Here is a 56181-nt window from a genome sequence, read left to right as displayed (position 1 = left end):
GGCAACGTGGTCGTCAACGCCATCGGCCAGAAGATCATCGCGTCCTGGGACGCGACCGGTACCGCCACCATCAAGACCAAGGCGACCGGCTGTGTGATCAACCGTCCGAACGGCTCCTCGGCCGGCATCGACGCCCTCCGCAACGCCGTGGACACCAACTCCGGCTGCCTCGACTTCGCCCGCTCCTCGCGCGGCCCGGCGGACACCAGCACCACGGACCTCACCTGGATCCCGTTCGCCAAGGACGCGGTGTCCTGGGCGAAGCGCTCCGACAGCACGCTGCCCTCCGACCTGACGGCGACGCAGCTGAAGGACATCTACGAGTGCAACCTCACGTCCCTCAACGGCGTGGCGCTCACGCCGGTCCTGCCGCAGGCCAACTCCGGCACGCGCCAGTTCTTCCTCTCCTCCATCGGCGTGACCGCCCCGGGCTCCTGCGTCCAGCAGGGCGTCCAGGAGAACGACGGCACCGTCCTCGACACCGCCGGTGACATCGCGCCGTACTCCGTCGCCTCCTACACGGCGCAGGAGAAGGGTGTCGTCACCAACCGTCGCGGCGCGGCCGTCCTCGGCTCCGTCGGCACCGTCGCCCCGCGCAACGCCGACAAGACGCTGAACTCGGCCTTCCCCTTCCTCCGTGACGTCTACAACGTCGTCCCGACCGCGAAGCTGACCAACGCCACGATCTCCTCCACCTTCGTCGGCTCGACCTCCAAGGTCTGCGCCGCCACCACGACCATCACCAACTACGGCTTCGGCGCCCTCGGCACCGCGTGCGGCGCCACCACCATCAAGGGCGAGCGCTGATCACCACCGCTCCCTGACCGCACACCGGCCGGGCACCTTCGGGTGCCCGGCCCCCCGGCGTACCCACTCCCGCATCCGATCCCTGGGGGACCCGCATGAACCGCCCCGCACCACTCAGATCACCCGTCGCCCTCCTCACGGCGCTCGCGCTCCTCTGCGGCGCCCTCGCCGCCGTCCTGGCCCTGGCCGCCCCCACCACGGCCGCCACCCTGCACGGCACCTTCACGCTCCAGGGCGGTACGGGCTCCCTCACCGACAAGCCCATGGCCACGGGTGTCAGCAGCTCCGCCGCCTGCCCCGCGCCGGCCGACCCCGCCAAGCCCTACGTCAAGGCGCGACTCATGGTGGTCGAACCCGTCCTCGGCGTCTCCCACGACATAGCGACCACCGTCGCGGGGGAGCCCCTGAGCGGCGGCCCGTTCACCCGGCCCGTCGACACCGGGACCGGGCCCCTGTCGCTCCAGGAAGGCCTCCGGCTCTTCGTCCCCGAAGGTCCCCTGGACGGCCGCTACGAGCTCCGCCTCTACTGCCGGACCGGCGCCGGAGCCGAGTCGGAGGACTTCTTCTCCACGATGATCCAGGTCACCGGTGACACCTGGGCCCCGATCGCGCAGAAGGCGACCCTGCTGGAGGTCGTGTCCGACCCCGCCCTCCCCGTCGTCGGCGTACCGGCCAAGATCATCGCGACCCTCCAGCCGAAGGAGGCCACCGGATCGGTGACCTTCCAGAAGTTCGTCGACGACGAACTCATCGACATCGGCACCGTCGACGCCGTCGCCGGGAAGGCCGAGGTCACCGTCACCGAAACCGCGGTCAACAACGACGGCCTGCCCGTGCTCGTCACCTTCACTCCCACCGACCCCGAGGCCCACACTCCCACCTCCTTCGTGCACACGCTGTACGTGACCGAGCCCACGCCCACCCCCACCCCCACCACCCCGACCCCCACCGGCACCACCCCCACCCCGACGGGCACCGGTACCCCGACCCCGACGGACGACCCCACCGCCACCGACACGCCCACGCCGACCGACACGCCGACCGACTCGCCGAGCGACACCCAGAGCCCGACCGGCACGCCCTCGCCGACCGCGAGCGGTGACGTGGGCACCACGGGCGACACCACGGGCGGCACCACGGGCGGCTCCGGCGACTCCGGCGGCTCAGGCGGTGACTCCGGCGGCAGCGGTACGAGCGGTGGCTCCGGCGACTCCGGCGACTCCGGCGGGACCGACACCAACGGCGGCAACGGCGGCAGCCTCGCCACCACCGGCGCCTCCGCCGCCTCCGCGGCCCTCGGCTCCCTCGCCCTCTGCCTCCTCGGCGCGGCGGCCGTGATCCAGACCCGCCGCCGCAAGGCCGGCGCCCGCCCGTGACCACCGCCCCGCCACCCACCGCCCCCCGCGCCGGGCTCGCCCTGGCCGGGGCGGCGCTGTGCGTCCTCGCCGCGCTGCTCATCGGCTTCGCCGCCAACCTCACCGTCGTCGGGCACCTCCAGCACGCCCGCGAGCAGTCCACCGCCTACGACGAGCTGCGCGAGCAACTCGCCCTCGGCACCGCCCCGGTGGGGCAGCTGACCTACGACGGGAAGCCCCTCGAACCGGGCGCGCCCCTCGCCCTGCTCCGTATCCCCGCGCTCGGACTCCGCGAGGTCGTCGCCGAGGGCACCACCTCCGAGGTCCTCATGTCGGGCCCCGGACACCGCCGCGACACCGCCCTGCCCGGCCAGGCCGGCGCCAGCGTGATCATGGGCCGCAAGTGGGGCTACGGCAGCCCCTTCAACGACGTGCACCGGCTGCCCAACGGCGCCCGCGTCGAGGTGACCACCGGCCAGGGCAAGGCCGTGTACGAGGTGACGGGCGTCCGGCACCCCGGGGACCCCAACCCCGCGACCCTCGGCCAGGGCGAGGGACGGCTCACCCTCATGACCGCGAGCGGTGGCGCGTACACCCCCGAGGACATCGTCCGGATCGACGCCAAGCTCATCGGCGCGGCCCAGCCCAGCCCGCCCCGGCCGCTGCGCCCCGGCTGGATCACGGCCGCCGAGAAGCCCCTCGCGGGCGACCCCGACGCCTGGCCCGCGATCTTCCTCGGCGCCCAGGCGCTGCTGCTCGCCGCCCTGCTCACCGTCCTCGCCCGCCGCCGCTGGGGAAAGCGCCAGACCTGGGTCACCGCCGTCCCGGTCCTCGTCGCCCTCGGTGTCCTCGTCTCCGGCGAGCTGACCCGGCTTCTGCCCAACCTCCTCTGACCACTGTGGAGTTCACACCGTGACCGATCTCGTCGACACCGTCACCCTGCCGCCCGTGCCGGACGGCGGCACGACGGCCCCGTCCCGGGCCGCCGCCCTCGAAGCCGACTCCGTCTCCGCCTGGTTCGGCGACCGCAAGGTCCTCGACCGGGTCTCGCTCGCCATGCCCGCCCGTGAGGTCACCGCCCTCATCGGCCCCTCCGGCTGCGGCAAGTCGACCTTCCTGCGCATCCTCAACCGGATGCACGAACTCACCGGCACGGCCTCGCTCGCCGGCCGGGTCCTCCTGGACGGCGCCGACATCTACGACCGGGGCCGTCGCATCACCCACGCCCGCCGCGAGATCGGCATGGTCTTCCAGAAGCCCAACCCGTTCCCCGCGATGTCCCTGTACGAGAACGTCCTCGCCGGACTGAAGCTCGGCGGCATCCGGGCCGGCAAGGAGGCCAAGGACGACCTCGTCGAGGAGTGCCTGACCCGGGCCGGCCTCTGGAACGAGGTCAGGGACCGGCTGCGGCAGCCCGGCGGGGCGCTCTCCGGCGGCCAGCAGCAGCGCCTCTGCATCGCCCGCTCGCTCGCCGTCCGCCCGCGCGTCCTGCTGATGGACGAGCCCTGCTCGGCGCTCGACCCGACCTCCACCCGGCGCGTCGAGGAGACCATCGCCGAGCTGAAGTCGGAGGTCACCGTCGTCATCGTCACCCACAACATGCAGCAGGCGGCCCGCGTCTCCGACTCCTGCGCCTTCTTCCTCGCCGAGCAGGGCACCCCCGGCGTGATCGTCGAGCAGGGACCCACGGAGACGGTGTTCAACTCCCCGAGCGACCCGCGCACCGCCGACTACGTCAACGGCCGCTTCGGCTGAGGGGCCGGGAAGGCCCACCCCGGGCGTACGCCCCAGGAGGGCTCCCCGGGCGTACGCCCCCGGCGTGCGGGAGCCGTCCGACGCCATGTGCCGTACGGGGTTCACCCGGACGGCCGAAGGGCCGGTACGGAGTCCCCGTACCGGCCCTTCACGCGTGGCTGTCGCGGCGGATCAGAGTCCGGCCGCCGCCGACAGGTCCCGCTTGATCGCCACCAGCACCTCGTGGGCCGTCGCCCGCGCCGGGTCGAGGTCGACCGCCGCGGCCACCGGGACCACGACCTCCAGGTAGCACTTGAGCTTGGGCTCCGTGCCGCTCGGGCGGACGATCACCCGGGCCTTGTAGTCGCCCTCCAGGTGGTAGCGCAGCCCGTCCGTCGGGGGCAGCGACTCCGTGCCCTTCGTCAGGTCCTCCGCCGACACGACGGTCAGACCGGCGAGCGAGACCGGCGGCCGCTCGCGCAGCGCCGTCATGGCGTTCGCGATGATGCTCAGGTCCTCGACCCGCACCGACAGCTGGTCCGTGGCGTGCAGCCCGTGCGCGATCGCCAGGTCGTCGAGCAGGTCGGTCAGCGTCCGGCCCTGCTCCTTGAGCACCGACGCCAGCTCCGTCACGAGCAGCGCCGCCGTGATGCCGTCCTTGTCGCGGACGCCCTCCGGGTCGACGCAGTAGCCGAGCGCCTCCTCGTAGCCGTACCGCAGGCCCTCGACGCGGGCGATCCACTTGAAGCCGGTCAGGGTCTCCTCGTAGCCGACGCCCGCGGCCTCCGCGATCCGGCCGAGCAGCGAGGACGACACGATCGACTCGGCGAACACGCCCGTGGCGCCCTTGTGGACCAGGTGCGCGGCGAGCAGCGCGCCCACCTCGTCGCCGCGGAGCATGCGCCAGCCGCCCACGACGGTCGCGTCGGGCACGGCCACGGCGCAGCGGTCGGCGTCCGGGTCGTTGGCGATGATCAGGTCGGGGTCCACGGCCCGGGCGGCCTCGAACGCGAGGTCCATGGCACCCGGCTCCTCCGGGTTCGGGAACGCGACCGTCGGGAACGCGGGGTCGGGCTCGGCCTGCGCGGCGACGAGCGCGGGCGGCGGGAAGCCGGCCCGGCCGAAGGCGGCCGTCAGGACGTCCTTGCCGACGCCGTGCATGGCCGTGTAGACGGTCCGCGCGGTACGGGGGGACCCGGGGGTCAGAACGGCGTCCGTGCGCTCCAGGTAGGCGTCCAGGACCTCGTCGCCGAGGGTCTCCCAGCCGGCCTCCGGGCGGGGCACGTCGTGCAGCGAGCGGATCGCGGCGATCTCGGCGGCGATCTCCGCGTCGGCGGGCGGCACGATCTGCGAGCCGTCGCCCAGGTAGACCTTGTAGCCGTTGTCGCGCGGCGGGTTGTGGCTCGCGGTCACCTCGACGCCCGCGACGGCGCCCAGATGCCTTATGGCGTACGCGAGGACGGGCGTCGGCAGCGGGCGGGGGAGGAGCGCGGCGCGCAGCCCGGCGCCGATCATCACGGCGGCGGTGTCGCGCGCGAAGTCGGCCGACTTGTAGCGGGCGTCGTAGCCGATGACGACGAGGCCGCCCTCCTGACCCTTCGCCTTGAGGTACGCGGCGAGGCCGGCGGCGGCGCGGATGACGACCGAGCGGTTCATCCGCATGGGCCCGGCGCCCAGCTCACCGCGGAGCCCGGCGGTGCCGAACTGCAGCGTGCCGGCGAACCGGGCGGCGAGCTCGTCGGTGGTGCCCGCCTCGATGAGCTTCGCGAGCTCCTCGCGGGTCTCGCTGTCGGGGTCCTCGGCGAGCCATGCCTGGGCCCGGGCGATGAGGTCGTCCTGCGTCACGGTGTGCCTTTCGGGGTGGGGCGGGCGGTGCGGTGCGGTGCGGGTGGGGGTGCGGGGTGCCGCTGCGCGGAGCCTTCCCCCACCCCGCCCCTTCCCGAAACTGGGGGCAAGCCCCCAGACCCCGTACGGCCTGCGGCCGTGCCCTCAAACGCCGGGCGGGCCGAAGAATCAGCCCCGCCGGAGTTTGAGGCGCGGGGTCTGGGGCGGAGCCCCAGTTACGGGAAGGGGCGGGGTGGGGAAGAAGCCCCGCGCAGCGGCCCGACCGACGGGCGGTCGGGACCACCCCGGCGGTCGGAGGCCGCCGCAGCGCCCCGAAGCCCGGTCGGCCCCCAGGGGCCGAACGGTGCGAGGGGCGCCGTGAAGACTCAGATCCGGTCGAGGACCCGCGTCAGCAGCTCACCCATCCGCGCCGCCGAGTCCCGCCCCGCCTGGAGGACCTCCTCGTGGTTCAGCGGCTCGCCCGAGAGCCCCGCCGCCAGGTTGGTGACCAGCGAGATGCCCAGGACCTCGGCGCCGGCCTCGCGGGCCGCGATCGCCTCCAGGACCGTGGACATGCCGACGAGGTCACCGCCGAGCACGCGGACCATGTTGATCTCGGCCGGGGTCTCGTAGTGCGGGCCGGGGAACTGGACGTACACGCCCTCCTCCAGCGTCTCGTCGACCTCCTTGCACAGCGCGCGCAGCCGCGGCGAGTACAGGTCGGTGAGGTCGACGAAGTTCGCGCCGACGATCGGGGAGGCGGCCGTCAGGTTGAGGTGGTCGCTGATGAGGACCGGCTGGCCGGGGCGCATGCCCTCGCGCAGGCCGCCGCAGCCGTTGGTCAGGATGACCGTCTTGCAGCCGGCGGCGACGGCGGTGCGGACGCCGTGGGCGACGGAGGCGACACCGCGGCCCTCGTAGAAGTGGGTGCGGCCGAGGAAGACGAGGGCGCGCTTCTCGCCGATCTTGTACGAGCGGATCTTTCCGCCGTGGCCCTCGACGGCGGGCGGCGGGAAGCCGGGCAGGTCGGTCACCGGGAACTCGGCCTCGGGGGCACCGAGGGCGTCGACGGCGGGCGCCCAGCCCGAGCCCATGACCAGGGCGACGTCGTGGTTCTCGACTCCGGTCAGCTCGCGAAGACGTGCGGCAGCGGCCTCGGCGGCCTCGTACGGGGTGGCAGTTGCGTTCACTGACTCTCTCGCCTCGGGGAGGGGGTCCGAGGCTGGCCCCGGACGGATTTGATACGCGCAGAAGCGTAGCCGGAGTTTGCCTACGCGCGTAGATGACGATGCCGACGGACATGCGATCGTTGTCTTGTCGTTTCCGACGAATGGCGCAAGGGAAGAGTCACCTTCGTCCCTCGGTGGTTCCCACACCCTCGGCGGGATTCAGCAGGGACGCTTGCGCAACTCCATCACGTAGTCGTGCGGCGCGCCCGCCGACTCGGCCGCGTCGGCGACCTCGCCCAGGTACCGCGCCGACGGCAGTCCGCCCTCGTACGCGTTGAGCACGTACACCCAGGCCGGCTCCTCGCCGTCCAGGGTGTGCACCCGGACCCGCATCCGGCGGTAGATGTCGAGCCCGACGCCCTCCCAGCGGTCCATGGAGTCCTCGTCCATCGGCGCGATGTCGTACAGCGCCACGAAGACCTGGGAGCGCGGGGCCTCCACGATGGTGGCCAGCGCACCGTCCCAGCCCATCTGCTCGCCGCCGAAGGTGAGCCGCCAGCCGTTGAGCCAGCCGGTGCCGCGCAGCGGGGAATGCGGTGCGCGGCGGCTCATCAGCCGCGCGTCGAGGTTGCCGGCGAAAGCGGCGTAGAGCGACATGGGACCGAGGGTACGGGAGGGGGCGGGGTGTCCGCCGAACTCCGAGGTGGGGGCCGCGGGGCTCGTCCAGGGGGCGCGCGCACCCCTTCGGAGGCCCCGGCGTGAGGCCGCGCCGGGCGTGCGGGAGAATGGGGTACGCACTTGAAGCGTGCGGGACAATGGCGTACGCACTGCATCCCAGCGGGGGGACTCCCCGGCAGAACGAGAGCGCGAGGCGTAGATCCCAGTGACCCGGATCGTGATCATCGGCGGCGGACCCGGCGGATACGAGGCGGCCCTGGTGGGCGCCCAACTCGGCGCGGAGGTGACCGTCGTCGACACCGACGGCCTCGGCGGCGCGTCCGTCCTGACCGACTGCGTCCCCTCCAAGACCCTGATCGCCACCGCCGAGGTGATGACGACCTTCGACTCCTCGTACGAGGAGCTGGGCATCATCGTCGCGGACGACACCCCGCACGTGGAGCAGGCCGCCCGGGTCGTGGGCGTGGACCTCGGCAAGGTCAACCGACGGGTGAAGCGCCTCGCGCTCGCCCAGTCGCACGACATCACCGCCTCCGTCACCCGGGCCGGCGCCCGGGTGCTGCGCGGCCGCGGCCGGCTCTCCGGCCGGCAGGCGATGGACGGCTCCCGCCAGGTGATCGTCACGGCCGCCGACGGCACGGAGGAGACGCTGACCGCGGACGCCGTGCTCATCGCGACCGGCGGCCACCCGCGCGAGGTGCCGGACGCCAAGCCGGACGGCGAGCGCATCCTGAACTGGACGCAGGTCTACGACCTCAAGGAGCTCCCGGAGGAGCTCATCGTGGTCGGTTCCGGTGTGACGGGTGCCGAGTTCGCCGGTGCCTACCAGGCCCTCGGCTCCCGGGTCACCCTGGTCTCCTCCCGCGACCGCGTGCTGCCCGGCGAGGACCCGGACGCCGCCGCCGTCCTGGAGGACGTGTTCCGCCGCCGCGGCATGAACGTCATGGCCCGCTCCCGCGCCGAGTCCGCCAAGCGGGTCGGCGACCGGGTCGAGGTCACCCTCGCCGACGGCCGGGTCATCTCCGGCACGCACTGTCTGATGGCGGTCGGCGCGATCCCGAACTCGGCCGGAATGGGTCTGGAGGAGGCGGGGGTCAAGCTGAAGGACTCCGGTCACATCTGGACCGACAAGGTCTCCCGTACGACCGCTCCCGGGGTGTACGCCGCCGGCGACGTGACCGGTGTGTTCGCGCTCGCCTCGGTGGCCGCGATGCAGGGCCGCATCGCGATGTACCACTTCCTCGGCGACGCGGTGGCCCCGCTCAACCTGAAGACGGTCTCGTCGAACGTCTTCACCGACCCCGAGATCGCCACCGTCGGCTACACGCAGGCCGACGTGGACGCGGGCAAGATCGACGCCAAGGTCGTCAAGCTGCCGCTGCTGCGCAACCCGCGCGCGAAGATGCAGGGCATCCGGGACGGCTTCGTCAAGATCTTCTGCCGTCCGGGCACCGGCATCGTGGTCGGCGGCTGTGTCGTCGCGCCGAAGGCGAGCGAACTGATCCATCCGATCTCGATCGCGGTCGACAACAATCTGACGGTCGAACAGATCGCAAATGCTTTCACCGTGTACCCCTCCCTGTCGGGTTCGATCGCGGAAGTGGCACGGCAGTTGCACACCCGGAAGTCCGCGGGCGAGGCGTAACAGTCCTCCGGACGCCTCCGCTGCGCGGCTCCCGCCTGCGGGAACGGTTCGCCGACTCGGACAACCCCCGGCAAGGCGGGGCATAGCCCTGGCGCGCGAGGGATCAACGACGGGGTCTCCTATACCACTTGGAGGCCCCGTCTGTGTGCATCTTCTGCAATTCGGCGCATAGTGCTGAAAAGTATCGGCCGGTCACGTTACTGTCAGTTTCGTGTTCGCTGCAGAACGTCGCCAGTTGATCCTCGAAATGGTGCGAGCCAATGGGGCCGTGTCGCTCCGCGAGCTCGCCCGCGTCGTCCAGACCTCTGAAGTGACCGTACGGAGAGACGTACGGGCCCTTGAGGCAGAAGGACTCCTCGACCGCCGGCACGGCGGTGCGGTGTTGCCGGGCGGATTCACGCGAGAATCCGGCTTCCCGCAGAAATCCCATCTCGCGACCGCGGAGAAGACGGCCATCGCCGACGTCGCCGCGAGCCTCGTCGAAGAAGGCGAGGCCATCGTCGTCGGCGCCGGGACGACCACGCAGGAGCTGGCCCGCCGGCTCGCCCGCGTGCCCGGTCTGACCGTGGTCACCAACTCGCTCCTGGTCGCCCAGGCCCTCGCCCACGCCAACCGGGTCGAGGTCGTCATGACCGGCGGCACCCTGCGCGGCTCCAACTACGCCCTGGTGGGCAGCGGCGCCGAGCAGTCCCTCCAGGGGCTCCGGGTCTCCCGCGCCTTCCTCTCCGGGAGCGGACTCACCGCCGAGCGCGGCCTCTCCACGTCCAACATGCTCTCCGCGAGCGTGGACCGGGCGCTGGTCCAGGCGGCGGCCGAGGTCGTGGTCCTCGCCGACCACACCAAGCTCGGCTCCGACACCATGTTCCAGACGGTGCCCACGGACGTCATCACCCGCCTGGTGACCGACGAGCCGCCCGCCCACGACGACCGGGCCGCCACCGAACTCCAGGCCCTCGCCGACCAGGGCGTGCAGATCGCCGTCGCCGGTACGGGCGCCGCCGGCGGCCCCCCGGGCGGTGACCAGGTCCCCCCGGGCCCCCGGCCCCGCCGTGACATGCCGCTCCCGGTGCAGCGCGGCCGGATGGCGGCGGGTCAGTTCCGGGGACCGGGCGGAGGGATGGCCGCCGAGACGCTGGAGCGCACGGCGCGGGTCGCGGACATGCGGCGCCGCTGAGCCGGGGGACCCTCCCCCAGGGGTCCCGCGCTCCGCCGCCGAACCTTCCCTTCCCCAGGGCCTGTCCGGCCGTCGTCCCCTCAGTCCTTGATGCCCCGAAGCGTCAGCGCGAGCAGGCGGTCCGCCAACTCCGCGTCCTCCGGGCACTGTTCCGCCGCCAGCGCGATCGCGTTGGTCAGCTGCATCAGGTCGCCGATCGACACGTCGGCGCGCACCTGACCCGCCTCCCTGGCGCGCCCGAGCAGCCGCTCACCCGCCGCGCGCAGCGGCTCGCTGCACTGGGCGAGCGCCGAACTCCGGTCGTACGAGGCGGACATCAGCGCGTGCGCGAGCCCCCGGTACTCGCCCGCGTGGGCGATCAGCGCCCGCAGCCACTCCACGAGCGCCCGGCACGGCTCCTCGGCCTCGGCCAGCTCTCCCGAGCGGTGCAGAAGCTCCGCCAGGGCCTCCTGGAAGACGGAGCTGAGCAGCTCGGCCCGGGTGGGGAAGTGGCGGTAGAGGGTGCCGATGCCCACGCCCGCGCGGCGCGCGATCTCCTCGAGGGGTGCGTCGGCCCCCTGTTCGGCGAAGGTGGCGCGGGCTTCGGTGAGCAGCCGCTCGTGGTTGCGTCGTGCGTCGGCTCGCATGGCTGGTGGATCGCCCTCCCCTCGACGAAGGGCCCGCAGGCGGCTGCCTGCGGGCCCTTCGTACCGTACTCGGTGACCGTTGGCCGGTCCCGGTGCCTGCGTCAGTCCTTGATGTCGCAGATCGCGGCGCCGGAGGTGATCGACGCGCCGACCTCGGCGGTCAGACCCTTGACGGTGCCGGAGCGGTGCGCGTTGAGCGGCTGCTCCATCTTCATGGCCTCCAGGACGACGATCAGATCGCCCTCCTTGACCTCCTGGCCCTCCTCGACCGCGATCTTCACGATCGTGCCCTGCATCGGGGAGGCGAGGGTGTCACCGGAAGCGGCCGGACCGGACTTCTTGGCCGCGCGGCGCTTCGGCTTCGCACCGGCCGCGAGACCCGTGCGGGCCAGCGTCATGCCGAGCGAGGAGGGCAGCGAGACCTCGAGACGCTTGCCGCCGACCTCGACCACGATCGTCTCGCGGCCGGACTCGTCCTCGTCGGCGTCGGCGCCGGCCGGGGCGAACGGCTTGATCTCGTTGACGAACTCGGTCTCGATCCAGCGGGTGTGGACCCGGAACGGGTCGGCGGTGAACGCCGGGTCGGTGACGACCGCCTGGTGGAACGGGATGGCCGTGGCCATGCCCTCCACCTTGAACTCGGCGAGCGCACGCGCGGCACGCTGGAGGGCCTGCTCGCGGCTGGCGCCGGTGACGATCAGCTTGGCCAGGAGCGAGTCCCAGGCCGGGCCGATGACGCTGCCGGACTCCACGCCCGCGTCCAGGCGGACACCGGGGCCGGTCGGCGGGGCGAAGAGGGTGACGGTGCCGGGGGCGGGCAGGAAGCCGCGGCCCGGGTCCTCTCCGTTGATACGGAACTCGAACGAGTGACCCCGGATCTCCGGGTCGCCGTAACCGAGCTCCTCGCCGTCGGCGATCCGGAACATCTCGCGGACGAGGTCGATGCCGGTGACCTCTTCGGTGACCGGGTGCTCGACCTGCAGACGGGTGTTGACCTCCAGGAAGGAGATCGTGCCGTCCGTGCCGACGAGGAACTCGACCGTGCCGGCGCCGACGTAGCCGGCCTCCTTCAGGATCGCCTTCGACGCCGCGTACAGCTCCGCGTTCTGCGCCTCGGTGAGGAACGGCGCGGGGGCCTCCTCGACGAGCTTCTGGTGGCGGCGCTGGAGCGAGCAGTCACGCGTGGAGACCACGACCACGTTGCCGTGGGAGTCGGCCAGGCACTGCGTCTCCACGTGCCGCGGCTTGTCCAGGTAGCGCTCCACGAAGCACTCGCCCCGGCCGAACGCGGCGACGGCCTCGCGCACGGCGGAGTCGTACAGCTCGGGGACCTCTTCCAGCGTCCGCGCCACCTTCAGACCGCGACCGCCACCGCCGAAGGCGGCCTTGATCGCGATCGGCAGCCCGTGCTGCTCGGCGAACGCGACGACCTCGTCGGCGCCGGAGACCGGGTCGGGCGTACCGGCGACGAGCGGGGCACCGGCGCGCTGCGCGATGTGACGCGCCGCCACCTTGTCGCCCAGGTCGCGGATCGCCTGCGGCGGCGGGCCGATCCAGGTCAGACCGGCGTCGAGGACGGCCTGCGCGAACTCCGCGTTCTCGGAGAGGAACCCGTAGCCGGGGTGGACCGCGTCCGCACCCGAGTCCTTCGCGGCCTGCAACACCTTCGCCATGTCCAGATAACTGGTCGCCGGAGTGTCACCGCCCAGAGCGAACGCCTCGTCAGCCGCCCGGACATGCAGGGCATCCCGGTCCGGCTCGGCGTACACGGCCACGCTGCCGATACCCGCGTCCCGGCACGCCCGGGCCACACGGACAGCGATTTCGCCACGGTTGGCGATGAGCACCTTGCGCACGATGGCTCCCTCCTTGAAACAAGCTGAGTTTAGGGACTGCCGACACGGCCTTTCGACCCGTCCCCAGTGGTGAGCTTGCCCACACGGAGCGTGACCCCGGGCCTGCTCGGGTCGTGAATTCCCTTGTCGCACCACGGTACGCAGGGTTCCTTTACGGCACAGTAGCTCCGAGGTGTGGCGCAGGTCTCTGTTCGTGCGGCCAGTCGCCATTCGGGTTTCTTTGTCGAGTCCCTACGAATGGCCCAACGATTCTTTGCCCTGCCGTGCGCCGCCGCCGGTCGTGCGCACACTCTTGTCCAGGGGTTTACCGGCCAGTAGCCTTCGCGCTGTCGTTCGTACTGTCGGTAACAGTCGTATCCAGGGGGTGGCCGAGGTGGCCCGCAGACCGATAGCTCTCGTGACGGCGGCGGTGCTGTTCCTCGAAGCGCCCGGGATCGTCGCGATCAACGCCGTGATGGCACGCTTCGTCAAGGTCCAGACGATGTCCCTCGACGGCATGGACCCCGACGCGATGTACCTCGGCACCTGGGTGCTCGGCATCGTCTCCGGCGTCGCCCTCGCCCTGTGCGGCCTCGTCGCCCTCGTCGCGGGCATGCGCGACCGCCGGCCGGGCCGGGCCGGCCGGGGTCTGCTCATCGGCTGCGCGGTCGTGCACGGCATCCTCGGCGCGGTCACCGTCGGCCTGATCGGCTGGGGCGCGTTCGCCTTCATGATGCTCGTACTCGGCCTGATCGTGCTCACTCTCGTGGCGTACGGCAAGGAGAAGGAGCACGAGAAGGGTGCCGAGCCCCGCGAGGGGGCGCCGGCACCCGCGTAACCCCTCCCGGACCCTCAGGTCCAGAGGTCGGTGATCTGCACGCCCAGCTTCCCGAGCAGCGTGCGCAGCAGCGGCAGCGACAGGCCGATCACATTGCCGGGGTCGCCGTCGATGCCGTCGATGAACGGCGCCGAGCGCCCGTCCAGGGTGAACGCCCCTGCCACGTGCAGCGGTTCGCCGCTCGCCACGTACGCCGCGATCTCGGCGTCCGTCGGCTCGCCGAAGCGGACCACGGTGGAGGCCGTCGCCGACTCGTAGCGCTTGGCGGTCGTGTCGTACACGCAGTGGCCGGTCTGGAGGATGCCGACCCGGCCGCGCATCGCCTTCCAGCGTGCGGTGGCCTCCTCGGCGTCCGCCGGCTTGCCGAGGGCCTGCTTGTCGAGCTCCAGGACCGAGTCGCAGCCGATGACCAGGGCGCCGAACGCCTCGGGGCGGGCGGCGACATGGGCGGCCTTCGCCTCCGCGAGGGCGAGCGCGAGCTCGGCCGGTGTCGGGGCGTGCATCTTGTCCTCGTCGACGCCGCTCACGATCACCTCGGGGGAGAGCCCGGCCTGCCGGAGCAGGTTGAGGCGGGCGGGCGAGGCGGAGGCGAGCACGACACGGCGCGGATCAGCAGTCATGGGGGCAGCGTATCGAGCGCGGGGCCGGTCCTCAGCGCGCGCCGACCACGAACATTAAGACCACCATCGCGACTCCGAGCACGATGCCGGCGCGACGGAGCATCTCCTGCGTCTCGCGGAGAAACTTCGGCGGCTCGTTCTCGGGGTCGGACCACAGCATGCCTCCGATCCTGAAGGTGGGGCGGGCGGGGCGCCTGAGTACGGATACTCAGGCGCCCCGGTGCCGGGGGACTATTCGCGGACGAACGAACCGACGAACGGACGAACGGACGGACGGACGATCGCCTCAGGGCCGCGTCCGGATGAACACCCCGTCCCGTGCCGCCGCGAGCGCCGCCGTGACCGCCCGTTCCGCCACGTCCGCGCCGACCTCCTCGCGGGTGACGGTGAAGCGGTAGTAGAGCGGCGCGGAGACGGCTCGGAGCAGCTCGGTCGGGTCCGTCTCCGCGGGGATCTCGCCGCGGGCCGCGCCCTTGGCGACGACGGGCGCCCACTCGCCGAGCCGGGTCCGGTAGAAGTCGGCGAGCGCGCGGGCGCAGTCCTCGTCGCAGGCGGCCGCCGCGATGACGGCGCGGAAGACGGCGCCCATCCGCGCGTCGGTGAGGGTGGCGCGGACGAGTTCGGCGTTGGCCCGCAGGTCGCCCGCGAGGCTGCCGGTGTCGGAGGCGGGCAGGGACTGCTCGGCCATGTCGTGCAGGAGGTCGGTGACCAGGCCGACGGGGGAGCCCCAGCGGCGGTAGACGGTGGTCTTGCCGACGCCCGCTGTCGCGGCGATCCGGTCCATGTTCAGGGTGTGGAAGCCGGTGTCGGCGAGCGCGTCCTGGGTGGCGTCGAGGACGGCCCTGCGGACCTTCGCGGTGCGGCCGCCGGGGCGCAGGGTGCCGGGCGAGGCCGGCTGGCTCTCAGTCAAATGGGTCTCCTGTTCCATTAACGCCATCGACTCTGCTACGGTACGGGACATCTTAACGGAACCAGTCTCCCATTAAGGGGTCGTACGCATGGTTGCCCTGGATCACCCCAAGCCCGCCGAACAGCCCGTGGACCAGACCCAAGGGCCGACGGACGCCCGTATGACCGGACGGATGCGGCTCGTCCTCGTCGTCCTCCTCCTCGCCCAGTTCATGCTCGCCGTCGACTTCTCGATCCTGAACGTCGCCCTGCCCGTCATCGGTCAGGGACTCGGCTTCAGCCTCGGCGGCCTCCAGTGGATCGCCACCGCCTTCGCCCTCGCGGCGGCCGGCTTCACCCTGCTCTTCGGGCGCGTCGCCGACCTCGTCGGCCGCCGCCGGCTCTTCCTCGGCGGCATGGCGCTCCTCGGCGTCTCCTCCCTCGTCGGCGGCCTCGCCACCGGCCCCGAGCTGCTGATGGCCGCCCGCGTCGCCCAGGGCCTCGCCACCGCCGCCGTCACCCCCGCCGGCCTCTCCCTGCTCACCGCCTCCTTCCCCGAGGGCCCGCTGCGCGCCCGCGCGCTCGGACTCAACGGCGCCCTCATGTCCGCCGGCTTCACCACCGGCGCGATCCTCGGCGGCGTCCTCACCGACCTGCTCTCCTGGCGCTGGGCGTTCCTCGTCAACGTGCCCGTGGCCCTCGCCGTCCTCCTCGTCGCCCCCGCCGTCCTCACCGAGAGCCGCCCGGCCGTCCGCCCCCGGCTCGACGTGCCCGGCGCGATCACCGTCACCGGCGGACTCCTCGCCCTCGTCTACGGCCTGACCGTCAGCGGCGAACACGGCTGGACCGACCCGACCGCGCTCACCGCCCTCGCCGCCGGCGCCGCGCTCCTGGTCGCCTTCGTCCTCGTCGAACGCCGCGCCGCCGCCCCCCTCGTACCGCTCCACATCCTCAAGCGCCGCACCGTCGTCTGGGGCAACCTCGCCGGGCTCGTCGCCTTCGTCACCGAGACCTCGCTGGTCTTCCTGATGACGCTCTACCTCCAGGACGTCCTCGACTTCTCCCCGCTCGCCGCCGGCCTCTCCTTCGGCGTCCTCGGCGCCGGCACCGTCCTCGGCGGGGTGTTCGCCTCCCGCTTCATCGGCCGCTTCGGCGCCCGTACGGCCCTGGTCTCCGGCGGCCTCCTCCAGGCCGTCGCCACCCTCGCCCTGTACGGACTCGGCGAGGGCCCGGGAAGCCTCTGGCTGCTGCTCGCCGCGACCTTCGCGGGCGGCGTCGGCAACATGCTCGCGATCGTCGGCTTCATGGTCACCGCCACCTCCGGGATCCCCGACCACGAGCAGGGCACGGCGACCGGGCTCGCGACGATGACCCAGCAGATCGGCATCACCATGGGCACCCCGATCATGAGCGCCGTCGTCGTCACCGCGCCCGTCCTCCTCGACGGCATCGGCCTCGCGGTCCTCGTGAACGCGGCGATCGTCGCCGCCGGAGCCGTACTCGCCGGCCTCTTCCTCCGCCGTACGTGACGGGCGGCCGGGTACGCGAAAGGCCGGACCCCGCACAGGGGGTCCGGCCTTTCGTCATACGACGACTACACCGGCCAGTACGACCGCGCCCAGGCCCGCGGGCCCGGCCGGTGACGCACCGACCGCGCGATGCGGGACGGGTCCGACCAGCCCTCCGGCGCCGCCGGGCCGCCGCTCTCGGCGGACGCCGCCGCCGTCGCCGCGGCCCGTGCCTGAACCACCGCCAGTGCGGCGGCCAACTCCTCCGGGGTCGGGTTTCCTCGTACGACCTTGATCACAACGGCTCCTTCAGCGCTCGTACGGGTTACAGCGGGATGTTGCCGTGCTTCTTCGGAGGCAGGGATTCCCGCTTCGTCCGCAGCTGACGCAGCCCCTTCACGATCTGCGGGCGCGTGTCCGCGGGCATGACCACACCGTCGATGTAACCGCGCTCGGCCGCGATGTACGGGTTGAGCAGGGCGTCCTCGTACTCCCGCATCAGCCGCGCCCGCTCCGTCGCTGCCTTGTCTGCGTCCCCTGCCTCCTCGATCGTCCTGCGGTGCAGGATGTTGACCGCGCCCTGCGCGCCCATCACCGCGATCTGCGCCGTCGGCCACGCCAGGTTCAGGTCCGCGCCCAGGTGCTTCGAGCCCATGACGTCGTACGCGCCGCCGAAGGCCTTCCGCGTGATGACCGTGATCAGCGGGACCGTGGCCTCCGCGTACGCGTAGATCAGCTTCGCGCCGCGCCGGATGATGCCGCCGTACTCCTGGTCCACACCCGGCAGGAAGCCCGGCACGTCCACGAAGGTCAGGACCGGGATGTTGAAGGCGTCGCAGGTACGGACGAACCGCGCGGCCTTCTCGGACGCGTCGATGTCGAGGCAACCCGCGAACTGCATCGGCTGGTTGGCGACCACACCCACCGGGAAACCCTCGACGCGGCCGAAGCCGGTCAGGATGTTCGGCGCGAACAGCGCCTGCGTCTCCAGGAACTCACCGTCGTCGAGGACGTGCTCGATGACCTTGTGCATGTCGTACGGCTGGTTCGCCGAGTCCGGGATCAGCGTGTCCAGCTCGCGGTCCTCGTCCGACACCTCGGTGTCCGCGACCTCGGGGAAGGTCGGCGGCTCCGAGAGGTTGTTCGACGGAAGGTAGGACAGCAGGGACTTCACGTACTCGATGGCGTCCTTCTCGTCCCCCGCCATGTGGTGCGCCACGCCCGAGGTCGCGTTGTGCGTCCGGGCCCCGCCCAGCTCCTCGAAGCCCACGTCCTCGCCGGTCACCGTCTTGATGACGTCGGGACCCGTGATGAACATGTGCGAGGTCTGGTCCACCATCACCGTGAAGTCGGTGATCGCGGGGGAGTAGACCGCGCCGCCCGCGCACGGGCCGACGACCAGCGAGATCTGCGGGATCACGCCGGACGCGTGGGTGTTGCGGCGGAAGATCTCGCCGTACATGCCGAGCGCGCTCACACCCTCCTGGATACGGGCGCCGCCGGAGTCGTTGATGCCGATGACGGGGCAGCCCGTCTTCAGCGCGAAGTCCATCACCTTGATGATCTTCTGGCCGTACGTCTCGCCGAGCGCGCCGCCGAAGACCGTGAAGTCCTGCGAGAAGACGGCGACCGGGCGCCCGTCGACCGTGCCGTAGCCGGTGACCACACCGTCTCCGTACGGACGGTTCTTCTCCAGGCCGAAGTTGGTCGACCGGTGCCGGGCCAGCTCGTCCAGCTCGACGAACGAGCCCTCGTCGAGCAGCAGCGCGATCCGTTCGCGCGCGGTCAGCTTGCCCTTCGCGTGCTGCTTCTCCACCGCACGCTCCGAGCCGGCATGGGTGGCCTCGTCGATACGGCGCTTGAGGTCCGCGATCTTGCCTGCGGTCGTGTGAATGTCGATCTCGTACTGCTCTGCCGGCTCGGACATCGGGATGCGGCTCCCTGCCTGGTCACGGGGGGTTCGTTGACTACGAATGGGCTACTGCTCAGCTACTGAGCCGTAGCGTATCGACGCCGATACGGTTCGGCACTGCGGTCTTTGCCACACCTAGTCTGGCTTGCATGACGTCCTCCCAAGGCTCCGGCGGACCCTGGTCCGACCTCGACCGGCCCCCACTGAACGCCCCCGCACTGCGCCGCGCACTCGTCCTACCCGACGGGCTGTGGACCTCGCTCGACGTGGTCACCAGCACCGGATCCACCAACAGCGACCTCACCGCCCGCGCCGACGAGCTGCCCGAGGGCGCCGTGCTCGTCGCCGAGGAGCAGACCTCCGGCCGCGGCCGCCTCGACCGCGACTGGACGGCGCCCGCCCGCTCCGGGCTCTTCGTCTCCGTCCTCCTCAAGCCGGAAGTGCCGGTCCACCGCTGGGGCTGGCTCCCGCTGCTCACCGGCGTCGCCGCGGCGACCGGCCTCGCGAAGGCCGCCGGGGTCGACATGTCCCTCAAGTGGCCCAACGACCTGCTGGTTTCCGTGGCGGGCGAGGAACGCAAGACCGGCGGCATCCTCGCCGAGCGGGCCGGCGCGGACGCGATCGTCGTCGGCCTCGGCATCAACGTCACCCTCCGCGAGGACGAACTGCCCGTCCCCGCGGCCGGCTCGCTGCTCCTCGCGGGCGCGGTCTCCACCGACCGGGACACCCTCCTGCGGGCCGTCCTGCGCTCCCTCGCCGAGTGGTACGGCGACTGGGTACGGGCCGACGGCGACCCCGCCGAGTCCGGGCTCCAGGCGGCCTACGCGGCCGGCTGCGCGACCCTCGGCCGCCGCGTCAGGGCCGAGCTGCCGGGCGAGCGGATGCTGGAGGGCGAAGCGGTGGCCCTGGACGGCGACGGCCGCCTGGTGGTCGCCACGGAGGGCGGCGGCACGGAAGCGGTAGGAGCGGGCGACATCGTCCACCTCCGGACGTAGGTGTGGGCATGCGTTCCGCCTGGGGGTCCCCCTGGACGTAGTCCTTGGGGGAGGGCGGGACGGGTGGGCACACCCCACCGGCGCGCGGCGCCCTCGTGGCCGTTCACCCCGAGGGCCCGCGCGCCCGAGGGGCCCCGCACGACAGGAGGGCCCGTACGACAGGAGAGCCCGTACGACAGGCCCCAGGAACACAGGCGGCAGCCGTTAAGGCGTGAGCCAAGCCACAGCTGTCGTATCGTGGACCGCGATCCAGGGCGACAGATCGGCAGGGCAAGTGGGCAGGGAACGGGCAGGAGGCGGCCGGTGACCGTCGACGACGAGAACGAGGGCGGCGCGCCCGAGCCTCCCACGTACCCCACCCCCCATCACGAGGTCGACCACACGGCCGAGCCGAGCGACGATCCGCTCGCCATCCGCCTCGAACAGCTCATCCTCGGCGCGGACCGTCGCTACACCCCCTTCCAGGCCGCCCGCACGGCCGGCGTCTCCATGGAACTCGCCTCCCGCTTCTGGCGCGCCATGGGCTTCGCCGACATCGGCCAGGCCAAGGCGCTCACCGAGGCCGACGTCCTCGCGCTGCGCCGGCTGGCCGGTCTCGTCGAGGCCGGGCTGCTCAGCGAGCCGATGGCCGTGCAGGTCGCCCGTTCCACCGGACAGACCACCGCCCGGCTCGCCGAATGGCAGATCGACTCCTTCCTGGAGGGCCTGACCGAGCCGCCCGAGCCCGGCATGACCCGCACCGAGGTCACGTATCCGCTGGTCGAGCTGCTGCTGCCCGAGCTGGAGGAGTTCCTCATCTACGTCTGGCGGCGGCAGCTCGCCGCCGCCACCGGCCGGGTGCTCGTGCAGGCCGCCGACGACGAGGAGATGGTCGACCGGCGGCTCGCGGTCGGCTTCGCCGACCTGGTCGGCTTCACCCGGCTGACCCGCCGCCTGGAGGAGGAGGAGCTCGGCGAGCTCGTCGAGGCCTTCGAGACGACCTGCGCCGACCTGGTCGCCGCGCACGGCGGCCGGCTCATCAAGACCCTCGGCGACGAGGTGCTGTACGCCGCCGACGACGCCGGTACGGCCGCCGAGATCGCCCTGCGCCTGATCGAGACCCTCAGCCACGACGAGACGATGCCCGCGCTGCGCGTCGGCATCGCCTTCGGCACCGTGACGACCCGGATGGGCGACGTCTTCGGCACGACCGTGAACCTCGCGAGCCGGCTCACCTCGATAGCGCCGAAGGACGCCGTCCTCGTCGACGGCGCGCTCGCGGAGGAGCTGTCCAGGACGGGTGAGGCGCCCGTCTCGGAGACGGAGGCGGCCGAGGAGGCCGCCCGCGCGGAGAAGGAGGGCCGCAAGGCCACCACGTACCGCTTCGCGCTCCAGCCGATGTGGCAGCGCCCCGTCCGCGGCCTCGGCGTCGTCGAACCCTGGCTCCTGACCCGCCGCCCGACCTAGGATCTCCGGTGAACGCCTGTTAACAGCCGTTAACAGGCTCTGAATCGGGAGGGTGCGGTCATGTCCGAGCAGCGCTTCGGTGAGTTCGTGGTGGTCCGGAAGGACGGGGACGGGCACGTCGCCGAGCTGGTCCTCGACCGGCCCAAGGCGATGAACGCCGTCTCCTCCGAGATGGCCCGCTCCCTCGGCGCCGCCTGTGAGGCGCTCGCCGCCGACGCCTCCGTCCGCGTCACCGTGCTGACCTCCTCGAACGACCGGGCCTTCTGCGTCGGCGCCGACCTCAAGGAGCGCAACACCTTCACCGACGCCGAGCTGGTCCGCCAGCGGCCGACCGCCCGCGCCGCCTACACCGGCGTCCTGGAGCTGCCCATGCCGACCGTCGCCGCCGTGCACGGCTTCGCCCTCGGCGGCGGCTTCGAGCTGGCGCTCGCCTGCGACGTGATCGTGGCCGACGCGACCGCCGTGGTCGGTCTCCCCGAGGTGTCCGTGGGCGTCATCCCGGGCGGCGGCGGTACGCAGCTGCTGCCGCGCCGGGTGGGCGCGGCGCGCGCGGCGGAACTGGTCTTCACGGCCCGCCGGGTGGAGGCGGCGGAGGCCCGCGAGCTGGGTCTGGTCGACCTGCTGGGCGAGGACGCGCGGACGGCGGCGCTGGAGCTGGCCGGCCGGATCGCGGCCAACTCGCCGGTCGGGCTGCGGGCGGCGAAGAAGGCCATGCGGCTGGGGCAGGGCCTCGACCTGCGGGCGGGCCTCGAGGTCGAGGACGCGGCCTGGCGTTCGGTGGCGTTCTCGGGGGACCGCGCGGAGGGTGTCGCGGCCTTCAACGAGAAGCGGAAGCCGAACTGGCCCGGCGAGTAGTTGTTGCCGTTTTGCGCCACATGTTACTTACGGTGACGTCTCAGAGGTGAAAACAGGTCAAACCTCCCTAAGCTGGAGGAATGGGTGAGGACGGACGGCTGCGGGCCGTAGTGGCGCTGGCGCAGGGGATGGCGGCGGCGCACACTCCACGCGAGTTCTGGCGGGCGGCGGCGCTCGGGGCCTGCGAAGGCCTCGACGGCACCTTCGCCGCCCTCTCCGTCTGGCAGCGGGACCACGGCCGCCTCAAGGTCCTCGTGAACGCCGGGGAGCGAGCCCTGGGCGAGGAGGAGTTCCCGGACTCGGAGACGTATCCGGTGCACCAGTTTCCCGAGATCACCGAGTTCCTGCACGAGCAGTGGGCGGGCGGCGGGGAGCCGGACGCCTGGGTGGAGACCGCCGACGACCCGGTGCGGACGGGCCGGGTGGCGGGTCTGCGGCGACGCGGGCGGGGCTGCTGCGTCGTGGCCCCGATCGTGCTGCACGGGCGCGCGTGGGGCGAGCTGTACGTGGCCCGCCCACCGGCGGCGAAACCTTTCACCCGCGCGGACGCCGACTTCGCCACCGTCCTGGCGGCGGTGGTCGCGGCGGGCATCGCCCAGGCGGAACGCCTGGAGGAGGTCCGCAAACTCGCCTTCACCGACCCTCTGACGGGACTGGCCAACCGGCGGGCCGTCGACACCCGCCTGGACGAGGCCATCGAGCGCTACCGGGTGGACGGCTCCGTCGTCAGCCTGATGGTCTGCGACCTGAACGGCCTCAAGCGGGTCAACGACACCCATGGCCACGCGGTCGGCGACCGCCTTCTCGAACGGTTCGGCTCCGTCCTCTCCCGCTGCGGCGCCATGCTCCCCGGCGCCCTCGCGGCCCGGCTCGGCGGCGACGAGTTCTGCCTTCTGACGGTCGGCCCGACGGCGGACGAGGTGGTCGCGGTCGCGGAGGAGCTGTGCGTACGGGCCGCGGAGCTGGAACTCGGCGAGGGCGTGGCCTGCGGGGTGGCGTCGACCGGTGACCCGATCGGCCCGCTCAGGTCGGCGCGCCGCCTCTTCCGGCTCGCGGACGCGGCCCAGTACCAGGCCAAGGCGGCGCGCTCGACGAAGCCGGTGGTGGCGGGCCGCGACGGCGCGGTCGTCCGCCTCGCGGACGCGCCCCCCGGGGCCCGCGACCGCCGCCGCTTCAGGGACGCGCCACCGGTGGACCCGCCACGCGAGCACCCGCCTGAGGGCTCCTGAGCGGACGGGGGCGCCGGAGCTCGTGTGCCAGGGTGGCCGCCATGGGCATGGACATGGAAATGCACTGGCAGTCGGAGAGCCCCGAGCTCTGGGCGTTCCTGGAGTCACTGGACCCCGGCGAGATCCTGTCCGGTACGGTCGCGGCGATCGAACGGTTCGGGGTGTTCGTGGCCTTGGACGACGGGCCCGACCATCCCACGCTGCCCGGCGTGGGGTTCATCGTGATCCCTGAACTGTCCTGGCGGTACTTCGACGCTCCGACCGACGTCGTAGAGGTCGGACAGCGCGTCGCGTGCGAGTTCCTCCAGTTCGACACCTACAACGCCGAGGCCAGGCTGTCCCTGAAGGCCCTGCAGCCCGACCCCCTCCGGGCCTTCGCCGACCGGACTGAGGTGGGCCAGGAACTGCGCGGGACGGTCGACAGGGTGATGCCCTTCGGCGTCTTCGTCGACATCGGGGACGGACTCGTCGGGCTGGTGCCCTTCGAGGGGATCCGCATCGACGGAGGCCAGATCTCGGGCAGGGCCGTGGCCGGTGCGGCGGACGCCTTCCCGACCTGCGGCGAGATCTCCGTCGTCGTCACGGCCATCGAACGGCCGCAGCGCAGGGTGCGCCTCGCTTTGCCCCGCAGCCCGTCGCCGCTCCAGAGCCGCTGACGCGACCGGGGCTGGGGGAGGTGTCTGGGGCGGGCGTGCCTCATGGGCTTCTGGCGCGGCCGCCCTCTTTCCGAGTGTGGCGTCCTCCACCACCGCGTCAAGGGCGCTCCTTCGTCGCGTCGGCTTCGCCGATTCCGCTTCGCTCCACCCTTGACCCGGCGGCGGAGGCCGCCTTTTCACACTCGGAGGGCGGCCGAGGGCCGGGGCCACGCGGGGGCCACGGGGGTGGTTGCGCGCCGAGGGCGCCGGTCGGGCCGGTGGGCGGGGCGAGGCCGGGCATCGGTGGGGCGTGTGTTGGCTGTGTGCCTGGGTGGGTGGGGGCTTGGTTCGTTCCTCGGGCCGGTGGGTGAAGTCCGGCCGGTTCGGCGTGCGCGGTTGTTGAATGGGGCGGCCCGGCTTGGCTTGGCGGGTTGCGGCCGGCGGTTGGCGGGGCTTCAGGCCCCGCTGGTCTGTGTTCGTGGGTGGTGGGAGCGGTCGGCGTGAGTTTCTTGCACTTTCATCGCCCGATTAGGGTGATTCGCCCCCAATGGGGGTTAATCCGGGGGCTGTTACTCGGAGAAATGCAGAGTTACTCACGCCCCACCCACCAGGAGTGACCAGCGGGGCCTGAAGCCCCGCTACGAACCACCTTCCGACGCCAAGCCGGAGCCCGACCGCCCCATTCAACAACCGCGCACCCCGAACCGGCCGGCGGAAGCCCATCCCCCTCGGCCGCGAACCAAGCCCCCACCCACCGGCCGGCACACGCACGCGGCGAGCGGCCGCTGCCCGGGCCCTACGCGTGACCCCGCCCCCTGGACCGCCCTCCGAGAGTGTTTTCGCTCCTGGAGGTGGTGGGTCAAGGGTGGCCGAAGGCCATCGCGCAGCGACGCGACCGCAGGGAGCGCCCTTGACGCACCACCGGAAGGAGCGACTCTCGGAAAGAGGGCGGTCCCACCCGAGACTCACCAGACACGCCCACCCTGAGCGGCTGACCCCCGGCAGTCGCCGCAGAGTGTCTCGTCGGCCACCGGCCGGAAGAGCATCGACTGGGTGTGTGCGCCGCTCGCGCACTCCCGCGCGCCTTCGAGGCGCGACGAGAGCCGAGCACCTGACGGGGGCGGGGACGGTTCGGACCGGGGGAGCGTGCGGGGCGGGACCTCGCGCAGCAGGTACCGCACGAGCCCGCCGGGCCGCTGTACGGGGGTTCCGGCGCCGGGCAGGCCCCGCAGGATGTGCTCGTGGACGTCGACGGAGGTGTGCCCCGCTGCGAGCCAGCGGGCGGCTAGCCCGGTGAGCTCGTCACGCATGCCGGGTGGGATGTGCCGAAGGGCAGGCGAGAGGAGAGGCAAGGCGCCGACGAGGGCGCGGGCTTCGTCGAGCTGGGCGGCGGTCTGAACCCCGGGCTGGGCATCGGCCTGAGCGTCGGGCTCGTCCGGTGCCCCGTCGAAGGGCTCGGGCTGCGTCCCCGGCTCAGCCTCGGCCGCCGGCCGACCCTCCGCTTCCGCTTCCGCCTCCGTCCCCGGCGGAAGGTTGGAGGTGTCTTCCCTACGGTCTTTCTCTGGATGACCGTCGGTCGACGGGGGTGTCGGCTGACCGACGGCCGGGCCCGGATCGCTCGGTGCCACCTGCGGATACACCCGCTCGATGCCGTTGTGGGCGGGCATGCCGGCGAAGATCTTGGCCGCTTCCTCAGGGCGTAACGGCGTGCTGGAGACGAGCTGTTGGGTGACCCAGAGCCCGCCGCCCACCTGGACCCGGCGCTCGTGCACGTACCCCTCGGCCTTGAGTTGCCGCTTGGCCGTGGTGAAGGAAGTCGCCCCGATCCGGGCGCGCTTGGCGGTCTCCGACAGGGTTTCGCGGGCGTGCGCGGGGAGGGAGAGCTGCCAGGTGAGGAGGCGCGCGGCGTGGGAGTCGAGGCGCGGGTGCCGGATGATCTCGTGCGAGAACTGGCTGAAGGCACGAGAGGGCGCGATAAAGTTGCGGTAGATCACGGGTGGACTGCTTCCACTGGTGGTTCAGGCCCTCGTCGTTGGTTACCGCCGCCGACGGGGGCCGTTTTGCTGCGAACGTACCGCACGGGCATATGCCCGCAGCGACACGCGGAGTGAAGACCCCCCGTACGAGTGACGACGTGCGGTTCCGCTTTTCCTACTCGTTTGACACACTGGGGTGTATGTCCGAGACGACGTACAACATCGGTGAGGGACCGGCGACACGCGTCAGCCTCTCGTTGCCCGAGGGGACGGCGGAGGCGATCCGTGCCCGGGTCGGCAAGCGGGAGTTCTCCGCGTTCGTCGCGGCGGCTGTCGAGCGGGAGTTGCGAGGCCAGGTGCTGGACGAGTACCTGGCGGACTACGAGGGCCGCAAGGGGCCGGTGTCCGAGCAGGCGAAGCGGGATGCGCGCCAGGTCTTCGACGAGGTCTTCGCGGAAGAAGGCCAGTGGCCCGCCGCAAGCTGAGTCACGAGGGGACACTCGTCCTCGACTGCGAGGGGCTCTCCAAGCTGCTGGCCGACGACGAGACCGTGGTGGCCATGGTCATGGAGGCGCGCTCGCGCGGCATGGAAGTCGTGATCTCCGCACCGACCGTCATCGAAGCCGTCCACGCGCGGACGAACAAGGCCCGCCTGAACTGGGCGCTGTCCGGCCTGCGCGTCGTACCGGTGGGTGACGAGGAGGCGAGGGCGGCCTCGGTGCTGCTGGTGGCGGCCGGCCTCCACGGCCACAAGTACGCCATCGACGCGGCCGTGGCCGAGGCCGCCCTGCGGCAGCAGCGTCCCGTGGTCATGCTGACGTCCGATGTCGACGACATGACCATGCTGTGCGATGGCCGCGTTCGACTCGTCGCCGTGTGACGCCCCTCCCGGGTTGTGTCAGTAGTAGCCCTTCGCGCCGTCGAGCAGTTCGCGGATGATGTCCGCGTGGCCCGCGTGGCGGCCCGTCTCCTCGACAAGGTGGATGAGCATCCAGCGGAGGTTGGCGCCGCCGGAGCGGTAGCCGGTGTGGCGGCCGACGTCGTCGAGGGACGCCGCCGCGACGATCTCGTTGCTGCGGGCGCACTGGGCCTCGTACTCCGCGAGGAGGTCGGCGAGGGAGCGGCCGTCGGTGTGCCAGTCGGTGTCCTCGGCCGACTCGTCGAACGCCGGGTTCAGCTTCTCGTCGCCGCCGAGGAACAGCACCTCCAGCCAGGTGTGTTCGGTCCAGCGCGCGTGGGAGAGGAGACCGGCCATCGTCATGGCCGGCGAGGTCGGGATGACCGAACGGTGCGCGTCCTCGTCGCTCAGCCCCTCGCACTTCCAGCGCAGGATCTGCCGCTGAAGGTCCAACCAGCCGATGAGCGCGGTGCGTTCGTCCGCTTGAAGCGGGGGACGTTCCAGTTCAGAAGTCATGCGGGCGCACGCTACCGGAGCGGCCGGGAGGGGACACCTGGATTTGCGGGGCGTTCCCGGCGACGTACTGATGACGCGTACGGCCCCCCGCGAGGTCAGGCTGGCGTGTTCCTCGGGACTCGCCGTCCAGCACTGGTCCATCGCCGCCTCCCACAGGTACCCGCTGGGGCGGACCAGGGTCAGCAGATTCCCGCGCAGGCCGTGCACTTGACCAGTGAGGGCACGCTGCAACGACCACGACGCCTGCGTCGACGTCGCCGACAACCTCCCCCGCATCCTCGTCCGGGACCCGCCACCCCGGCCGCCTGGGCCGCCTGCACCGCGTTCGCGCGGACGTACGCGGTCTGACCCCTACTGGATGCTCCAGCGCGGCGGGTGTCCGGGATCCGTGGGGCAGGTGAAGACGTTCAGTTCGCCGTGGTTGCCGACCACGACCCCGGTGGGCACGGCCGCCGGGTGCGGGCGGAGGCCCTGGTCCTCCAGTGGGGTCCAGCTGCCGCTGCCGCCGTCCCACTCGGAGGTGTCGACCGTCAGCAGGAGGCGCATGGGGGTCGCGCAGGTCGAGCAGTCCATCGGGTACGGGTCCGTCTTGTGCCAGGATGCGTATCCGCCGGCCCGCCAGCCCGGCGGGATCGACAGGTCGTACTGGTAGGCCACGGGGTCGGCCTCGTCCTCCCGTTCCTCCGCCTCCTCCTCCAGTGCTTCCTCCCAGGCGTCGATCCGTGCGCACAGGTCCTCGGGCAGCAGCCCGGCGAAGGGGTACGTGACCACTTGCTCCGGGTGCAGTGCGCAGGGGTCGGGGACGTATCCCTCGTAGCCGACGACCTCCGGCTGCGGCGGCGAGGTCAGTGCGTCGACGACCTCCGCCGCCCTGCGCCAGCGCAGGTGGAGCAGCATGCTGTAGCCGGTGGGGCGGTGGGCGTCGAAGGGGCACCAGAAGACCTGGAGCAGGTCGGCGCCGTCCGGGCCGGCCGGGAGATCCGGGACGTCCCGCGCGTACAGCTGCGCGAGGCCGATCAGGGGCAGCGGATCGTTCTCGCTCGCTCCCGGCACCCGGTGCTCGCGCTCCAGTTCCTCGACGAGCCGCAGCTCCTCCTCCGTCAGACCCCGCCGCGGGTCCCGGGCCTCCGCGGCGGCCATGACCTCGCGCTTTCGGCGGATGTCCGCCGGGCGACGCCCGCGCCCGCGGCCGTGGACCTCGGTACACACCGGCCACGGCTCGTCCGCCGGCCACAGCATCGGCCCGCCGACGGAGCTCTCGAACGGGCCGGGGCGCCCCGGCCGCGGGTGCAGCCGGGTGGTCGTACCCCGGTGGGCGGCGAGCTCCGGGAACAGCGCTTCGACGTCGAGCGGACGGGGCGGGGTGGTCCTGTTCATGGAGGCGACCCTAGTTCGCGGTGCTCGTCGACAGTTCGCGGTGCTCGTCGATCTGGACACCGGTGACCGGACCTTCCGACCCACCGCCCCGATGGCGGTTCCGGCGCCGCCCCGGCGGCCGCCGCGCGGCAGACTGGAAGCCCAGCGGCGCGGATCGATCCGGTAAGGGGTCGTCCAGGGGCGAGCCGGTGACCGAGCCCGCCCGAGCCGGCGACCGAGCCGGTGACCGAACACCTAGTGACAGGTTGGTCTTCAATCCGTAGGGTGCTGAATATGGATATGCAGACAGTCGTCCTCGGCACGTCCGGCACGACCCCGCAGGACGTCATCGACGTCGCCCGCCACGGCGCCCGCGTCGAGCTGTCGCCCGAGGCCGTGGAGGCCCTGGCCGCCGCCCGCAACATCGTCGACGCGCTCGCCGCCAAGCCCGAGCCCGTCTACGGGGTCTCCACCGGCTTCGGCGCGCTCGCCACCCGGCACATCGGCCATGAGCTCCGCGCCCAGCTCCAGCGCAACATCGTCCGCTCGCACGCCGCCGGCATGGGCCCCCGCGTCGAGCGCGAGGTCGTCCGCGCCCTGATGTTCCTGCGGCTCAAGACCGTCGCCTCCGGCCACACCGGCGTCCGTCCCGAGGTCGCCCAGACCATGGCCGACGTCCTCAACGCCGGCATCACCCCGGTCGTGCACGAGTACGGCTCCCTCGGCTGCTCCGGCGACCTCGCCCCGCTCTCCCACTGCGCCCTCGCCCTGATGGGGGAAGGGGACGCCGAGGGTCCCGACGGTGAGCTGCGGCCCGCCGGCGAGCTGCTCGCCGCCCACGGCATCGCGCCCGTCGAGCTCAAGGAGAAGGAGGGCCTCGCCCTCCTCAACGGCACCGACGGCATGCTCGGCATGCTGATCATGGCCCTCGCCGACCTCGACACCCTCTACAAGTCGGCCGACATCACCGCCGCGCTCTCCCTCGAAGCCCTCCTCGGCACCGAGAAGGTCCTCGAGCCCGAGCTGCACGCCATCCGCCCGCACCCGGGCCAGGCCGCCTCCGCCGCCAACATGCTGGCCGTGCTCAAGGGCTCCGAGCTCACCGGCCACTTCCAGAGCGGCGAGGCCCCCCGCGTCCAGGACGCCTACTCGGTGCGCTGCGCCCCGCAGGTCGCCGGCGCCGGCCGCGACACCATGGCCCACGCCCTGCTCGTCGCCGAGCGCGAGCTGGCCGCCGCCGTCGACAACCCGGTGGTCCTCCCCGACGGCCAGGTCCGCTCCAACGGCAACTTCCACGGCGCCCCCGTCGCGTACGTCCTCGACTTCCTCGCCATCGCCGCCGCCGACCTCGGCTCCATCGCCGAGCGCCGCACCGACCGGCTCCTCGACAAGAACCGCTCGCACGGCCTGCCGCCCTTCCTCGCCGACGACGCCGGCGTCGACTCGGGCCTGATGATCGCCCAGTACACGCAGGCCGCCCTGGTCAGCGAGATGAAGCGGCTCGCCGTCCCGGCCTCCGCCGACTCCATCCCGTCCTCCGCGATGCAGGAGGACCACGTCTCCATGGGCTGGTCCGCCGCCCGCAAGCTGCGCACCGCGATCGGCAACCTCAACCGGATCATCGCCGTCGAGCTGTACGCCGCCACCCGCGGCATCGAGCTCCGTCACGGCCTGTCCCCGGCACCCGCCTCCGCCGCGGCCATCGAGGCGCTGCGCGCGGCCGGCGTCCAGGGCCCCGGCCCGGACCGGTTCCTCGCCCCCGACCTGGCGGCCGCCGACACCTTCGTACGCGAAGGAAAGCTGCTCGCCGCGGTGGAGCCGGTCACCGGCCCGCTGGCGTAGGCACGGCACGGCACCGCACCGCACTTACGGCAGGTATGTGCACGTACGGCGCAGGGCCCGCCCCGGGCTTCCCGGGGCGGGCCCTCACGTCATCCGCGGCCGCTCACGACGTCCGGTCGCGGCGGTGCATCGCCAGCGCCACGAATCCCGCCCCGACACCCAGGAAACCCGTCCCGCCGATCAGATAAGGCACGGTGTCCCGGCCGCCGGTCTCGGCCAGGCGGCCGTCGTCCGCGGCGTGGCCGTCCTGGGTCACCCCGATCCGTACCCCGCCCTGCTCGTCGGTGGCGTTGGCTGACGGTACGAACCACAGGGCGCACAGCAGCGTGCCCGCGGCGGTCGCGGTCAGCAGTGGGCGTCGGGCGGCGGACACGGAAATTTCGATCCCCCTTGCGGAAACCGCGAATTGGTCGGTGCGCCGATGCTAATGAACACAGCGGGTCGTGGGAAAGCCGGGAGCCCCGGGGCGCCTACGCTCCGACCCATGAGTACTTCTGAGACACCGCGCTATGTACGTCTTCGGGTCGATGTGGTCCTGGAGATCGACGGACCGGCCGAGCTGGCCGAGGCGGCCGAGGCCCGGATCGACGCCGACGAGTTCATGCCCGAGGAGGAGCGGGTGCCCGCCCGCGCCGCCGCCCACGAGGACAGCGCCGAGGCCCTCGCGTACCTCGTCGAGCCCTTCGACCTGATCCGCGACGTCCCCGGCATCGAGATGGTCCAGGCCTCCTGGAGCAGCGAGGAGGTCGAGTACGACCCCGATGCCCTGGAGTGGGACCTCGGCGAGGAAGATGGTGCGGAGGAAGACGACGACGACCGGTCGTAAAACCGGCATCCGCCCTGTTTCACAGGCCCCGGGACGGCGTCCCGGGGCCTTGTGGCGCGCGAGGGGTGACGGGGCCACCGCTGCCCCGGTGACGGGGGCCACCGCGGCCCCGGGAACCGGACGGGACCGTACGAGCGTGTCGATCAGTGGTGTTCCCCACAAACGCTCCGCCTCCGGAACCGGACGGGGTGTCATGGGCGTTCTTAACAAGAAGTTGGCAGGGAATCGGCGACGATGGAGAAGCGTGTGATGACGGACGGCAAGCGCCGCCGCAGGAGCCTGGCCGCCGCGGCCGCCGTGCTCAGCGGTGTGCTGGTGCTCTCGGCGTGCAGCGACGAGGACAAGGCGGGCACCTCCGGTTCCGCGACGCCGCAGTCACAGGCCCAGGTCGACGAGGCGGCCGCGCAGAAGACCTCCAAGGCGAAGATCACGATCTCGCCGAAGAACGGCGCGCAGAACGCCTCCATCAACAACGACGCCAAGGTCGCCGTCACCGACGGCAAGCTCACCGAGGTCGTCATGACCTCCGCCGAGGGCGAGGCCGTCAAGGGCGAGATAGCCGCCGACGGCCTGAGCTGGAAGCCGAGCGGTCAGCTCGACCGCGCCACGGTCTACAAGATCGCCGCCACCGCCACGGACGCGGAGGGCCTGGAGGCGCACGAGAACTCCTCGTTCACCACGGTCTCCAAGGCCAACAGCTTCATCGGCAACTTCACGCCGGAGGACGGCTCGACCGTCGGCGTCGGCATGCCGGTCTCGATCAACTTCAACAAGGCGATCACCGACAAGGAGGCCGTCCAGGCCGGCATCACGGTGACCTCCAGCGCCGGCCAGGAGGTCGTCGGGCACTGGTTCGACGGCACGCGCCTCGACTTCCGTCCGGACAAGTACTGGACCGAGGGCTCGACCGTCACCCTCAAGCTCGACCTCGACGGCGTCGAGGGCGCCGACGGCGTCTTCGGCGTCCAGCAGAAGACCGTCACCTTCAAGATCGGCCGCAACCAGGTCTCCACCGTCGACGTCGCCACCAAGACCATGACGGTCACCCAGGACGGCAAGACGATCAAGACCATCCCGATCTCCGCCGGCTCCCCGGAGAACCCGACCTACAACGGTCAGATGGTGATCTCCGAGAAGTTCAAGGAGACCCGGATGAACGGCGCGACCGTCGGCTTCACCGACGACGACGGCAAGGGCGAGTACGACATCAAGGACGTGCCGCACGCCATGCGCCTGTCCACGTCGGGCACGTTCATCCACGGCAACTACTGGGGCCCGGACTCGATCTTCGGCTCGGCCAACACCAGCCACGGCTGCGTCGGCCTGAACGACGTCAAGGGCGCCGGCGACCCGAACCAGCAGGCCGCCTGGCTGTACGACCACTCGATCGTCGGCGACGTCGTGATCGTCAAGAACTCCAAGGACAAGACGATCGCCCCGAGCAACGGCCTCAACGGCTGGAACATGAGCTGGGCGGACTGGAAGGCCGGCTCGGCGGTCTGATCCCCGGCACGGCACGGCACGCGCGTACGAGAACGGCGGCCCCCTCCACTACGGAGGGGGCCGCCGTTTCCACGACGGAGGGGGCCGCCGTTCCGCGTCACGCGTACGTTCTGCGCCGCCGGTTGTCCCGCGTCACCCGTACGCTCCGCGTCACCGGCCGTTCCGCGTCACCGTACGTCCACGGCCTCGTCCACACCCCACTGCGCGAGCAGCCGCAGCGCGTCCGCCGACGCCGACCCCGGCTCCGCCTGGTACGTGATGAGCACCAGGTCCGGGTCCCCGCCCGCCACCCGCATGCTCTCGTACATCAGCGTCATCTCACCCACCAGCGGATGCCGCAGCACCTTCGTCCCGTGCCCCTTGTCCGTGACGGTGTGCGCCGCCCACAGCGAGCGGAACTCCTCGCTGCGCACCGACAGCTCGCCGACCAGCGCGAGCAGCGCCGGATCGTCCGGGTAGCAGCCCGCGTACAGCCGCAGCACACTCACCACCTCGGTCGCCTTGCACTCCCAGTCCCGGTAGAGATCACGCGAGTTGGGCCCGAGGAAGACCATCCTGGCCACATTGCGCTCGGCCGGCTCCATCGCCTCGAAGTCGCCCATCAGGGCCCGCGCCATCCGGTTCCAGGCGAGGACGTCGAGGCGCCGGCCCACGACGAACGCCGGGACGCCGTCCATCGCGTCCAGCAGATGCCGCAGGCCCGGCCGCACCTGCTGGGGGCGGGCGATCGCCGCCCGGTGCTGCTTCTTCTTCGCCGTCGGCTTGGCCAGATGCGTCAGATGCGCCCGCTCGGTGTCGCTCAGCCGCAGGGCCCGCGCGATCGAGTCGAGGACCTCCATGGACACATTGCGGCCGTTGCCCTGTTCGAGCCGCGTGTAGTACGCCACCGACACCCCGGCCAGCTGCGCCAGCTCCTCCCGGCGCAGCCCCGGCACCCGGCGGTGGCGCCCGAACTCCGGCAGACCCACGTCCTCCGGCTTCAGCCGGGCCCGGCGCGAGCGCAGGAATTCGCTGAGTTCGGCACTGAGATCCATGCGTCGATCCATGCGTCCCGATTATCCCAGGTCATACGTCCCCGCGGACGGCTGTTCCTGTCCCTGCCAGTGGTAGGCACGCTGGACGTAGGCAGAACAGGGGACTGGGTGATGCCGCCGCCACCGCGCAGGCTGGAGCCATGACCACGAACGTGACCACCGTCCCCGCGTACGCCGCACCCGCCGCCAACGCCCCGCTGGAGCGCACCACCGTGCCGCGCCGGCCCGTCGGCGAGCACGACGTCCTCATCGAGATCAAGTACTCCGGCATCTGCCACTCCGACATCCACCAGGCGCGCGACGGCTGGGGCGAGGGCATCTTCCCGATGGTCCCGGGCCACGAGATCGCCGGAATCGTCGCCGAGGTCGGCCCCGGGGTCAGCAAATTCCAGGTGGGCGACCGGGTCGGCGTCGGCTGCTTCGTCGACTCCTGCCGGGAGTGCGCGTACTGCCTCCAGGGTCTTGAGCAGTACTGCGTCCAGGGCGGCACCGGTACGTACAACGCGCTCGACAAGGACGGCGAGCCCACCTACGGGGGCTACTCCAGCCACATCGTCGTCGACGAGAACTACACCCTGCGCATCCCCGAGGGCATCAGCCTCGACGAGGCCGCCCCGCTGCTCTGCGCCGGCATCACCCTCTACTCGCCGCTCGCCCACTGGCAGGCCGGCCCCGGCAAGAAGGTCGCCATCGTCGGCCTCGGCGGCCTCGGCCACATGGGCGTCAAGATCGCCCACGCGCTCGGCGCCGAGGTGACCGTCCTCAGCCAGTCGCTGAAGAAGCAGGAGGACGGCCTGAAGCTGGGCGCCGACCACTACTACGCCACCAGCGACCCGGCGACCTTCACCGAGCTGGCCGGCACCTTCGACCTGGTGATCTCCACGGTCTCCGCGCCGCTGGACTTCAACGCCTATCTGAGCCTGGTCAAGACCGACGGCGCCCTGGTGAACGTCGGCGCCCCCGAGGAGCCCGTCTCGATCGGCCTCTTCTCCCTCATCGGCGGCCGCAAGACCCTCGCGGGCTCGATGATCGGCAGCATCGCCGAGACGCAGGAGATGCTCGACTTCTGCGCGGAGCACGGCCTGGGCGCGGAGATCGAGCTGATCCGCGCCGAGCAGATCAACGAGGCGTACGAGCGGGTGCTCGCGAGCGACGTCCGGTACCGCTTCGTGATCGACGCGTCGACGATCTGACGCGAGGCCCCGCCTCCCCCCACCGAGTGCCGGAGCATGACCTGCGAGGTAATCGACCCGCACGTCATGCTCCGGCACTCTGGCGTCATGACCGCATACGCCCTCGCGAACCTGCACCCGACGCCCGTCCTCCACGACGAGGTCATCACCTACATGGAGCGCGTCCAAGGGACCCTCGACCCCTTCGGCGGACGCTTCCTCGTGCACGGCGCCCCCGAGCGCGAGGTCCGCGAGGGCGAGTGGCCCGGCGCGCCCGTCCTCGTCTCCTTCCCGTCGATGCGGCACGCGCGCGACTGGTACGACTCGCCCGCCTACCAGGAGCTGCTCCCGCTGCGCACCCGCCACATGCCGGGCGACCTCCTCCTGATCGACGGCGTCGCACCCGGCTACGGCCCGGCCACGGCCGCCGCGCGGCTGCGGGCGGCGGCCGCGTCAGACGGCACGGCCTGAGCGGAGCTCGAGCCGGGTGCCGCCGAAGCCCGAGCGGAAGCGGTCGTCGTGGGAGACCGCGACCACCGCGCCAGGGAAGGCGGCGAGGGCCGCCTCCAGGTCCTCCACCAGGGACAGCGCCACGTGGTTGGTCGGCTCGTCCAGGATGAGCAGATCGGCGGGACGCGTCACCAGCCCGGCCAGTTCCAGCCGGCGCTGCTGGCCCACCGAGAGCCGGGCCACGGGCACGGTCAGGTCCTCCTCCCGGAAGAGACCGAGGGCGAGCAGTTCCTCCGCGTGCTCCTCGGGCAGGCCGGGGCGACCCGCCGCGTACGCGGTGAGCAGCGGCTTCGGGGACGGTACGGCGGGCAGCTCCTGGCGCAGATAGCCGACCCCGGCCGGGCGGGTGACCGTGCCGCTGTCGGGGCGCAGGTCACCGGCGAGGACACGGAGCAGAGTCGTCTTGCCCGCGCCGTTGGGGCCGGAGACGAGCAGCCGGTCTCCGGCGGCGATCCGCAGCTTGTCGATCCACAGCCGCTCACCGACGCCGACACCGGCGAGCTCGGCGAGGACGTCGCCGGGTCCGTACGGGATGCCGCCGGGCCCGCCGTACGGAATGTCGCCGGGCCCGCCGTACGGGACACCGTCGTGACGGCACGGGACACCGTCAGACCCGGCCGCCGAGGCGATCCGCGCCGTGAAGCGCAGGGGTTCCGGCGGGGCCGGGACCGGGGACCTGCGTAGCTGGTCCAGCCTGGCCCGGGCCGCCCTGACCTGGCCCGACAGCTTGTTCTCGTGCGAACGGCGGTGCTTGCCGAAGCCCTGCCGGGGGTCCTTGCCCGAGCCCGCGAGCCGCTGCCCGGCCGCCGCGACCAGCTCCTCCGTGCGGGCCAGCTCCTCCCGCCACTCCTCGTGGTCCTGCGCCCAGCGGCGGCGGGCCGCCGCCTTCGCCGTGCGGTAGCCGGACCAGCCGTCGCCGTACCGGGTCACCGCGCGGGTGTCCCGGTCGACCTCCAGGATCACCGTCGCCATGCCCTCCAGGAACGCCCGGTCGTGGGTGACCGCGACCACCGTGCCGCGGTGGGTGCGGAGCCGTTCCTCCAGCCAGCCGGCGGCGGCCCGGTCGAGGTGGTTCGTCGGCTCGTCGAGGAGCAGCAGCTCGGCACCCGAGGCGAGGACGCAGGCGAGGGCCAGCCGCGACTGCTCGCCGCCGGAGAGCGTGCCGACGCGGCGCTCGTACGGGACGTGGCCGAGGCCGAGCCCGTGCAGCGCGGCGTCCACCCGGGCGTCGGCCTGGTAGCCGCCCCGCTCCTCGTAACGGGCGACGAGTTCCCCGTACGCGGAGAGTTCCTCGGGTGTCGCGGAGCCGAGTGTCTCCTCGGCGGCCCGCATCTCCCGTTCCATGGCGCGGAGTTCGGCGAGCGCCGCGTCGACGGCGTCCCGCACGGTGTGCCCGGTTCCGAGGCCGAGCGTCTCGGCGAGCGTCTGCGCGAGGCGCGCGACACCGCCGGGGAAGCGGACGGTCACGTCTCCGCCGTCGGGCGCCTCGGCCCCGGCCAGGAGCCGGAGCAGGGTGGATTTGCCGGAGCCGTTCTCACCGATGACGGCGGCCTTCTCGCCGGGGCGGACGGTGAGCGTGATCTGTTCGAGGACGGAGCGGTCCCCGTACGCCTTGGAGACGTTGTTCAAGGCCAACTGGGCGCGGTCGCGCATGGGTTCTTTCCCTGGGTGCTGGGGTGCGTTCGGGCCGGGGAAGGGACACCGGGACCACCGCTGCCGCGCCCCTGGGGCGCCGGTTCAGCGGGTCGGACCGTGTCCGCGGCCGGAATCAGAGAAAGAAGTGGAACGAACCCATGCCCCCGAGTGTAACTACCGGGCGCGGGAGACCGCCGGAGCTTTTGCGGCGTAGTCGAGGAGCTCCGCGAAGCGCAGCCACTGGAAGAGGTGCACGTTCAGCGGCGCGTAGCCCGGGGTGAGGTGGTGGCTGATGCCGGTGACGATGGCGGCCGCCTCGTCGCGCACCGCCTCGTCGGGCCGGCCGAGGGCGGTGAGATACGCCGCCGCGCAGGCGTCGAGACGGCCGTACAGCTCCCACAGCTGCCGCGCCCGGTCGTCGGAGAGAAGAGAAGGATCAGGGTGGGGACCCGCTGGAACTCGGCACGCCGGTTCGCCACGGCGGCGACGAGCCCGAGGCGCGAGGGCCCGCTCCCGCCGGGCCAGTGGGGCCGCCGATGCGGTGCCAAGGGGTCGCCGCTCCGAGGGGTACGGACCCCGGCCGCCTTCTCCACGCGGCGGCGGGCCGCGAAGGCCGCCACCTCTTCGAGCCGGGCCGCGCGGCTCGCCTCCAGCGTGTCGAGCGCGCGCAGCAGGGCGGACATGTCCCGCCGCAGATCCGGCGCGGGCAGCGCCGTCGCGGCGAGATACGCCCAGGTCGCGTGGAAGCCGAGCGGCCCGTACTCCCCGACGGCCCACCGCAGCGCCCTGTGCCGCCGGGCGGGCGCCAGCTGCTCGTCACGCACCCGCCGCGCGAAGGCCCCGAAACTCATCCGGCGAAGCTCGGCTCTCGGGTCGTCAGCCGTCGGCCTTCGCGACACCGATCGGGCAGGAGACGCCCGTCCCGCCGATGCCGCAGTAGCCCGCCGGGTTCTTGTCCAGGTACTGCTGGTGGTAGGCCTCGGCCGGGTAGAAGGTGCGGTCCTCCGCAGGGAGGATCTCCGTGCTGATCGTGCCGTAGCCCGAGCCCGTCAGGACCTTCTGGTAGGCCTCGCGGGAGGCGTCGGCGGTCGCCGCCTGGGCGGCGGAGTGGGTGTAGACGGCGGAGCGGTACTGGGTGCCCACGTCGTTGCCCTGGCGGAAGCCCTGGGTCGGGTCGTGGGACTCCCAGAAGAGCTTCAGGAGGGACTCGTAACTGACCTTCGCCGGGTCGAAGACGACCCGGACGGCCTCGGTGTGACCGGTCAGGCCCGAGCAGACCTCCTCGTACGCCGGGTTCGGCGTGTAGCCGCCCTGGTAGCCGACGAGAGTGGTCCAGACGCCGTCGGTCTGCCAGAACTTCCGCTCGGCGCCCCAGAAACAGCCGAGGGCGAAGTCGGCGACCTCCAGGCCCTCCGGGTACGGGCCGAGGAGCGGGTTGCCGAGGACCGTGTGACGCTCGGGAACGGCGAACTCCGGCTCGGGACGGCCGCGCAGGGCCTGCTCGGGGGTGGGGAGGACGGGGGTGCGGGACAGGAACATGCTGCATCTCTCCTCGACGGTCGGCAGTGGTCACAACGTCGGCGGGCGGGGAGGGATTCCCCGAGGGGACTCCCCGAAGGGACTCCCCGAGGGGACTCCCCGAAGGGACTCCCCGAGGGGACTCCCCGCGGAGACTCAGTGCGGCAGCGTCGCCGGGTTCCCGCCGTTCGCCTCGTACCCCGCCACCGCCAGGTTCCGGAAGACCGTGAACTCCGCCGCCGGGTCCCCGCTCAGCGTCCACGGCACCGCGCCCACGTGCCCGTCGACCTTCACGAGCTGGTGCATGGCCTCCGCCCAGCGTTCGCCGCGCACCAGGAACCAGACGAGCAGATGACGGACGTGCGCCAGCATCGGGTCGTCGGACCGGGCCGAGTGCACCGCGTACAGCGCCCCGTCCATCGCCTTCGACACCACGGCCGTCCGGAAGAAGTCCTGTACGAGCACCACGTCCGGCACGTGCTCGTACACCGCGAACAGCGGGAGCGCCGCGAGCAGTGAACCCCGCGGGGCGCGCGCCGCGGCCGTCGTCGCGAAGTGGTCGGCCTCCTCGCGGGAGCCGTGCCACTTCTCGCACCAGTAGTGCAGCGCCGCGAGATGGGCGCCCATGTGCTGCGGCGCCCGGTCGATGACCCGCGCCCACACCTGGTCGAACTCCTCGTGGCTGTAGCCGAGACCGCGAGCCACCGCCAGCTGCGTGATGTACGGGACCGGGTCGCCCGGGGCGAGCAGCGCCGCCTCCTCGGTGACCTTCCGTGCCTCCTCCAGGATGATCCGGAAGTCGTCGGTCCCCGCGGCCGAGGAACGCCAGGCCTGCTGCACCAGGAACTCGCCGTGCACGGCCGCGCCGCCCGCGTCCTTCGGGGCCTCCGCCCGCCAGGTCCGCAGCCACGCGCCGCCGACGCCCGGCCGCTCCTGGAGCTCCAGGGACGCGGCGCCCGCGAAGGCCTGGACGCGCTGCCAGCGCACCTCGCCCTCGTGGTCGGTGGCGGCGAGCAGCCGCGACGCGGCCCGCCAGTCCTGGGTGGCCTGGACGACGTCGAGGACGTGCAGGAGTTCGTCGTCCGCGCCCGGGAGCCGTACGTCCTGGTCCTCCTGTCGTACGAATCCGTACGCCTCCGGATCCGCCGCGTCCGGTGCGCCCGGAGCGACCTGACGGATCCCGCCACCGCGGCGGCGCAGCAGGTAGGGGCCGAGGACGCCGAACAACAGGCCCAGCGCGATCAGGAACCAGAGAATCTCCATACCTGAATCTTCGCAGGTAGTCCCGATCGAGCGAGAATGCGATCCTCGTCCTGGAACCGCGAAGCGGCGGAGTCCACGGCGGCCCGGGGCGCCGGTCAGGGGTGGGCAGGCGAAACGGCTGGGGACGGGAAGGATCGGGTGATCCGTGCGTACAAGTTCCTCATGCGGCCGACCGTCGGCCAGTCGATCGCGCTGGGCGAGATGCTGCGCGATCACTGTTCCCTCTACAACGGGGCGCTGCAGGAACGCCGCGATGCCTACCGGCACGTTTCCAGGACGAGCGTCAGGTACGGGCAGCAGTCCGCGCAACTCAAAGAGATCCGCACCTTCGACGCGGAGCGTCAGGGCCGCTGGTCGTTCTCCTCCCAGCAGGCGACCTTGCGCCGTCTGGACAAGGCTTTTCAGGCGTTCTTCCGCCGGGTCAAGGCCGGCGAGACGCCCGGCTACCCCCGCTTCCGGGGCGTGAACTGGTTCGACACCGTGGACTTTCCCAAGGACGGCGACGGCTGCCGCTGGGATTCCACCCCGAACGACCCTGTCACCCGCGTCCGCTTTCAGGGTGTCGGGCATGTCAAGGTCAACCAGCACCGGCCGGTGGTCGGAAAGGTCAAGACCGTCTCCGCCAAGCGCGAGGGCAAGCGCTGGTACGTGATCGTCACCGCCGACCAGGCAGCCCCCGAGCCGCTGCCCAAGACAGGCAGCGTGGCTGGTATCGACATGGGCGTAGCCAATTTCCTTGCCGACTCCAGCGGCGGGTTCGTTCCCAACCCCCGCCATGGCCGGAAAGCCGCAGCGAGCCTCGAAGCCGCGCAGCAGGCCCTCGCCCGGTTCCCCCGCGTGCGTCGCGACAAGCGCACGGGAAATCACCAGCGGGCTGTTCAGAAGGTTGCCGACCTGCATCGCAAGGTCCGCCGCCAGCGGCTCGACCACGCGCACAAGACCGCCTTGGAACTGGTCCGCGAGCACGACGTCATCGCTCACGAAGACCTCAAGATCTGCAACATGGTCAAGGCGCCCGCCCCGAAGTCCGACCCCGAGACGCCGGGCGGTTTCCTGGTCAACGGGGCCGCCGCGAAGGCCGGGCTCAACCGCTCGATCTCAGATGCCGGATGGGGGGTGTTCCTGACGATCCTGCACGCCAAGGCTGAAAGCGCCGGACGAGACGTGATCGCCGTGGACCCTCGTGACACCTCCCGGACGTGTCCCGAATGCGGGCATGTCGCCAAGGAGAACCGGCCCACACAGGAGAAGTTCCACTGCGTTTCGTGCGGCCACTCGGCGCACGCGGACACGGTGGGCGCTCTGAACGTCCTACGGGCCGGGCTGGCCCGTCGCACAGCCCCACTGGGCCGGCGAGAAGCCCCCTCATCCATGAGGGGGAGGAGTCACGTGTCCATTGTCCAGGAACCGGACACTCGTTGAGACGATCGCGGCGGCGGGGGCCGCTCGGGACTACGCTCCTGACACATGAGCGACCAGCACTCTCACCAGAGCTTCGAGACCCGCGCGATCCACGCGGGCAACACCGCCGACCCGCTGACCGGCGCGGTCGTCCCGCCCATCTACCAGGTGTCCACCTACAAGCAGGACGGCGTGGGCGGGCTGCGCGGCGGTTACGAGTACAGCCGCAGCGCCAACCCGACCCGTACGGCCCTCGAGGAGAACCTGGCGGCCCTGGAGGGCGGCCGGCGCGGCCTCGCCTTCGCCTCGGGCCTGGCCGCCGAGGACTGCCTGCTGCGCACGCTCCTCGCGCCCGGCGACCACGTGGTCATCCCGAACGACGCCTACGGCGGCACCTTCCGGCTCTTCGCGAAGGTCGTGGAGCGCTGGGGCGTCGACTTCTCCGTCGCGAACACCTCCGACGTCGAGGCGGTGCGCTCCGCCGTCAACGACCGTACGAAGCTGATCTGGGTCGAGACCCCGTCGAACCCGCTGCTCGGCATCACCGACATCGAGGCGATCGCGGGCGTCGCCCGCCAGGCCGGCGTGAAGCTCGTCGTCGACAACACCTTCGCCTCGCCGTACCTCCAGCAGCCGCTGGCGCTCGGCGCGGACGTCGTCGTGCACTCCCTCACCAAGTACATGGGCGGTCACTCGGACGTCGTCGGCGGCGCGCTGGTGACGGCCGACGAGGCGCTCGGCGAGGAGCTCGCGTACCACCAGAACGCGATGGGCGCGGTCGCCGGTCCCTTCGACTCGTGGATCGTGCTGCGCGGTATCAAGACCCTCGCGGTCCGCATGGACCGGCACAGCGAGAACGCCGAGAAGATCGTCGAGATGCTGACCCAGCACCCGAAGGTCACCCAGGTCCTCTACCCGGGCCTCCCGGAGCACCCGGGGCACGAGATCGCCGCCAAGCAGATGCGTTCCTTCGGCGGCATGATCTCCTTCCGTGTGGAGGGCGGCGAGCAGGCGGCCGTCGAGGTCTGCAACCGCGCGCAGCTCTTCACCCTGGGTGAGTCCCTCGGCGGCGTCGAGTCCCTCATCGAGCACCCGGGCCGGATGACGCACGCGAGCGTCGCGGGCTCCGCCCTGGAGGTCCCCGCCGACCTCGTGCGCCTCTCGGTGGGCATCGAGAACGTCGACGACCTGCTGGCCGACCTGCGGCAGGCGCTGGGCTAGTCGGTACGGGCCGGGCGGGGCGCTCCTGATCGTACGGAGTGCCCGCCCGGCCCTCCGTGCGTCAGGTGCCGGGGAGCGGCTCCTTCATCGAGGCCCGGATCTCGGCGCGGAGCTCGGGGCTGTCCGTGTGCTCGTGGACGGCGACCACGTGCTGGACAGCCGCCCGTTCGAGCTCCTCCTCCTCGCCCGACATGTAGAGCGAGCAACCGGAGACGCTCGGGGCGTCCCGGCAGTCGGTTGCTTTCCTGGCCATGACGACCTCCAGACGGGCCCGCGGACGGGCCCCTCCTTCCAGGCTAGGGCCGTCCTCACAGGCCGTCGAACGGCGGTGTGGTCTCCGCCGCCGGGACCTGCCAGGGCTGTGCCACCGACACCCACAGCACGAAGGCGAGCACCGCGAGCGCGAACAGTGTCCACGCCGCCCGTCGGGCCGCCCGGTTCCGTCGGAGCAGGCGGGAGCCGCGTTCCGCCGCCTCCCCGGCCAGGTTGCCGGGGACCGGCGGGTGCGGGGTGTCGAGGAGCCGCCGGACCGCCGCCTCCTTGTCCTCGTGCCGGGTCACGCGGCGGTCCTCCCGGCAGGCTTCTCCGTGCTGCTCCGGGCCGCCCTCAGGGTGGCCACCGCCCGCGCGCAGACCGCCCGCACCCGGGCCGTGGGCAGTCCGAGCAGTGCGGCGACCTGCTCCTCGGCGACGCCCTCGTACAGCCGGAGGACGACGACGAGCCGTTCCAGCGGGTGGAGCGCGGAGAGCACCCCGCCCCGGCCGCCGTGGTGCCGCCAGGCGGTGCGCGCGAAGCGGGCCGCGAGCTCGCGCCGGGTGAGCTCGTACGGATCCTCGTCCCGCAGCCGGTCCCACACGGCGTAGGTGTGTGCCAGGGCGGCGGTCAGCAGGGCCTGGGCGTGCGGATTGCGGGTGCGGGTCTCGGCGGTGAGCAGGGTCGCGGCGTGCAGCAGCCGGCCCGCCGCCCCGGCCACGAACGCGTCGAACTCCCGGGCGCGGTAGGCGCGTTCGGTCCGGGGTCCGTTCCGCTGCTGTCCCACGTCCTCATCTGAGGACAGCGCGGGGGTGGGGTCAAGAGGTCTGCGTGGACTCGCTCGTCGCCGCGGCCGGGTCCTCGGTCGCGGACGTGGTCGCGGACGTGGTCGGCGCCGTGGTCGCCGTCGTGGTCAGCGACGTGGTGGCGGACTCCGTCACGGGTCCGCCCGTGTGCGCCGACTGCCGTGCGGACAGGGCGGTGTTGAAGCGGGTGAGCAGGGTGCAGAAGGACTCCCGCTCGTCCGGGGTCCAGCCCTCCGTGACCTCCACCATCAGCTGACGGCGCGAGGAGCGGACCTCCTCCAGGCGGGCGAGCCCGCGCGGCGACAGCTGGAGCACGACCGCGCGCCCGTCCTCCGGGTGCGAGGTGCGCTTGACCAGGCCGGTGTCGACGAGCGGGGCGACCTGGCGGGTGACCGTCGACGAGTCGATGCCCATGCCCGCCGCCAGCGCCTTCACGCCCATCGGACCTTCCTGGTCAAGGCGGTTGAGGAGCAGGTACGCGGCGCGGTCCATCGAGTTGCGGAGCTGCCCGGTGCCACCGAGGCGCGTCTGCTCGGCCCGGCGGGCGAAGACGGCCACCTGGTGCTGGAGGGCATCGAGGAGACCGGGGTCGAACTCAGTCGTCATGTCCTGAGATGTGGGCATGGCTGTGGGTCTCTCTCGTGCGGGGGTGGTCGGTCGGTGGGGGACAGAGTACGCGGCCCCGGGGAGGTCCGTACCGGGCCTGCACAAACCCGCTGGGGCACCCGGTCGCCGGGCGGCCACCAGGGCCGTGAGCTGCGAGACTTGCTGTCATGAGCTTCCGTACGCCAGACCCCTTGCACCGGCTGATGCTCGACGACGTACGGGGGGCGCAGAAGATGCTGTCCGGGGTGGCCCGGATGACCGCGATGGAGGGCAGCCGTCATCTGTCGTCGCTGGTGGGAGCGCCCGTGCACCTCAAGTGCGAGAACCTTCAGCGGACCGGTTCGTTCAAGCTGCGCGGGGCGTACGTACGGATCGCGGGGCTGCGGCCCGAGGAGCGGGCGGCGGGGGTCGTCGCGGCCTCGGCGGGCAACCACGCGCAGGGCGTCGCGCTCGCCTCGAACCTGCTCGGCGTGCACGCGACCGTCTTCATGCCGGTCGGGGCGCCGCTGCCGAAGGTCGCGGCGACCCGGGAGTACGGCGCCGACGTCCGGCTGCACGGTCATGTCGTGGACGAGACGCTGTCGGCGGCGGAGCGGTACGCGCGGGAGACCGGGGCCGTCTTCATCCATCCCTTCGACCACCCCGACATCATCGTCGGGCAGGGCACGGTGGGTCTGGAGATCCTGGAGCAGTGCCCGGAGGTGCGGACGATCCTGGTGGGCATCGGCGGCGGCGGTCTCGCCGCCGGCATCGGGCTCGCGGTGAAGTCGCTGCGCCCGGACGTGAAGGTGATCGGCGTGCAGGCCGAGGGCGCCGCCGCCTATCCGCCCTCGCTGGCCGCCGGGCACCCGGTGGTGATCGAGTCGCCGGTGACGATGGCGGACGGGATCAAGGTGGGACGGCCGGGTGACGTGCCGTTCGCGCTGATCCAGGAGTACGTCGACGAGGTCCGTACGGTCTCCGAGGACGCGCTCTCCTCGGCGCTGCTGCTCTGTCTGGAGCGGGCGAAGCTGGTCGTCGAGCCGGCCGGCGCCAGCCCGGTCGCGGCCCTGCTCAGCGACCCGAAGGCGTTCAAGGGGCCGGTGGTGGCGGTGCTGTCCGGCGGGAACGTCGACCCGCTGCTGCTCCAGCGCATCCTGCGGCACGGCATGGCCGCCGGGGGCCGCTATCTGAGCCTGCGGCTGCGGGTCACGGACCGGCCTGGGGTCCTGGCGACCCTGCTCGCCGTGCTCACGGTCGCCGACGCGAACGTCCTGGACGTCAGTCATGTACGGACCGACCCGCGGCTCGGCCTGACCGAGGCGGAGGTCGAGCTGCATCTGGAGACGAAGGGCCCGGAGCACTGCCGCGAGGTGGCGGACGCGCTGCGGGACGCGGGGTACACGGTGCTGGACTGAGCCCGCCCCGTGCCGGCCTGAGCCCCGCCCGTGCCGGCCTGAGCCCCACCCGCCCCGCGCCATCCCCTCAGTCGCATGATCATGTGTCCCAGGTCACAAATTCACTGGGCGGGGTGGCTCCGGCGAACCTAGGATCGGTGGGAAACGCCCGAATTCAACGTTCGTTTCTCCCTGGGAGTACTCACATGCCAGGAGCGATCTATGCCGAGGGTCTGGTGAAGACCTTCGGTGACGTACGAGCTCTGGACGGCGTGGACCTCGACGTGCCGGAGGGCACCGTCCTGGGTCTGCTCGGTCCGAACGGCGCGGGGAAGACGACCGCCGTGCGTGTGCTGACCACCCTCCTCCAGCCCGACAGCGGCCGGGCCGTCGTCGCGGGGATCGACGTCCTCAAGGACCCCGACGAGGTGCGTCGCAGGATCGGGCTCTCCGGCCAGTTCGCGGCCGTCGACGAGTACCTCACCGGCCGCGAGAACCTCCAGATGGTCGGGCAGCTCTACCAGATGAGGGCCAAGGACGCGAAGGTGCGGGCCGACGAGCTCCTGGAGCGCTTCAACCTCGCCGACGCCGCCGACCGCACGGCCAAGACGTACTCCGGAGGCATGCGCCGCCGCCTCGACCTCGCGGCCGCCCTCGTCGTCTCCCCGCCGGTCATGTTCATGGACGAGCCGACCACCGGCCTCGACCCCCGCAACCGGCAGGGCCTGTGGGAGGTCATCAAGGAACTCGTCGCGGGCGGTACGACCCTGCTGCTCACCACGCAGTACCTGGAGGAGGCCGACCACCTCGCCCACGACATCTGCGTCGTCGACCACGGGAAGGTCATCGCGCGCGGCACCTCCGACCAGCTCAAGGCCCAGACGGGCGGCGAGCGCGTCGAGGTCGTCGTCCACGGGCCGGGGATGATCGGCGACGCCCGGGCCGTCCTCGCGCGCTACGGCATCGCGGGCATCGGCCACGGCGAGGTGTCCGTCGAGGAGCACACCCGCAAGCTCACCGTCCCCGTCGCCGGCGGCGCGAAGCTGCTCGCCGAGGTCATCCGCGACCTGGACGCCGTGGGTGTGGAGATCGACGACATCGGACTGCGCCGGCCCACCCTCGACGACGTCTTCATCTCCCTGACCGGCCACGCGGCCGAGCGGGAGGCGGAGGAGAACGGGAACGGCGGGCCGGACGGGGAGTCCCGGCCGGGCGACCGCGGCGACAGGCGTGTGAAGGAGGCGGCCGAGTGAGCACCATGAACGACTCCCTGGTCATCGCCCGCAGGAACCTGATCAGGATGTCCAGGATTCCCGAGATGATCCTGTTCGGCCTGATCCAGCCGGTGATGTTCGTGATCCTCTTCACGTACGTCTTCGGCGGCTCCATGCAGATCGGCAACAGCACCGACCCGGACGTCTACAAGAACTTCCTGATGGCCGGCATCTTCGCCCAGACCGTCACCTTCGCCACGGCGGGCGCGGGCGCGGGCATCGCCGACGACATGCACAAGGGCCTCATCGACCGGTTCCGCTCGCTGCCGATGGCCCGCGGCGCGGTCCTCACCGGCCGCACCCTGGCCGACCTCGTGCAGACCGCGCTGACGCTCCTCGTGCTCGCGGTCGTCGCGCTGATCATCGGCTGGCGTCCGGGTTACGCGGCACCGACCAACTTCGGCAAGGTCATGGCCGGCTTCGGCCTGCTGCTCCTCCTCGGCTACGCCTTCACCTGGATCGGCGCCCTGATCGGCCTCTCGGTCCGCACCCCGGAGGCGGCCACCTCGGGCGGCCTGATCTGGCTCTTCCCGGTGACGTTCATCTCGAACGCCTTCGTGGACTCCAGCAAACTGCCGGGCTGGCTCCAGCCCGTCGCGGAGTGGAACCCGTTCAGTGCCACCGTCCAGGCCTGCCGCAAACTCTTCGGCGATCCGGGCCTGTCCCCGTCCGACGCCTGGCCGATGCAGTACCCGGTGTGGGCGTCGCTGATCTACTCCGTCCTGATCATCGCCATCTTCCGCACCCTGTCCGTCCGCAAGTACCGCCGCGCGAACGGCTGACGGTCCCGGACCGGCGAGGGGCGACCGGTCAGGGCAGAGCCGTCGGCTGCGTCGAGGCCATGCAGCACGAAGGGCCGGCCCCGGTGGGGGCCGGCCCTTCGTGGAGCGCGGGTGGATCAGCCGGTGTACGGCTTCGCGCTGAGGATCTTCACGGTGGCCTTCTTGCCGTTCGGCAGCTCGTACTCGGCGTCGTCACCGGCCTTCTTGCCGTTGACACCGACGCCGAGCGGCGACTGCGGCGAGTAGGTCTCGATGTCACCGCTCGCGTACTCGCGGGAGGCGAGCAGGAAGGTCATCGTGTCGTTCTCGTCGCCGTCGAAGGCGATCGTGACGACCATGCCGGGCTCGACGACGCCGTCGTCCGCCGGAGCCTCGCCGACCTTGGCGTGCTCGAGGAGCTGGGTCAGCTGCCGGATGCGGAGCTCCTGCTTGCCCTGCTCCTCCTTGGCCGCGTGGTACCCGCCGTTCTCGCGCAGGTCCCCCTCTTCGCGGGCGGCGGCGATCTTGATGGTGATCTCCGTGCGCGCGGGACCAGACAGGTACTCAAGCTCGTCCTTGAGCTTGTTGTACGCCTCCTGGGTGAGCCAGGTGACGTTGTCGCTGGTCTGGGTCACAGGTGCTCCTCGTAGGTACTGGGAATACAAAGCATCGCCCTACACGGGAAAGCTCTGCTCTCCCGGGTGGGCGAAACCACGAGCCTAACAATGAGTGGCGAAAAGCGGGAGGACATAACCATCAGGATGGCGTCACCCCAGGTCACCGGGGTGACTCGCCGGGACTCGACACCCGGTCCCTACCCACCGCTACCGAGCCGTACACCCCATGAGCTCCGCGCTGGTCGCGCGGGCGGTCGTACGGAGCGAGTAGACGCGGTCGACCCGGCTCGCGGGGTCGTCGACCCGGACGTCCTTGCGGGCCACCTCGGCCCCGTCCTCGGAGCGGGACCGCAGGGTGCAGACGCCCTTGGCGTCCTCGTCCTTGCGGATCTCCAGGTGCACCTGGACCTCGGTGGCGCTCACCACGTCGAACTTGATCATCTCGGCGCTGATCCTGCTGTCGACGACGTAGTGCCAGCCGAACCAGCCCATCAGGCCGAGGAAGAGGACACCGAGCACCGCGCCCGTGATCTTGAGCTTGCGGTCGGCCGCCTCGTCCGCGGAGCGTCCGTAACGCCCCTCGGGCAGCTGCTCTCGCACCGCGCTCATGATCGATCCTCTCCGAGCCGGGGGTGGCGGAATTTTCACTCCCCCGATTCCGTCACTATAGAGACCACCCTCCGCGTCGAATCACTGAGGATCGAGTCTTGACTGAGCAGCTGCGACTGATGGCCGTTCACGCCCACCCCGACGACGAGTCGAGCAAGGGTGCGGCCACGATGGCCAAGTACGTGTCCGAGGGGGTGGACGTCATGGTCGTGACGTGCACGGGCGGCGAGCGCGGCTCGGTCCTGAACCCCCAGCTCCAGGGTGACGCCTATGTCGAGGCGAACATCCACGAGGTGCGCCGCAAGGAGATGGACGAGGCCCGCGAGATCCTGGGCGTCTCCCAGGAGTGGCTGGGCTTCGTCGACTCGGGTCTGCCCGAGGGCGACCCGCTTCCGCCGCTCCCCGAGGGCTGCTTCGCCCTGGAGGACGTCGACACCGCGGCCGGGGAACTGGTCCGCAAGATCCGCTCCTTCCGTCCGCAGGTCGTCACGACCTACGACGAGAACGGCGGGTACCCGCACCCCGACCACATCATGACCCACAAGATCACGATGGTGGCCTTCGACGGTGCGACCGACACCGAGAAGTACCCGGAGGCCGAGTTCGGCCCGTCCTGGCAGCCCCTGAAGCTCTACTACAACCAGGGCTTCAACCGCCCCCGCACGGTCGCCCTGCACGAGGCGCTCCTCGCGCGCGGCCTGGAGTCCCCGTACGGCGAGTGGCTGGAGCGCTGGAAGGAGTTCGCGGGCAAGGAGCGGACGCTGACCACGTTCGTGCCCTGCGCGGAGTTCTTCGAGATCCGTGACAAGGCCCTGATCGCCCACCGCACCCAGATCGACCCCGACGGCGGCTGGTTCCGGGTGCCGATGGAGATCCAGAAGGAGGTCTGGCCGACGGAGGAGTACGAGCTCAGCAAGGCGCTGGTGCCGACCTCCCTCCCCGAGGAAGATCTCTTCGCGGGCATCCGCGACAATGCCTGACATGAGCGCACACCTGGCACTGACCCAGCTTGTCCCCTTCGCCGCCGAAGAGCTGGACGAGAACAAGGTGACCCCCGGCGTCCTCGGCTTCGTCGTCTTCGCGGTGCTGGCCGTCGCGGTCTGGCAGCTGATGAAGTCGATGAACCGCCACATGGGCAAGGTCTCCTTCGAGGAGGCCCCCGACCCGGCCGCCGCCCCGGAGACCCCGGCCTCCTCGGCCGGCAAGTAGCCGACCCGCCCCCGGGCCCGTACCGCAGCGGTACGGGCCCGGGGGCGTCGTCGTGGAACGGCGGGCTCAGCGGTACGGCCCTGGCGGCGCCGTCGTGGAACGGCGGGCTACTCCACCGGCACCCCGAGGACCTCCCGGGCGTGCCGGTGCGGCACCATGCCCAGGTCCCAGGCCTGCCAGGGCGTCGACGGGTGGATGCCCCGGCCCAGGATCACCCCGTACGCCTCGGCGCAGTCGTCGAGCCGCGGGTCGCGCGCCGGATGCCGGTCCGCGACCAGCGCGGCGAGCTCCTCGCGCGCCGTGACCGTCCCCGGCTCCGGGCTGCCCGGGACCGCGTGCGGGAGCAGGGTGCAGCGCAGGAAGCGGGCCCAGTCCGCGCCCCGCCGGTCGCCGTACGTGCCGAACAGCGCACGGGCCTCGTCGCACAGCCCGAGCGCCTGCGGCACCCGGGCGTTGCCGGCGTCGATGATCGCCAGCTCCAGCGAGGTCCAGGCCTCCCCGTGCGGCACCCCGATCCGGTGGAAGTCCGCCCGCGCGTCCACGAGCAGCTGCCGGGCGAAGCCCGAGTTGCGCAGACCGCCGGTGCGGGCCGCGAGCTGGTCGCGGGTGACCCGCCCCGAATGGTGCCGGGCACTGGCCAGCCCGTACACGTCCCGCATGCGCGAGAACATCGTCCGCGCCCTGCCCAGCTCCCGGACCGCGTCGTCCCGGTCGCCGCGCTCCTCCAGCGCGTGGGCCAGATGGAACAGCGTCCACGCCTCCCCGCGCGCGTCCTCCTGCTCCCGGTGCCGGGCGAGTGCCCCGCGCAGCCCCTCGACGGCCGGCTCGGCGTCCCCGGCGGCGAGCCGCGCCCTGGCCAGCTGGGTCAGCGCCCAGGCCGCGCCGCGCCCGTCGTGGATCCGCCCGTAGCCGTCGAGGGCCTCCCGCAGCCCGGCCTCCGCACCCGGCACATCGCCCCGCAGCAGCAGCACCTGGCCCCGCTGGAAGTGCGCCCACGCCTGACCGTGCGGGGACTCGTGCTCCCGGTGCAGGGCGAGCGACCGGTCGAGCAGCGCCATGGCCTCCGCCAGCTTCCCCCGGTCCCGCTCCACGGCCGCGAGCGCGTGCAGCGTCCAGCCCCGGTCGGCGGCGAGCGCCGCCGGCTCCTGGAGCGCGAGCGCCTCCCGCAGCCGGGCCGCCGCGTCCGTCAGCCGGCCCTGGTGGTGCAGGGTGATGCCGAGCGAACAGAGCGCGAGCGCCGTACCCGCGTCCTGGTGGGCCTCCTGGTAGAGCGACACCACCGACGTCAGGGTCGTCCGCGCCTTGTCGAGCTCGCCGAGCTGCCGGGCCGCGATGCCGGTCCGCCACTGCACCGAGCGGGACAGCTGCCCCTGCCCGACGGCCTCGGCCAGTTCGTTGATCTCGCCGAGCCGGTAGAGGTCGCCGCGCAGCAGGCAGTAGTCGCAGAGCGCGCCCAGCAGATCGAGCACGGTCTGCTGATCGACGCCCTCCGTGTGCCGCAGGGCCGCCGTGATGAAGCTGGACTCCTCGTCGAGCCAGCTCAGGGCCGCCTCCAGGGAACCGAAGCCGTGCCCGTCGAATCGGTTCGCGCGGGTGGACATCTTGCCGTCGACCATCCGGATCACCGCGTCCGCGAGCTCCGCGTAGTTCCGTATCAACCGCTCCTGCGCCGCCGCGGTCTCCGCCGCGTCCTCCTCGTCGAGGAGCCGGAGCGCCGCGAAACCGCGCACCGCGTCGTGCAGCCGATACCGCTCCCCGCGCACCGGGGCGAGCAGCCCCGCGCCGGCCAGCTCCCGCAGCAGCCGGGCGCCCTCGGCGCCGGTCCCGTCGAGCAGCGCGGCGGCGGCCGCCGCGCCGAGCGAGGCCCGCCCGGCGAGCGACAGCCGCCGGAGCAGCCGCCGGGCCTCGTCGTCGAGATCGACGACGTACCGTGCCCACAGGGCCCGTTCGACCGGGGTGTCACCCCGCCCCGGCCGGCCGAGTACCTCCGCGAGCTCGTCCATGGACCGCCGCGTCAGCAGGGAACCCGCCGCCCGCAGCGCCAGCGGAAGCCCGCCGCACAGCTCCCGGATCCGGTCGAGGGCCTCCGCGTCGTACGGACCGGGGTCCGGCGCCCCGCCCGCCGCCCGCAACAGCTCCTCCGCCCCGGCCGCGTCGAGCGCCGCCACCGGCAGGAGGTGTACGGGCACGTCCCCCAGGTCCAGCGGCTCCCGGCAGGTCACCAGGACCAGGCTCTCGGAGCGCTCCGGCAGCAGGGCCCGCACCTGGGCCGCGTCCACGGCGTCGTCCAGGATCACCGTCACCGGCACCCCGGTCAGCTGCCGCTGGTACAACTCCGTGAGCCGCGCCACCTGTTGGTCCGCCGTGGCGCCCTCCCGGAAGAGGAGCCGCTCGCGCGGGGCGCCGAGCCGGTTGAGCAGATGGAGCAGTGCCTCCCGGGGTGCGAGGGGCCGCTCACCGCTCGCGCCTCCCCGCAGGTCCACCACGCACGCGCCGCGGAACTGGTCGCGCAGCGCGTGCGCCGCCCGTACCGCGAGCGCCGTCCGCCCGGAGCCGGGCTCGCCGTGCAGCAGGACCACCGTCGGCCGGGTCGCCGCCGAGGCGCGCCCCGTACGGACCCACCCGGTGATCCGCGCCAGCTCCTCCCGACGGCCCGCGAAGTCCCCGGGGTCGGGCAGCTGCCCGAAGGACCGTTCGAGTACGGCCCGCTGCCGGGCCGCCGCACTCCGATCGGCCCCGCGCAGCCGCTCGGGCCGTGCTGCCGCGTTCCTCTGGGCGGGCGCGCGCTCGGGCCGTGCTTCCCCGTTCCCATGGGCGAGCGCGGCCCGCTCCCGCTCCCGTTCCCGCTCCCGCTCCCGTTCCAGGAACGGGCGGATGCCCCGTACCTCCAGAGCCGTCAGCCAGCGCACCCGCGCCGCCTCGACGGCGCCGTCCGGCACCGGCACCGCCATCGGCGCCGCTGCCGTCGCCGGCGTCACCTGCCCGGCACGTCGAGTCGGCACCTGCCCGGCGCGTCCCGTCGTCGCCTTCAGCACCGTCGCCGCCGCGCCCGCCACCGCCACCACGGCGCCCGCGCCGAGCGCCGTCCCCGTCGTCGTACCGAGCGCCAGGTCCGCGCCGACCGCGGCGACGGCCGCGACTCCGGCGACGAGCGCGGGTCCGCCGAACACCGGCCCGGAGGAACGGTTCGCCGCCGTACGGGCGTCGCCGGCCTCCCCCTCCTCCGCGGCCCGTACGGACGCCGCGTACTCCGCGTACTCCTCCTCCGCCCCCGCCGCCATCGAGTCCAGCGCGGCCCGGCCCCGGGCGAGCAGGGTCTCCGCGTCCGCCCGGCTCCCGGAACTCCGCACCTCCTCCTCCACCGCCCGTTCCCACAGCCGCTCGGCCTCGACCCGATGGCTCTCCCGCATGTGCGTCCCCCTCCGCGCCCGCCCGACCATCCCGTCCCTGAGGCCCTGTCAGACCCCGGACCGTGCGCGTCCAGTGTGCTGCGCGGGGCGCGCAGGCGCGAGAGCGGAGAAGGGAGGGGACGGCCGCGGCGGGACGGTCGACATGCCGAACGGCGAGGGGGCTTGTGGGTCGAGAAATGGCCGGATGCCGCACGGGCCGAGTTCCGTGAGTCCCGGCACCCGAGGCTCCGGCGCCCGGCCCCCGGATGGCGGGGCGCCCCCGCGCGATGGCCCCTCGGACGCCGTTCGCGGCCGGCGAAATCACCGCCCCCAATCTTCCGAGTCGCCCCGTATAAAGGATCCGTAGTGGTGGCCGAAAAGAGCTGCTACTTCTGATGCTTTCCAACCCCTGTGTTATATGCAGCGGTTGCCGGTCAATTGCGCTTGACGGTTTCTTGGGGGTCTGCATAAGGTCGGTCCGCGACATCGAGTTGCAACGTTGTACAGCGCGTCCACTAGAGCGGGCGACGGGGGTGGCAACGTTCGATATGCCTGGACCATTCGCTCGCCTGACCACCGACGAAAGGTTAGTAAAATGCGATCTGAAATGACTCTTACGAGCTCGAATTCCGCTGAGGCTCTGGCGGCGCAGGACTTTGCGAACTCCGTTCTCAGCGCGGCGGCCCCGGGCTTCCACGCGGACTGCGAGACCCCGGCCATGGCCACCCCGGCCACGCCGACCGTCGCCCAGTTCGTGATCCAGGGCAGCACGATCTGCCTGGTCTGCTGACCCAGGACTGAGGCTGCCGCCGGAGAGGCCCGTCACCACCGGGCCTCTCCGGCGCGCGGCTGCGCACGACTCACGACGGCGGCCGGACATGCGACGCCAGAAATGCGACGGGGGAGACGAACAATCCGGTGAAATGGAAGTGGTGGGGGCGACACGCCTCGCATGCGAAAGGTGCCCAGGCGGCGGCCGATCGCGTATTCCTTCCGATAGCGGTCGGGCAGGCTCTGGCGGCCGCGGAGACCCTTTTTCTCCGTGCGGAATTCGAAGACGACGGATATCTCAGAGGCACATCGGCCCAGCAGTATCCGCCGGGTACTTTGCGGCACCGGATGGGCCGCGTACTCGACCATCCGCGCACTCCCCGAGTGCTCGCGGGAGTGACCCTCGCCGCATCGGCGGGGCTGGCGCTCGCGCGCGGCAACCGGAAGGCCCAGATCGCCGCCGCGACGGTCATCGGGACATGCAACCGGCTGAGCGAGATCCGCACCCCGTACGGGCGGGACGGCGCGGACCAGATGACGGCGGTCATCACGCAGTACCGGGCCCTCACGGGACTGATTCCGGACCAACGGCTCTCCGACGATCTCTTCCTGCGCGCGGTCAACTTCCAGGCCGGGCTGAGCTATGCGGTCTCCGGAATCTCCAAGGCCTTCGGCAGCAGCTGGGTCCAGGGCGACGCCCTGCTCGAAGTCCTGCAGACGGAGGCGTACGGCCGGGGGCCGGCCGCGGCGATCCTCCGCAAGTACCCGCGACTCTGCCGGGCCCTGACCGTCGGCACGGTCGTGTGGGAGACGGCCTTCCCGCTCATCTACCTGCTGCCGCGCGAGCAGGCCTCCCACGCGCTCACGGCCGTCAAGGCCTTCCACGTCGGCGTGGCGACGGCCATGGAACTGCCGCGCTTCGTCTGGGGGTTCTTCGGCTCCCACGGAGCCGTCGGCTACGTCCTGGACACCCGAGGCGCGCCCCGGACGTTCGAGAAGGCCGTGTTCGGCATCGCGGGCGGCGCCGTCCTCACCAGCGCGCTGATCGCGCGCGAGAAGCGCCGGATCGCCGAGCAGCGGCGGCTCGGCCCCAAGGGCGCCGCGCGGCTCCGCCACGGCGACGGCGAGGTCGAGTACCGGGTGGACCGCCCCGCGGAGGGGACCCCCTCCCGCGCGGTGATCGTCCTGGAGTGCGGCCTCGGCCAGTCCTTCGAATCGTGGGAGTGGGTCGCGGAGAGCCTGGCCGAGCACCACACGGTCATCCGCTACCACCGCTCCGGATACGGCCTCACGACGTCACGCGCGGCCAACGGCGACCTGCTCGCCGCCGTGCTCGACGAGGTGGGTGCCGAGGGGCGGATCGTGGTGGTCACCCACTCGATCGGCTCGCTGAGCGCCGCCTCCTACCTGGGCGAGGCGGCCTTCGCCGGCCGCGTCGACAAGCTGATCGTCGTCGACGGCACCGACCCGGTGCTCCTGGACGAGGACCGTACGGACCGCAGGCGGCTCGGCCGGTTCCTCCAGGCACAGGTCTACACGCTCGTGGCGGCGCTCACCGGAATCTACGAGTGGGCGCCCAACGCGGTGGAGCGGCAGGCGGGCTACACGCCCGACGTCCAGTACAGCCACGTGCAGTTCGTGTTCTCCCCGAGGAACATCGTCAACTCGGTCCGCGAATACCGGCGGATCCGGACCGAGGGCGCCGTGGAACGCCTCGGCGCGGTCGACTCGGTCCTGGTCGTCGCCTCGGACGAGTACGCCGACCAGCAGGCGGTGCTGGCCGAGAAGCTCGGGGCGAAGTTCGAGGTGGTACGCGGCTCGGCGCACCGGTCGATCATCGGATACCGGCAGCACGCGGAGCAGGTCGAGGGCGCTATCAGAAGGTTCATGGATGCTTACTGACCGGATCAAGGGCGGGGCGGCCACCGTCGCGGTCGGGGCGCTCGCGGCGCACCTGGTCGCGACCGTGCTGCAGAACACCCCCGACTCGTACAACCAGGACATGCGCACGTTCACGGGCGGCTGGCCCATTCCCGGCTGGCGGTTCTTCGCTCCGAACCCGGGTGT

The 56181-nt window shown here is 72.0% G+C and carries 56 protein-coding genes (2 of these 56 cut by a window edge); 30 read left to right on the top strand and 26 right to left on the bottom strand.

The genetic code is table 11. From position 1 onward, the window contains the following. The 4 genes from N5875_RS14770 to N5875_RS14755 all read left to right on the top strand — a co-directional run. A protein-coding gene (locus tag N5875_RS14770) for a substrate-binding domain-containing protein (RefSeq protein WP_318208859.1) crosses the window boundary here: on the top strand, positions 1-807 show its 3' portion. The gene continues 168 nt to the left of window position 1, outside the view; only the last 807 of its 975 coding nucleotides appear in the window; its start codon lies beyond the left edge, outside the window; it ends in the stop codon at positions 805-807. Between the two features lie 95 nt (positions 808-902). Further along, on the top strand, positions 903-2183 hold the full coding sequence (locus N5875_RS14765) for a hypothetical protein (protein ID WP_338494232.1): 1281 nt from the start codon (positions 903-905) through the stop codon (positions 2181-2183). Next, entirely contained in the window at positions 2180-3055 is an 876-nt protein-coding gene (locus tag N5875_RS14760; RefSeq protein ID WP_338494230.1) for a class E sortase, read from the top strand. The genes N5875_RS14765 and N5875_RS14760 overlap by 4 nt, the downstream gene beginning before the upstream one ends. A 55-nt stretch (positions 3056-3110) precedes the next feature. Then, positions 3111-3917, top strand: coding sequence for a phosphate ABC transporter ATP-binding protein (locus N5875_RS14755; protein WP_318209227.1), 807 nt, complete (start codon positions 3111-3113; stop codon positions 3915-3917). Positions 3918-4088: 171 nt separating this feature from the next. On the opposite strand, the gene N5875_RS14750 is transcribed toward N5875_RS14755, so the two are convergent. From N5875_RS14750 to N5875_RS14740, 3 genes are all read right to left on the bottom strand, one after another. Next, on the bottom strand, positions 4089-5741 hold the full coding sequence (locus N5875_RS14750) for a phospho-sugar mutase (RefSeq protein WP_318208862.1): 1653 nt from the start codon (positions 5739-5741) through the stop codon (positions 4089-4091). A 365-nt stretch (positions 5742-6106) separates the two neighbouring features. After that, on the bottom strand, positions 6107-6910 hold the full coding sequence (locus tag N5875_RS14745) for a purine-nucleoside phosphorylase (RefSeq protein ID WP_318208863.1): 804 nt from the start codon (positions 6908-6910) through the stop codon (positions 6107-6109). A 198-nt stretch (positions 6911-7108) separates the two neighbouring features. Then, a complete protein-coding gene (locus N5875_RS14740) occupies positions 7109-7546 on the bottom strand; it encodes a gamma-glutamylcyclotransferase (protein WP_189832819.1) in 438 nt (145 codons plus the stop codon). A 226-nt stretch (positions 7547-7772) separates the two neighbouring features. Here N5875_RS14740 and N5875_RS14735 point away from each other — a divergent pair, with 226 nt between their 5' ends. Then, on the top strand, positions 7773-9212 hold the full coding sequence (locus N5875_RS14735; RefSeq protein ID WP_318208864.1) for an NAD(P)H-quinone dehydrogenase: 1440 nt from the start codon (positions 7773-7775) through the stop codon (positions 9210-9212). A 211-nt stretch (positions 9213-9423) separates the two neighbouring features. Continuing rightward, positions 9424-10386 (top strand): DeoR/GlpR family DNA-binding transcription regulator, encoded by a 963-nt coding sequence (locus N5875_RS14730; protein ID WP_318208865.1) that lies wholly within the window; start codon positions 9424-9426, stop codon positions 10384-10386. 80 nt (positions 10387-10466) lie between these two features. On the opposite strand, the gene N5875_RS14725 is transcribed toward N5875_RS14730, so the two are convergent. Further along, positions 10467-11012: a TetR family transcriptional regulator gene (locus N5875_RS14725; protein WP_318208866.1), complete on the bottom strand. Its 546-nt coding sequence runs from the start codon at positions 11010-11012 to the stop codon at positions 10467-10469. Positions 11013-11113: 101 nt separating this feature from the next. After that, complete coding sequence (locus N5875_RS14720; protein WP_318208867.1) at positions 11114-12868, bottom strand: biotin carboxylase N-terminal domain-containing protein; 1755 nt, start codon at positions 12866-12868, stop codon at positions 11114-11116. A gap of 373 nt (positions 12869-13241) precedes the next feature. On the opposite strand from N5875_RS14720, the gene N5875_RS14715 reads away from it, so the two are divergent. Then, entirely contained in the window at positions 13242-13685 is a 444-nt protein-coding gene (locus N5875_RS14715) for a hypothetical protein (protein ID WP_318208868.1), read from the top strand. Between the two features lie 14 nt (positions 13686-13699). Here N5875_RS14715 and N5875_RS14710 read toward each other — a convergent pair whose 3' ends face one another. The 3 genes from N5875_RS14710 to N5875_RS14700 form a co-directional block, all read right to left on the bottom strand. After that, the gene (locus tag N5875_RS14710) at positions 13700-14305 is read right to left on the bottom strand and encodes a nucleoside triphosphate pyrophosphatase (RefSeq protein ID WP_318208869.1); all 606 of its coding nucleotides are present in this window, start codon (positions 14303-14305) and stop codon (positions 13700-13702) included. Positions 14306-14336: 31 nt separating this feature from the next. Continuing rightward, positions 14337-14465 carry a hypothetical protein gene (locus N5875_RS14705; RefSeq protein ID WP_318208870.1) on the bottom strand — a complete coding sequence of 43 codons (129 nt, stop codon included), beginning with the start codon at positions 14463-14465 and terminating at the stop codon, positions 14337-14339. 126 nt (positions 14466-14591) lie between these two features. Next, the gene (locus N5875_RS14700; RefSeq protein WP_338494219.1) at positions 14592-15233 is read right to left on the bottom strand and encodes a TetR/AcrR family transcriptional regulator; all 642 of its coding nucleotides are present in this window, start codon (positions 15231-15233) and stop codon (positions 14592-14594) included. A gap of 70 nt (positions 15234-15303) precedes the next feature. On the opposite strand from N5875_RS14700, the gene N5875_RS14695 reads away from it, so the two are divergent. Beyond that, positions 15304-16722 carry an MFS transporter gene (locus tag N5875_RS14695; RefSeq protein ID WP_318208872.1) on the top strand — a complete coding sequence of 473 codons (1419 nt, stop codon included), beginning with the start codon at positions 15304-15306 and terminating at the stop codon, positions 16720-16722. A 65-nt stretch (positions 16723-16787) separates the two neighbouring features. On the opposite strand, the gene N5875_RS14690 is transcribed toward N5875_RS14695, so the two are convergent. Then, a complete protein-coding gene (locus tag N5875_RS14690) occupies positions 16788-17000 on the bottom strand; it encodes an acyl-CoA carboxylase subunit epsilon (protein WP_318208873.1) in 213 nt (70 codons plus the stop codon). 26 nt (positions 17001-17026) lie between these two features. Next, positions 17027-18628: an acyl-CoA carboxylase subunit beta gene (locus tag N5875_RS14685; protein WP_318208874.1), complete on the bottom strand. Its 1602-nt coding sequence runs from the start codon at positions 18626-18628 to the stop codon at positions 17027-17029. 134 nt (positions 18629-18762) lie between these two features. Here N5875_RS14685 and N5875_RS14680 point away from each other — a divergent pair, with 134 nt between their 5' ends. The 5 genes from N5875_RS14680 to N5875_RS14660 all read left to right on the top strand — a co-directional run bounded on the left by N5875_RS14680 (position 18763) and on the right by N5875_RS14660 (position 23794). Further along, positions 18763-19608, top strand: a complete 846-nt coding sequence (locus N5875_RS14680; protein WP_338494214.1) for a biotin--[acetyl-CoA-carboxylase] ligase — start codon at positions 18763-18765, stop codon at positions 19606-19608. 303 nt (positions 19609-19911) lie between these two features. Beyond that, positions 19912-21054: an adenylate/guanylate cyclase domain-containing protein gene (locus N5875_RS14675; RefSeq protein WP_318208876.1), complete on the top strand. Its 1143-nt coding sequence runs from the start codon at positions 19912-19914 to the stop codon at positions 21052-21054. Between the two features lie 60 nt (positions 21055-21114). After that, the gene (locus N5875_RS14670) at positions 21115-21909 is read left to right on the top strand and encodes an enoyl-CoA hydratase-related protein (RefSeq protein WP_318208877.1); all 795 of its coding nucleotides are present in this window, start codon (positions 21115-21117) and stop codon (positions 21907-21909) included. 80 nt (positions 21910-21989) lie between these two features. Next, the gene (locus N5875_RS14665; protein WP_338494210.1) at positions 21990-23138 is read left to right on the top strand and encodes a sensor domain-containing diguanylate cyclase; all 1149 of its coding nucleotides are present in this window, start codon (positions 21990-21992) and stop codon (positions 23136-23138) included. A gap of 41 nt (positions 23139-23179) precedes the next feature. Beyond that, a complete protein-coding gene (locus N5875_RS14660; protein WP_338494208.1) occupies positions 23180-23794 on the top strand; it encodes a S1 RNA-binding domain-containing protein in 615 nt (204 codons plus the stop codon). Between the two features lie 944 nt (positions 23795-24738). Here N5875_RS14660 and N5875_RS14655 read toward each other — a convergent pair. Continuing rightward, positions 24739-25767, bottom strand: a complete 1029-nt coding sequence (locus N5875_RS14655; protein ID WP_338494205.1) for a hypothetical protein — start codon at positions 25765-25767, stop codon at positions 24739-24741. 182 nt (positions 25768-25949) lie between these two features. On the opposite strand from N5875_RS14655, the gene N5875_RS14650 reads away from it, so the two are divergent. Together N5875_RS14650 and N5875_RS14645 are read left to right on the top strand one after the other, a co-directional pair. Next, the gene (locus tag N5875_RS14650; RefSeq protein WP_318208881.1) at positions 25950-26234 is read left to right on the top strand and encodes a hypothetical protein; all 285 of its coding nucleotides are present in this window, start codon (positions 25950-25952) and stop codon (positions 26232-26234) included. Beyond that, on the top strand, positions 26216-26629 hold the full coding sequence (locus tag N5875_RS14645; RefSeq protein WP_318208882.1) for a DNA-binding protein: 414 nt from the start codon (positions 26216-26218) through the stop codon (positions 26627-26629). The genes N5875_RS14650 and N5875_RS14645 overlap by 19 nt, the downstream gene beginning before the upstream one ends. 18 nt (positions 26630-26647) lie before the next feature. On the opposite strand, the gene N5875_RS14640 is transcribed toward N5875_RS14645, so the two are convergent. Both N5875_RS14640 and N5875_RS14635 read right to left on the bottom strand, forming a co-directional pair. Beyond that, on the bottom strand, positions 26648-27163 hold the full coding sequence (locus N5875_RS14640) for a DinB family protein (RefSeq protein WP_318208883.1): 516 nt from the start codon (positions 27161-27163) through the stop codon (positions 26648-26650). 351 nt (positions 27164-27514) lie between these two features. Next, positions 27515-28540, bottom strand: a complete 1026-nt coding sequence (locus N5875_RS14635; RefSeq protein ID WP_318208884.1) for a hypothetical protein — start codon at positions 28538-28540, stop codon at positions 27515-27517. A gap of 279 nt (positions 28541-28819) precedes the next feature. On the opposite strand from N5875_RS14635, the gene hutH reads away from it, so the two are divergent. After that, positions 28820-30361 carry a histidine ammonia-lyase gene (hutH, locus tag N5875_RS14630; RefSeq protein WP_318209228.1) on the top strand — a complete coding sequence of 514 codons (1542 nt, stop codon included), beginning with the start codon at positions 28820-28822 and terminating at the stop codon, positions 30359-30361. Between the two features lie 103 nt (positions 30362-30464). On the opposite strand, the gene N5875_RS14625 is transcribed toward hutH, so the two are convergent. Then, the gene (locus N5875_RS14625; RefSeq protein ID WP_318208885.1) at positions 30465-30734 is read right to left on the bottom strand and encodes a hypothetical protein; all 270 of its coding nucleotides are present in this window, start codon (positions 30732-30734) and stop codon (positions 30465-30467) included. A gap of 111 nt (positions 30735-30845) precedes the next feature. Here N5875_RS14625 and N5875_RS14620 point away from each other — a divergent pair, with 111 nt between their 5' ends. Then, complete coding sequence (locus N5875_RS14620) at positions 30846-31187, top strand: hypothetical protein (RefSeq protein ID WP_318208886.1); 342 nt, start codon at positions 30846-30848, stop codon at positions 31185-31187. A 234-nt stretch (positions 31188-31421) separates the two neighbouring features. After that, entirely contained in the window at positions 31422-32690 is a 1269-nt protein-coding gene (locus N5875_RS14615; RefSeq protein ID WP_318208887.1) for an Ig-like domain-containing protein, read from the top strand. Between the two features lie 167 nt (positions 32691-32857). Here the strand turns inward: N5875_RS14615 and N5875_RS14610 are convergent, their stop codons facing one another. Then, positions 32858-33724: a helix-turn-helix transcriptional regulator gene (locus tag N5875_RS14610; protein WP_318208888.1), complete on the bottom strand. Its 867-nt coding sequence runs from the start codon at positions 33722-33724 to the stop codon at positions 32858-32860. Between the two features lie 140 nt (positions 33725-33864). Between N5875_RS14610 and N5875_RS14605 the strand changes: the two genes are divergently transcribed. Both N5875_RS14605 and N5875_RS14600 read left to right on the top strand, forming a co-directional pair. Next, entirely contained in the window at positions 33865-34917 is a 1053-nt protein-coding gene (locus tag N5875_RS14605; RefSeq protein ID WP_318208889.1) for an NAD(P)-dependent alcohol dehydrogenase, read from the top strand. An 87-nt stretch (positions 34918-35004) separates the two neighbouring features. Beyond that, positions 35005-35367, top strand: coding sequence for a DUF1330 domain-containing protein (locus N5875_RS14600; RefSeq protein ID WP_318208890.1), 363 nt, complete (start codon positions 35005-35007; stop codon positions 35365-35367). Here the strand turns inward: N5875_RS14600 and N5875_RS14595 are convergent. From N5875_RS14595 to N5875_RS14580, 4 genes are all read right to left on the bottom strand, one after another. Continuing rightward, on the bottom strand, positions 35350-37059 hold the full coding sequence (locus N5875_RS14595) for an ABC-F family ATP-binding cassette domain-containing protein (protein ID WP_338494197.1): 1710 nt from the start codon (positions 37057-37059) through the stop codon (positions 35350-35352). The genes N5875_RS14600 and N5875_RS14595 overlap by 18 nt on opposite strands. A gap of 156 nt (positions 37060-37215) precedes the next feature. After that, on the bottom strand, positions 37216-37368 hold the full coding sequence (locus N5875_RS14590; protein ID WP_338494194.1) for a hypothetical protein: 153 nt from the start codon (positions 37366-37368) through the stop codon (positions 37216-37218). A gap of 549 nt (positions 37369-37917) precedes the next feature. Continuing rightward, a complete protein-coding gene (gene msrA, locus N5875_RS14585) occupies positions 37918-38580 on the bottom strand; it encodes a peptide-methionine (S)-S-oxide reductase MsrA (protein ID WP_318208893.1) in 663 nt (220 codons plus the stop codon). Between the two features lie 135 nt (positions 38581-38715). Then, entirely contained in the window at positions 38716-39822 is a 1107-nt protein-coding gene (locus N5875_RS14580; protein ID WP_338494191.1) for a hypothetical protein, read from the bottom strand. A gap of 138 nt (positions 39823-39960) precedes the next feature. Here N5875_RS14580 and N5875_RS14575 point away from each other — a divergent pair, with 138 nt between their 5' ends. Both N5875_RS14575 and N5875_RS14570 read left to right on the top strand, forming a co-directional pair. Then, the gene (locus N5875_RS14575) at positions 39961-41244 is read left to right on the top strand and encodes a transposase (RefSeq protein ID WP_318208895.1); all 1284 of its coding nucleotides are present in this window, start codon (positions 39961-39963) and stop codon (positions 41242-41244) included. A 45-nt stretch (positions 41245-41289) separates the two neighbouring features. Next, on the top strand, positions 41290-42444 hold the full coding sequence (locus N5875_RS14570; protein ID WP_318208896.1) for a cystathionine gamma-synthase: 1155 nt from the start codon (positions 41290-41292) through the stop codon (positions 42442-42444). Between the two features lie 61 nt (positions 42445-42505). On the opposite strand, the gene N5875_RS14565 is transcribed toward N5875_RS14570, so the two are convergent. Genes N5875_RS14565 through N5875_RS14550 form a run of 4 tightly spaced genes read right to left on the bottom strand, consistent with a single transcriptional unit; the run spans position 42506 to position 44126 of the window. Then, positions 42506-42697, bottom strand: a complete 192-nt coding sequence (locus N5875_RS14565; protein ID WP_318208897.1) for a DUF1059 domain-containing protein — start codon at positions 42695-42697, stop codon at positions 42506-42508. A 55-nt stretch (positions 42698-42752) separates the two neighbouring features. Beyond that, positions 42753-43004: a hypothetical protein gene (locus tag N5875_RS14560; RefSeq protein WP_318208898.1), complete on the bottom strand. Its 252-nt coding sequence runs from the start codon at positions 43002-43004 to the stop codon at positions 42753-42755. Next, the gene (locus N5875_RS14555; RefSeq protein WP_318208899.1) at positions 43001-43483 is read right to left on the bottom strand and encodes a sigma factor-like helix-turn-helix DNA-binding protein; all 483 of its coding nucleotides are present in this window, start codon (positions 43481-43483) and stop codon (positions 43001-43003) included. The genes N5875_RS14560 and N5875_RS14555 overlap by 4 nt, the downstream gene beginning before the upstream one ends. A gap of 31 nt (positions 43484-43514) precedes the next feature. Further along, positions 43515-44126 (bottom strand): MarR family transcriptional regulator, encoded by a 612-nt coding sequence (locus tag N5875_RS14550; protein ID WP_318208900.1) that lies wholly within the window; start codon positions 44124-44126, stop codon positions 43515-43517. A 149-nt stretch (positions 44127-44275) separates the two neighbouring features. Here N5875_RS14550 and ilvA point away from each other — a divergent pair, with 149 nt between their 5' ends. From ilvA to N5875_RS14535, 3 genes are all read left to right on the top strand, one after another. Then, the gene (gene ilvA / locus N5875_RS14545) at positions 44276-45505 is read left to right on the top strand and encodes a threonine ammonia-lyase (RefSeq protein ID WP_338494184.1); all 1230 of its coding nucleotides are present in this window, start codon (positions 44276-44278) and stop codon (positions 45503-45505) included. 185 nt (positions 45506-45690) lie between these two features. After that, positions 45691-46737 (top strand): ATP-binding cassette domain-containing protein, encoded by a 1047-nt coding sequence (locus tag N5875_RS14540; RefSeq protein ID WP_318208902.1) that lies wholly within the window; start codon positions 45691-45693, stop codon positions 46735-46737. 5 nt (positions 46738-46742) lie between these two features. After that, positions 46743-47540, top strand: a complete 798-nt coding sequence (locus N5875_RS14535; RefSeq protein ID WP_318209229.1) for an ABC transporter permease — start codon at positions 46743-46745, stop codon at positions 47538-47540. A 116-nt stretch (positions 47541-47656) separates the two neighbouring features. On the opposite strand, the gene greA is transcribed toward N5875_RS14535, so the two are convergent. Together greA and N5875_RS14525 are read right to left on the bottom strand one after the other, a co-directional pair. Then, positions 47657-48154 (bottom strand): transcription elongation factor GreA, encoded by a 498-nt coding sequence (greA, locus tag N5875_RS14530; RefSeq protein WP_030323988.1) that lies wholly within the window; start codon positions 48152-48154, stop codon positions 47657-47659. A 189-nt stretch (positions 48155-48343) separates the two neighbouring features. Then, a complete protein-coding gene (locus N5875_RS14525) occupies positions 48344-48745 on the bottom strand; it encodes a DUF4307 domain-containing protein (RefSeq protein WP_318208903.1) in 402 nt (133 codons plus the stop codon). A 98-nt stretch (positions 48746-48843) separates the two neighbouring features. Between N5875_RS14525 and mca the strand changes: the two genes are divergently transcribed. Next, positions 48844-49725 (top strand): mycothiol conjugate amidase Mca, encoded by an 882-nt coding sequence (gene mca, locus N5875_RS14520; RefSeq protein ID WP_318208904.1) that lies wholly within the window; start codon positions 48844-48846, stop codon positions 49723-49725. Continuing rightward, the gene (locus N5875_RS14515; protein ID WP_338494175.1) at positions 49718-49954 is read left to right on the top strand and encodes a hypothetical protein; all 237 of its coding nucleotides are present in this window, start codon (positions 49718-49720) and stop codon (positions 49952-49954) included. Before mca ends, N5875_RS14515 begins: the two co-directional genes overlap by 8 nt. A 107-nt stretch (positions 49955-50061) precedes the next feature. Here the strand turns inward: N5875_RS14515 and N5875_RS14510 are convergent, their stop codons facing one another. Then, entirely contained in the window at positions 50062-53364 is a 3303-nt protein-coding gene (locus N5875_RS14510; protein ID WP_338494172.1) for a tetratricopeptide repeat protein, read from the bottom strand. A gap of 586 nt (positions 53365-53950) precedes the next feature. Between N5875_RS14510 and N5875_RS14505 the strand changes: the two genes are divergently transcribed. From N5875_RS14505 to N5875_RS14495, 3 genes are all read left to right on the top strand, one after another. Further along, positions 53951-54133, top strand: coding sequence for a cypemycin family RiPP (locus N5875_RS14505; protein ID WP_318208907.1), 183 nt, complete (start codon positions 53951-53953; stop codon positions 54131-54133). Between the two features lie 329 nt (positions 54134-54462). Beyond that, positions 54463-56016 carry an alpha/beta fold hydrolase gene (locus N5875_RS14500; protein WP_318208908.1) on the top strand — a complete coding sequence of 518 codons (1554 nt, stop codon included), beginning with the start codon at positions 54463-54465 and terminating at the stop codon, positions 56014-56016. Next, positions 56006-56181, top strand: partial view of a hypothetical protein gene (locus tag N5875_RS14495; protein WP_318208909.1) — the 5' end (the start) only. The gene runs 385 nt beyond the window's last position; only the first 176 of its 561 coding nucleotides appear in the window; it begins with the start codon at positions 56006-56008; its stop codon lies off the right edge, out of view. The genes N5875_RS14500 and N5875_RS14495 overlap by 11 nt, the downstream gene beginning before the upstream one ends.

This window comes from Streptomyces sp. SJL17-4, assembly GCF_036826855.1.
In the GTDB taxonomy this organism is placed as follows: Bacteria; Actinomycetota; Actinomycetes; order Streptomycetales; family Streptomycetaceae; genus Streptomyces.
Note: the sequence above shows the minus strand (reverse complement) of the source record. Positions and strands in the feature narration are given on the sequence as shown.

Coding starts and splice junctions, on each gene's coding strand:
- N5875_RS14670 (WP_318208877.1), top strand. CDS start 21,115: ATGTCCGAGCAGCGCTTCGGTGAGTTCGTGGTGGTCCGGAAGGACGGG.
- N5875_RS14635 (WP_318208884.1), bottom strand. CDS start 28,540: ATGAACAGGACCACCCCGCCCCGTCCGCTCGACGTCGAAGCGCTGTTC.
- N5875_RS14765 (WP_338494232.1), top strand. CDS start 903: ATGAACCGCCCCGCACCACTCAGATCACCCGTCGCCCTCCTCACGGCG.
- N5875_RS14700 (WP_338494219.1), bottom strand. CDS start 15,233: ATGGAACAGGAGACCCATTTGACTGAGAGCCAGCCGGCCTCGCCCGGC.
- N5875_RS14580 (WP_338494191.1), bottom strand. CDS start 39,822: ATGGAGATTCTCTGGTTCCTGATCGCGCTGGGCCTGTTGTTCGGCGTC.
- N5875_RS14610 (WP_318208888.1), bottom strand. CDS start 33,724: ATGGATCTCAGTGCCGAACTCAGCGAATTCCTGCGCTCGCGCCGGGCC.
- ilvA (WP_338494184.1), top strand. CDS start 44,276: ATGAGCTTCCGTACGCCAGACCCCTTGCACCGGCTGATGCTCGACGAC.
- N5875_RS14620 (WP_318208886.1), top strand. CDS start 30,846: ATGAGTACTTCTGAGACACCGCGCTATGTACGTCTTCGGGTCGATGTG.
- N5875_RS14710 (WP_318208869.1), bottom strand. CDS start 14,305: ATGACTGCTGATCCGCGCCGTGTCGTGCTCGCCTCCGCCTCGCCCGCC.
- msrA (WP_318208893.1), bottom strand. CDS start 38,580: ATGTTCCTGTCCCGCACCCCCGTCCTCCCCACCCCCGAGCAGGCCCTG.
- N5875_RS14535 (WP_318209229.1), top strand. CDS start 46,743: ATGAACGACTCCCTGGTCATCGCCCGCAGGAACCTGATCAGGATGTCC.
- N5875_RS14570 (WP_318208896.1), top strand. CDS start 41,290: ATGAGCGACCAGCACTCTCACCAGAGCTTCGAGACCCGCGCGATCCAC.
- N5875_RS14600 (WP_318208890.1), top strand. CDS start 35,005: ATGACCGCATACGCCCTCGCGAACCTGCACCCGACGCCCGTCCTCCAC.
- N5875_RS14500 (WP_318208908.1), top strand. CDS start 54,463: ATGGGCCGCGTACTCGACCATCCGCGCACTCCCCGAGTGCTCGCGGGA.
- N5875_RS14510 (WP_338494172.1), bottom strand. CDS start 53,364: ATGCGGGAGAGCCATCGGGTCGAGGCCGAGCGGCTGTGGGAACGGGCG.
- N5875_RS14515 (WP_338494175.1), top strand. CDS start 49,718: ATGCCTGACATGAGCGCACACCTGGCACTGACCCAGCTTGTCCCCTTC.
- N5875_RS14565 (WP_318208897.1), bottom strand. CDS start 42,697: ATGGCCAGGAAAGCAACCGACTGCCGGGACGCCCCGAGCGTCTCCGGT.
- N5875_RS14740 (WP_189832819.1), bottom strand. CDS start 7,546: ATGTCGCTCTACGCCGCTTTCGCCGGCAACCTCGACGCGCGGCTGATG.
- N5875_RS14540 (WP_318208902.1), top strand. CDS start 45,691: ATGCCAGGAGCGATCTATGCCGAGGGTCTGGTGAAGACCTTCGGTGAC.
- N5875_RS14550 (WP_318208900.1), bottom strand. CDS start 44,126: ATGCCCACATCTCAGGACATGACGACTGAGTTCGACCCCGGTCTCCTC.
- N5875_RS14695 (WP_318208872.1), top strand. CDS start 15,304: ATGGTTGCCCTGGATCACCCCAAGCCCGCCGAACAGCCCGTGGACCAG.
- N5875_RS14640 (WP_318208883.1), bottom strand. CDS start 27,163: ATGACTTCTGAACTGGAACGTCCCCCGCTTCAAGCGGACGAACGCACC.
- N5875_RS14605 (WP_318208889.1), top strand. CDS start 33,865: ATGACCACGAACGTGACCACCGTCCCCGCGTACGCCGCACCCGCCGCC.
- N5875_RS14725 (WP_318208866.1), bottom strand. CDS start 11,012: ATGCGAGCCGACGCACGACGCAACCACGAGCGGCTGCTCACCGAAGCC.
- N5875_RS14665 (WP_338494210.1), top strand. CDS start 21,990: ATGGGTGAGGACGGACGGCTGCGGGCCGTAGTGGCGCTGGCGCAGGGG.
- N5875_RS14615 (WP_318208887.1), top strand. CDS start 31,422: ATGGAGAAGCGTGTGATGACGGACGGCAAGCGCCGCCGCAGGAGCCTG.
- N5875_RS14680 (WP_338494214.1), top strand. CDS start 18,763: ATGACGTCCTCCCAAGGCTCCGGCGGACCCTGGTCCGACCTCGACCGG.
- N5875_RS14650 (WP_318208881.1), top strand. CDS start 25,950: ATGTCCGAGACGACGTACAACATCGGTGAGGGACCGGCGACACGCGTC.
- N5875_RS14685 (WP_318208874.1), bottom strand. CDS start 18,628: ATGTCCGAGCCGGCAGAGCAGTACGAGATCGACATTCACACGACCGCA.
- N5875_RS14525 (WP_318208903.1), bottom strand. CDS start 48,745: ATGAGCGCGGTGCGAGAGCAGCTGCCCGAGGGGCGTTACGGACGCTCC.
- N5875_RS14595 (WP_338494197.1), bottom strand. CDS start 37,059: ATGCGCGACCGCGCCCAGTTGGCCTTGAACAACGTCTCCAAGGCGTAC.
- N5875_RS14505 (WP_318208907.1), top strand. CDS start 53,951: ATGACTCTTACGAGCTCGAATTCCGCTGAGGCTCTGGCGGCGCAGGAC.
- N5875_RS14660 (WP_338494208.1), top strand. CDS start 23,180: ATGGGCATGGACATGGAAATGCACTGGCAGTCGGAGAGCCCCGAGCTC.
- hutH (WP_318209228.1), top strand. CDS start 28,820: ATGCAGACAGTCGTCCTCGGCACGTCCGGCACGACCCCGCAGGACGTC.
- N5875_RS14705 (WP_318208870.1), bottom strand. CDS start 14,465: ATGCTGTGGTCCGACCCCGAGAACGAGCCGCCGAAGTTTCTCCGCGAG.